This window comes from Amycolatopsis sp. FBCC-B4732 (assembly GCF_023008405.1).
Classification (GTDB): Bacteria; Actinomycetota; Actinomycetes; order Mycobacteriales; family Pseudonocardiaceae; genus Amycolatopsis; species Amycolatopsis pretoriensis_A.
Genome location: NZ_CP095376.1, coordinates 8,527,704 through 8,582,541 on the forward strand (window position 1 = coordinate 8,527,704; position 54,838 = coordinate 8,582,541).

The following is a 54,838-nucleotide window of genomic DNA, read 5'->3' on the forward strand; positions in this document are numbered from 1 at the left end:
GAGCTGCAGCAGCTGCTCGAGGTCGTTCGACGGCTCCGGGAAACCCAGCGCCTTCGGCGAAGGCCGGTAGCGGTCGTTGGGGTGGAAGTCCGCGACCACGTCGCCGACGCCGTTCACCGGGTAGGCCCCGACGACCGCCCACGACGGGACCGGCCCGTTGGGGTCGAAGGCTTCGTCGATGACGTAGAGCCAGCTGTCGGGGTTGGCGCGGGCGTTCGCCCGCATCTCCGCGGTGATCTCGGGCGTGCCGTGCTTCCCGGAACGCCGGGCCTGCTGGCCGCTGCGCCGCGCCGCGCGGCTGTGCTTGCCGGGGCGATCGGGCCCGCTTCCGGTGGGCTGCTGCGAAACCATCCGATCCGCCTCGTCCCGCTGCGCCATCTCATCCCCACGTTCTCGGGTGTCTCTGAAAACTCTTGGTGCGCCACTCTACTGTTTGCCCATGGCCTCTTCGCGTTCGGTCGACCCCGGACAGTTACGTGCGGCGGTGGTGGCGGTTTTCCCTTGGCTGCGGGGCGATGCGCCGGACCCGGCGCGGCCCGAGCTCGCGGCGGCGGTGCGGCTCAGCCTGCGCGCGCTGGCGGCCGACGCGCCGGGCCGCACGGTCGAAGTCCGCGTGCCGCCGTTCGCGGCGGTGCAGTGCGTGGAAGGGCCGCGGCACACCCGCGGCACACCGCCGAACGTGATCGAGACGGACCCGCGCACGTGGCTCGAACTGGCCACCGGCGTACTGGACTGGACCACTGCCGTGGCGGACGGCCGGGTGTCCGCATCGGGCACCCGGGCCGACCTTTCCCACTGGCTCCCCCTCGTCCGCCTCTGACGGACGGGCGTTCAGAGCTTGCGGCCGACGCCGCCGGCGATCGTCCGCTGCGCGACGTTGAGCTCCTTGAGCCGCGGGCCGTCCGGCCACCAGTCGGCGCACAGCGTCACGCCGGGCTTGACCATTTCGAGCCCCGGGAACAGCTCTTCGATCTCCTGCTGCGTCCGGAAGGTGCCGGAACCCATCGGGCTGTGCACGAAGAAGTCTTCCATGCGGCGCGCGGTCTCGGAGTCTTCGTTCTGCGGGTCGAAGAAGTGGCTGAGTCCCACGAAGGAGCCGGACGGCAGCGCGTCGACGTACTCCTTCATGATCGCCTTCGGCCGGTCCTTGTCGCCCTTGAAGTGGTGCAGGGTGCCCATCTGCAGCAGCACGAGCGGCTGGCTGAAGTCGATGTGCTCGCGGACGACCTCGTTCTCGAGGATCCGCTCCGGCTCGAAGATGTCTTCGGCGACGAAGTGGGTGTGCTCGTTCTCTTCGAGCAACGCGCGGCCGTGGGCGAGGACCACGGGGTCGTTGTCGACGTAGACGACCTTGGTCTCCGGGTTGATCCGCTGGACGACCTGGTGGGTGTTCTCGGCGGTCGGCAGGCCGGATCCGAGGTCCAGGAACTGGGTGATGCCGGTCTGGCTCGCGAGGAAGCGGCAGGCGCGGATGAGGAAGCCGCGGTTCTCGAACGCCAGGTCCTGAGCTTCCGGGGCGGCCTTCTGCACCTGGCCGAGGACCTCCCGGTCGATCTCGTAGTTGTCCTTCCCGAGCAGGAAGGCGTCGTACACGCGCGCGATGCTCGCTCGGGTCGGGTCGACCCCCACGGGAACTCGTTCGGTCCGGGTCGCGGCGTCGGGCATCTTGAACCTCGCAAGTTCTGTGTCGAAAGTCTCGTACTCTACGTAGAGTAGGCCGACGCGCGCATGGGGTAAACCGGGTCACCTCTTTGCGCAGGACGGGTTAACGTGTACTTTCGGTAGTCGGGCTAGAACCCCCTGGTGACGTGAGCGCGGAAGGTCCGGGAATGAACGCGGTGAACGCGTCCGCAGGAGAACAGAACATCGGCCCCACGGCGCGCCGCATGATCCTGGGCTCCCAGCTGCGGCGGCTCCGTGAAGAGGCCGGCATCACCCGGCAGCAGGCCGGGTACAACATCCGCGGGTCCGAATCGAAGATCAGCCGGCTGGAACTCGGCCGGGTCGGTTTCAAGGAACGCGACGTCACCGACCTGCTGACGATGTACGGCGTCGAGGACTCGACGGAACGCCAGACGTTCCTCGACATGGTCAAGCAGTCGAACGAGCCGGGCTGGTGGCGCCGCTTCGGCGACACGATGCCGAACTGGTTCACCGACCTCGTCGGCCTCGAAGAAGCCGCCGCGCGAATCCAGATCTGGGAGCCGATCTACGTGTCGGGCCTGCTCCAGATCGAGCCGTACGCGCGAGCGATCTTCAGCCACGGCCGGTCGGAGATGGCCGACGAGCGCGTCGACCAGCTGGTCGCGCTGCGGATGCGGCGCCAGAAGATGTTCAGCAGGCCGGACGCGCCCCGCGTGTGGATGGTCCTCGACGAGTCGGTCCTGCACCGGCCGATCGGCGGCGTGAAGGTCCTCAAGCAGCAGATCGAATTCCTGCTCGAGATGAGCGCACTGCCGCACGTATCGGTCCAGGTCCTGCCGTACACGCGCAGCGGCCTGTCCGCGGAACACGCGTTTTCCCTGCTGCGGTTCGGCGAGCCGGAACTGCCGAACATCGCGTACGTCGAGTACATGACCGGCGCGCACTACATCGAGAAGCGCGAAGAGATCGAAAAGTACAGCCGCGCGCTCGACATGCTCGCGGTCGATTCGGAGACCCCGGAGCGAAGCCGGGCCCTGCTGGCCAAGCGTCGCGCGGAGATCTGACGCCGCTGCGCACCCTCGGTCGCGCCTCACCTGCGCCCGCCCATGTCATGAACGACTCGTTCATGACGTCCAGCGCGGTGAACGACTCGTTCATGACATCGCCCGCACGCCCCATCCGCCGCCCGCCACCGTCACTCTTCGAAGCCGCCCGCCGATTCCCGTCCCTCTCACCGGTAACCACTCGTAGTGGTTAACCCGAAAGAGCACCTACCGATCACCCGATAGGTGAACCCATCCCCAGCGGTTCTTTACCGTCCGAAAACTTTGCAAGAACTTCTGCACGTGCATTTACCATTGCAGGCACACGTGCTAGCCTTCGACACGCGGGCAAATGCACATGCAGACGCGGCGCCCGGGGCATATTCCGCTTCGAGAGGTGGGAACGTGGCTGAGCGATTCGAAAACGGTATCCCGGCGACCTTGCTGACCGGTGCGCAGTGGCGCAAGGCCAGTTACAGCGGCGCTTACGGCAACTGTGTCGAGGTGGCGCCGCTGTCCAGCGGCGAGATCGCCATGCGCAACTCGCGCTTCCCGACCGGCCCGGCGCTCGTCTACACGCGCGCGGAGATGGCGGCCTTCCTGGCCGGCGCCAAGGACGGTGAGTTCGACGATGTCCTCGGCTGAGGCCGTCGCCTCCGTCTTCGACATCGAGACCGGACTGCAGGAGCTGGTGGCTCGCGGTTACCAGTTCGTCCACCCCGCCGACGAGCGTGGCGAGGTCCTCGCCGTCGTCGGCGTGCGGGTGCACGACGACGTGGTGGACGTGGTCCGGCTCAACGCCGAGGACGACGTGGTGGCAACCCGGATGCCCGGCACCGAAGACAACATCTTCGAGCCGGAGCGGTGGCTTTGGCGCCGCCGCGGCGAAGGCGCACAGGTGCTCTCCGAGATCCTCGCGTTGCCGGATGCGTGCTGAAGAACCCCAAGCTTGCGGGCCCCGTCCGAAGTGGTCAGAACCACTCCGGGCGGGGCCTGACTCATGTTCGCACCGTCTACACTGAAACCGGCCTGACCACGTCTTCCCTGGAGCTACTCGGTGGTTTCCGACCCGCAGCTCGTGCCCGACCAGCCCGAACCGGAACCCCGTGAGGAGTGTGGCGTCTTCGGCGTCTGGGCTCCTGGGGAAGAAGTCGCGAAGCTGACCTACTACGGCCTCTACGCCCTGCAGCACCGGGGCCAGGAGGCCGCCGGTATTTCCGTGTCCGACGGCTCGCAGATCGTGGTCTTCAAGGACCTCGGCCTGGTCAGCCAGGTGTTCGACGAGCAGATCCTGCAGTCGCTGCAGGGCCACATCGCCGTCGGGCACTGCCGGTACTCGACCACCGGCGCGACCATCTGGGAGAACGCGCAGCCGATCTTCCGCACCACCGACACCGGCAGCGGCCTCTCCTTCGCGCACAACGGCAACCTCGTCAACACCGCCGAACTGCGCGAACGCACCATCGCCGCCGGGCTCAAGCCGCACGCGGGGCTGACCGGCTCGTCGAGCGACTCCGACCTCGTCTGCGGCCTGCTCGCGGCGAACGCCGCCGACAAGGGCATCGAGGCCGCGGCGATGGAACTGCTGCCCACGCTCAAGGGCGCGTTCTGCCTGGTGTTCGCCGATGAGAACACCCTTTACGCGGCCCGCGACCCGCACGGCGTGCACCCGCTGGTGCTCGGCCGGCTCGAACGCGGCTGGGTCGTCTCCAGCGAGACGGCGGGCCTCGACATCGTCGGCGCGTCCTTCGTCCGCGAGGTCGAGCCCGGCGAGCTCATCGCGATCGACGCCGCCGGCCTGCGGTCCTCCCGGTTCGCGAACCCCGACCCCAAGGGCTGCGTCTTCGAGTACGTCTACCTCGCGCGCCCCGACACCACGATCGCCGGCCGCGGCGTGCACGCCACCCGCGTCGAGATCGGGCGGCGGCTCGCCGGCGAGCAGCCGGTCGAGGCCGACCTCGTGATGCCGGTGCCGGAGTCGGGCACGCCGGCCGCGATCGGCTACGCGCAGGGGTCCGGCATCCCCTACGGCACCGGCCTGGTGAAGAACGCCTACGTCGGGCGCACGTTCATCCAGCCGTCGCAGACCATCCGCCAGCTGGGCATCCGCCTCAAGCTGAACCCGCTGCGCGACGTCATCCGCGGCAAGCGCCTGGTCGTCGTGGACGACTCGATCGTCCGCGGCAACACCCAGCGCGCGCTCGTCCGGATGCTGCGCGAGGCCGGCGCGCTCGAGGTGCACGTCCGGATCGCGTCACCGCCCGTGCGCTGGCCGTGCTTCTACGGCATCGACTTCGCGTCGCGGGCCGAACTGGTCGCGAACGGCGTCGACACCGACGGCATCCGGCGCTCGATCGGCGCCGACTCGCTGGGCTACATTTCCCTGGACGGCCTGGTCGCGGCGACGGAACAGCCGAAGTCGCGGCTGTGCACGGCGTGCTTCTCCGGCGAGTACCCGATCGCGCTCCCGGAGGACGCGCTGATCGGGAAGCACCTGCTCGAAAGCCTCGACTCGGTCAATGGCGCGGCGACCCCGGTCAGCCCCGCCGGGTACGGTGCCGAAGACGCCGTCCGGCGTCCCTAGCAGTTCCTTCCAGTAGGGAGTCCTTCCACCGTGAGCGAGTCCACGAGCGCCACGTACGCCGCCGCCGGTGTCAGCATCGACGCCGGTGACCAAGCCGTCGAGCTGCTCAAGCCGCACGCCGAACGGGCCACGCGGCCCGAGGTCATGGGCGGTGTCGGCGGCTTCGCCGGGCTCTTCTCCCTGAAGCTCGACAAGTGGAAGGAGCCGGTGCTCGCGTCCTCGACCGACGGCGTCGGCACCAAGATCGCGGTCGCGCAGGCGCTCGACAAGCACGACACGGTCGGCATCGACCTGGTCGCCATGGTGGTCGACGACCTGGTCGTGACCGGTGCCGAGCCGCTGTTCCTGCAGGACTACATCGCCGTCGGCAAGGTGCACCCGGAGAAGATCGCCGCGCTGGTCGGCGGCATCGCCGAAGGCTGCGTGCAGGCCGGCTGCGCCCTGCTCGGCGGCGAAACCGCGGAGCACCCGGGCCTGATGGGCGAGCACGACTACGACATGTCGGCCACCGGCGTCGGCGTCGTCGAGGCTTCGCAACTGCTTTCGCCGGAAAAGGTCCGTCCGGGTGACGTCGTGCTGGCCCTCGGCTCGTCCGGATTGCACTCGAACGGGTACTCCTTGGCCCGCCACGTGCTGCTGGACATCGCCCGGATGCCGCTCGACGGGCACGTCGAGGAGTTCGGCCGCACCCTCGGCGAGGAGATGCTGGAGCCGACGCGGATCTACGCGAAGGACTGCCTGGCGCTCGCCGCCGAGACCGAGGTCCGGACGTTCGCGCACATCACCGGCGGTGGCCTGGAGGCGAACCTCGCCCGCGTCATGCCGCGCGGCCTGGTCGCCCGCCTCGAGCGCGGCACCTGGACGCCGGCGCCGGTGTTCGCCCTGATCGGGCAGCGCGGCAAGGTCGAGCGGGCCGAGCTGGAGAAGACCTTCAACATGGGCGTCGGCATGGTCGCGATCGTCGGTGCCGAGGACGTCGACCGGGCGCTGGCCATGCTGACCGCGCGGCACGTCCCGGCGTGGATCCTGGGCGACGTGCAGCCGGCCGGCGACGTCGACGGCCCGCGCGCGGTGCTCTCGGGCGACCACCCGCGGTTCTGACGGTGGCGACCGGGGACGTCGTGGTCGGCTCCCGGTTCGTCGTCCCGGAAGCCGAGCTCAGCGAACGCTTTTCGCGCTCGTCGGGCCCCGGCGGGCAAGGCGTCAACACGACGGACTCGCGCGTCGAGCTGTCGTTCGACGTCGCCGCGTCGCCGTCGATCCCGGAGCACCTGCGCGACCGCGTGCTGGCCGCGCTCGGTCCCCGGCTGGTCGACGGCGTCCTGACCATCGCGGCGAGTGAGCACCGCTCGCAGCTGCAGAACCGCGAAGCGGCGCGCGGGCGGCTGGCGAACCTGCTGCTCGACGCGTCGGCGCCGCCGCCGGCCAAGCGGCGCGCCACGAAACCGTCCCGCGGTTCCAAGGAGCGCCGCCTGGCGTCGAAGAAGCGCCGGAGCGACGTGAAACGAGGCCGCTCCGGCCGCTTCGACGACTAGCCGTGCTGATTGGTTGCCGATCCGACCACAGCCACGGCCATCGCTTTGTGACTACGGTCGCGTGCCGCCTGGCGTCGGCCTGCTTTTGGTCGGATCGGCAACGGCGGACAAGTGCACGCACTCCCCGGCCGGCCGGTAGCCGACCCGGGCGTAGACGTTCCCGATCCCCAGGTCACCGGGGGTGAGGAACGCGGTGTGGGCACCGGCCTCGTGGACTTCCCCGGTCAGCCGCGCGGTGAGCGCCGCGGCGATCCCGCGCCCGCGGTACGGCTCGAGCACGGCGATCCCGGCCACCTCGGTGGTGCCGTCGACGACCTCGAGCGCGAGGCCGCCGCCGACGACCGCTCCGGTGGCGACGTCCTCCGCCAGGAGGTGCCGCACGCCGGTGCCGGCCTTGAGCCGCTCGACCTCGTCGTCGCCGATCTCCGCGGGTTCGCCGAACGCCGTGTTCTGCGCCGATCGCATCCGCCGGAAGTCGTCGTCCGACTCCGGCGCGCGCAGCCGGATCCCCGCCGGGACGGGCCGGTCGACCCGCCCGTCTGGGCCGCAGGTCATCAGCGGCACCCGCCGTTCGAGCGCGTACCCCGCCCCGACCAGCAGTTTCTCCAGGTCGGGGGCGATGTCGGTGAAGTACTCCAGCCGCGGGAGCAGGTCCCGCCGCCGGTACGCGCTGGTGAGCGCGTCGATCTCGGCCGCGGCCGGCTTCGCGCCGTCGTCCGGGATCGCGTAGTTGAGCATCGGGTGCGCCGTACCGGGCGAGTAGGTCGCCAGGAACGGGCCGACCCGCTCGGTCTCACGGCCGTGCGGGGCCGTTTTGCGGACATAGGTCTGGATGGCAGACATTCGAGCCTTTCGAAAAGCACGCCGAGGAACCGCGGCCGCCGAACGGGGCACGCGGGCAGGTCGCTGGGCGTCGGGCCTAGCGGGGGCCGACGCCGAACGCGGCGCCAGGCATAGGCGGTCATTCCTCGGCTCGAAGGGGCTCTTCGCCCTCAGTTTCGCACCGGCCGCAACCGGTTTACCGGCGCTTAGGGTGGGCGACGGCGGCGTAGCGCGTGTCCCACACCGAACGCGGCACGCGCATCCGGAGCGTCGGCGACTCGCAGATCCGCCGCCGTTGCGCCGGGATGGCCACCGGCGCCGGTGGTGGCGGGTCGAGCGCACGCCACCCGCGGCGGCTCAAGGCCGCACCGAGCGTCGCGCCGACGGTGTTCAGCAGGACGTCGTCGGCCGAGGTGACCCGGCCGGAGTGGATCAGATATTGCGTACCTTCCACCAGTAGGGACGCGAGCAGCGCGGCCAGTGCGATGCGGAAGAGCGTGCGCAGCCGGCGCAGCCGAAGCGGTAGCAGGGCACCGAGCGGGCAGAGCAGCAGGACGTTGCCGATCACCTGCCAGAGTGACCCGTCGTCGGCGAAAGCCGCGGTGATGTCGGAGCCGGGCACGAGGTCGAGCGTGCTCTCGGAAGAGTCGCCGACCGGCATGATGACCAGGCAGAACACCAGAAAGGCAACGAGCAGCGCGGCACAGTCGACGCCGGCTGTCGCGGTCGCGAAGCGGGCTGGGAGTCTTCGGCGGCGCCGGGCCGCGAGCAGCGGCCAGCCGAGCAGCGCGTACGGCAGCGCGATCGCCGAAATCGGAATCATCCCCCAGAAGGCGCGAAGCAGGGCTTCCATGCGCCTCCTCTCTCGGAACCCCTCCACTCGAAATCACCTTCGCATCGCAAGATCGACTCGGCAGTCCGAGCGAGCCGCACTATTCGGTGATCTTTCCGGTGGCGGAGTTTGTCCCGCCGTGGTTCGGTCAGGAGGCGCACTGTCCACAGTGGAGATTGTGGACAACCCTGTGGAAGAAATCGGGGACGCCGACAGAAACCGTTGTCGGACAACGGAAACGTGCGAGAGGGGCCTGTGTACTACTCGGCGAGCTGCCGGGCCTGTTCGAGCAGCGTCTGCAGGTGCAGGCCGCGCCGGACGTCGCACGGGTGGGTCGTCGTGCCGCTGGCGATCATCGCCGCGAAGTCGTCCAGGAGTGCGGTGTAGGACTCCTGCGCCGAGCCCGGTTTGCGCCCGAGCGTCCGGTAGCCGTGCCGGCCCCAGACGGCGAGTTCGACGACGGTCGGCTGCACCGGGAGCCGCAACGAGAGCGTGGCGGTGCTGAAAACGCCGCCGTCGTGGGCCAGCATCAGGTGCCAGAGGTCGCCGGGGCTGCGCCGCGCGGCGACGACGCCGGTGATCGGGCCGAGCGCGGCGTCGAGGAGGTCGAGCGCGTGCGGGCCGATGTCGAACAGCGCGCCGCCGTCGTCCTGGCGCCACTCCGAAGCCGCGTACTGGCCGCCGAGCAGGGCACCGGAGAGCCAGCGCGCGCCGCCGCCCGTCCAGCCGCCCGCCTGGGCGAGGTCGGCGAGCCACTCCTGCGTCTGCGCCGAGTACCGCAGCGTCAGGACGACGAGCGCGGCCACGTCGGCGGCGGCGACCGCGTCGGCCAGCCGTCGCGCGCCTTCGAGGTCGGCGGCGATCGGCTTCTCGAGGATCAGGTGCTTCCCGGCTTCGGCCGCGCGCACGCCCAGTTCGGCCTGGATCGACGGCGGGACGGCCAGCGCGACCGCGTCCACCTGCTCGAACAGCTCCTCGACGCTGCCCGCGGTGTTCGCGCAGTGCGTCTCCGCAAGCGCTTGCGCCGCCTCCGGCCGCCGGGCCCAGACCGCGGTCAGCGCCGTGCCGGGGTGATCCGCGAGGCCCGGTGCGTGCACCGTTTTCGCCCACGGGCCGGCACCGATCAGGCCGACGCGCAGCTGTCCGTCCGCGATGAGCTGTCCCACGGCCCGCAGTCTAGGTGTGGTGCTCGTCGCGCCGGAACCGCACCTTCGGCGGGTGCCGTCCTGGCTAAAGTGCCTGCATGATCGCCTCCCGTTTCGCCGTCGTCTGCGCTCTCCTGTTCGGCGCCGCCTTCGTGGGCGCCGCGCCCGCGTCGGCGGCGGGCACGGCCGGGACCTGCCAGGAGGGCGGCGGTGTCACGGTGGTCGTCGATTTCGGCGACCTGGGTCCGCAGCCGCTGATCCGCTGCGCCCCCGGAACGCCGGCGAACGGCATCGCGGCCCTGCAGGACGCCGGCGTCGAGGTCGCCGGTTCGCAGAAGTACGGCCTGGCCGTGGCCTGCCGGATCGCGGGGCAGCCCGGGCCCGACGTCGAGTCGTGCGCGGGGATGCCGTCGGCGACGGCGTACTGGAGCTACTGGCACGCCTCCGCCGGGGGCAGCTGGACGTCGAGCCAGGAGGGCGCGCAGACCGCGAAGCCGGTCGCCGGCGGGTTCGAGGGCTGGGCGTTCGCGCGGCCGAAGACGGCGAACGACCTGCCGACGCCGCCGAAGGTGGCGCCGGTGCGGCAGGCCGCCACCAACGCCCCCGCGCCCGCCGAGCAGGGCAGCTCGTTCCCGTGGGGCCTGGTGATCGGCGCGGTCGTGATCGTGGTGGTCGGCGGCGCCGGGATCGTCGTCGCCCGCCGTCGGCGTGCGCAGTAGGGCGCTGCACCCCGGCGCCTGGTGGGCGTGGGCGCTCACGCTGGCCGTCGCGGCCAGCCGCACGACGAACCCGCTGCTGCTCGGCCTGATCATCGCCGTCGCCGGGTTCGTGGTCGCGAACCGGCGGAGTGACGCGCCCTGGGCGCTGGCGTTCCGGCTGTACGCGTACGTCGGCGCGTTGATCGTCGCCTCGCGGGTGCTCTTCCGGATCCTGGTCGGCGGCGAAGACGGCGGGCACGTGCTGTTCTCGCTGCCGCGGATCCCGCTCGCCGCCGGGTTGTCCCTGCTCGGGCCGACGTCGGCCGAGGAACTGCTCGGCGGCTTCTACGACGGCCTGCGGCTGGCGACGATGGTGGTCTGCGTCGGCGCCGCGAACGCCCTCGCGAACCCGAAACGCCTGCTCAAGGCGGTGCCGGGCGCACTCTACGAGGTCGGCACCGCGATGACGGTGGCGCTGACGGTCGCGCCCCAGCTCGTCGAGAGCGTGCAACGCGTCCGGCGCGCGCGGCGGCTGCGAGCGGGCCGGACTCGCGGGCTGCGGGCGGTCAAGGGCATCGTGGTGCCGGTGCTGGAGGACGCGATGGACCGCTCGCTGCGGCTGGCGGCCGCGATGGATTCCCGGGGCTACGGGCGCCGGGCGTACCTGAGCGGCGGGGTGCGGGTGCTGATCGCGGCCTGCGTCCTGGCCGGGCTGACCGGCGTGTGCGTCGGCGTCTACGGCGTGCTCGACGGGACGTCGTCGTGGCTCGGCGTGCCGCTGCTGGCCGCGGGGCTGGTGGTGGCGGTCGCGGGGTTCGTCCTCGGCGGCCGGCGCGTGCGGCGGACGGCGTACCGGCCGGACCCGTGGGGCTGGCCGGAGACGCTGGTCGTCGTGGCCGGGGCCGGGTCGTGCGCGCTGCTGTTCGCGACCGCGCGGATCGACCCGGGCCGGCTGTTCCCGTCGCTGAGCCCGTTGCGCTGGCCGGAGGTTTCCTGGGTGCACGCGCTGTCCGTGCTGGTCGCGGTGCTGCCGGCGTTCGTCGCGCCGCCACCGCCGTCGTTGTCGGAGGTCGTCCGGTGATCGAGTTCTCGAGGGTCACGGTGACCTACCCGGACGCCTCGCGGCCGGTGCTTTCGGACGTGTCGCTGGAGGTCGAGGAAGGCGAGTTGTGCCTGGTCGCCGGGCCGACCGGGGCGGGGAAGTCGACGTTGCTCGGCGCGCTGAACGGGCTCGTCCCGCACTTCACCGGCGGCCGCTTGGCGGGGCGCGTGGTCGTCGCCGGCCTGGACACGTCCGCGCACCCCCCGCGTGAACTGGCTTCGGTCGTCGGCGTCGTCGGGCAGGACCCGCTGGCGGGGTTCGTGACGGACACCGTCGAGGAGGAGCTCGCGTACGCGATGGAGCAGCTGGCGGTGCCGCCGGACGTCATGCGCAAGCGGGTCGAGGAAACGCTGGACCTGCTGGGCATCGCGGAACTGCGCAACCGTCCACTCCGGACGCTTTCGGGTGGCCAGCAGCAGCGGGTGGCGATCGGCTCGGTGCTGACGGCCCACCCGTCCGTGGTGGTGCTCGACGAGCCGACGTCGGCCCTCGACCCGACCGCGGCCGAGGACGTCCTCGCGGCGATCACCCGCCTGGTGCACGACCTGGGGACGACGGTGGTCGTGGCGGAGCACCGGATGGAGCGCGTCGCGCAGTACGCGGACCGGCTGCTGTACCTGCCGGGCGACGGATCGGTGCGGTCCGGGACGCCCGCGGAGATCCTGGCGACGTCGCCGATCGCACCCCCGATCGCCGAGCTGGGCCGGCTCGCGGGCTGGTCACCGCTGCCGTTGTCGGTCCGGGACGCGCGGCGGGTCGCGGGTCCGCTGCGGTCCCGCCTGTCGTCGATCCCGAAATTGTCGGTGGTGGGTTCTAGTCTCTCGGTGACCGGTCGAGCACTGGACGTGAGAGGGGTGGTGGTCCGCTACGGAGATGTCTCGGCGGTGCGCGGGGTGGACCTGCGGGCCGGGCCGGGGGAAGTGATCGCGCTGATGGGACGCAACGGCTCCGGCAAGTCGTCGCTTCTCTGGGCGGTGCAGGGCAGCGGCCCGAGGTCGGCGGGGAAGGTCGACGTCGGCGGCGCGGACCCGGCATCGCTCAAGCCACGAGCGGCCCGTCAGCGCGTGGGGCTGGTCCCGCAGACACCGGCGGACCTGCTGTACCTCGATTCGGTGGAAGCCGAGTGCGCACAGGCGGACACCGAATCGCAGGTACCGGCGGGGACGGCGCGTGCCCTGCTGGACCGCCTGGCCCCGGGAATCGCCGGCGAAGCGCACCCCGGCGACCTCTCGGAGGGCCAGCGCCTGGCCCTGGTCCTGGCGATCCAGCTGGCGGCGGCACCCCCGGTCGTCCTCCTCGACGAGCCCACCCGCGGCCTGGACTACCACGCAAAACGACGCTTCGCGGCGATCCTGCGAGAGCTGGCCTCGCAGGGGCGAGCGGTGCTGCTGGCCACGCACGACGTCGAGTTCGTGGCAACGGTGGCGAGCCGAGTGGTGGTCATGGCCGAGGGCGAGATAGTCGCGGACGGCCCGACGAAGGAGGTGATCGTCGCCTCCCCGGCGTTCGCGCCCCAGGTGGCGAAGATCCTGGCCCCGGAGCAGTGGCTGACGGTGGACGAGGTCGCGGAAGCGCTGGCATGAGGAGACGCGAGACTTCGAGGACGGCTGACGGAGCCGCGCGGGTCGCTTCGCGCCCGCCCGCACCACCTGACGCCGCCACCCGGCTCGGGTGGGTCTCGAGGGTCGCTTCGAAGCGGTCCCTGCCATCCGGCGCGACAACGTGGCTCGCTGCTGCCGCGCGGGCCGCAGCGCGGCCCGCGCCGCCCGGCGGACGGAGCGCGGCGGCCCATCCAGGTGTGCTCGGCGCGGCAACGCGGGCCGGTGCTGTGGTGCGGGTTGCCTCGCGCCCTGCCGCGCCGCCCGGCAGACGGAGCGCGGCGGGCCGTCCAGGTGCGCTCGGCGCCGCAACGCGGCCCGGTGCCGTCGCGCGGACTCCTGCGGAGTGGCCCGCGCCATCCGGTGCACCGAGCGGCGGCCTGCGGCCGCCCCCCGCGCGATTCAGCGCGGCTGGCCACCCCGGCGAGCCCGGTGCGGCAACGTGGGCCGGTGCTGTGGCGCGGGTTGCCGCGAAGTTGGCTGCGCCATCCGGCGGATCGAGTGCGGCGGGTCGTCCGGGTGGGCTCGGTGCGGCAACACGGCCAGGTGCTGTGGTGCGGGTTGCCGCGGAGTTGGCCGCGCCATCCGGTGCACCGAGCGCGGGTCGTCCGAGCGGGCCCGGTGCGGCAACGTGGGCCGGTGCTGTGGCGCGGGCTGTAGCAGAGCGGCCCGCACCACCCGGTGCACCGAGCGCGGGTCGTCCGAGCGGGCCCGGCGCGGCAACATGGCCCGGTGCCACCGCGCGGACTCCTGCGGAGCCGACCGCACCACCCGCTGCGCCGAGAGGTGGCCTGCGCCCGGCCCCCGCACAATTCAGCGCGGCGGGCCACCCCAGCGCGCCCGGCGCAGCACCAACCCGCGGCCGAGCCGGGGCGGCCACCGACACAGAGCCGCCCAGAGTGACCCGAGCCCCCGAAGCGGCAGCGAAGGCGGCGCCATGACCGGCTTCCTCCCGCCGAAGCCCCGAACCATCCGGCTCACCCCCAGGCCCGCGCTGGTCCTCACCACCGCGAGCCTCCTCGGGCTGGCCATGTTCTGCTGGCCCCTCTTCGCCAACCCCCGGCCCACCGCCGCCGCCCACACCGCGGATGCGCCGTTCGTCTTCATGGCGACCCTGCCGGTGCTGATCCTCGTCGTCCTCGCCGAGCTGTCCCGCGGCGGCATCGATGCCAAAGCGCTCGCGCTCCTCGGCGTGCTCTCCGCCGTCAACGCCGGCCTGCGGCCGCTCGGTGCCGGTACCGGGGGCATCGAGCTGGTGTTCTTCCTGCTCGTGCTCGCCGGCCGCGTGTTCGGGCCCGGGTTCGGGTTCGTTCTGGGCTCGACGTCGCTGTTCACCAGCGCGTTGCTCACCGCCGGGGTCGGGCCGTGGTTGCCGTTCCAGATGCTCGCGTCGTCGCTCATCGGGCTCGGGGCCGGGTTGCTGCCGCGGGCGCGTGGCAAAGCCGAAATCGCGATGCTCGTCGCGTACGGCGTGTTCGCGGCCTACTTCTTCGGGCTGCTCATGAGCCTGTGGTCGTGGCCGTTCCTCGCCGGGGACAGCACGCAGCTCGGCTTCGTGCCGGGGGCGCCGCTACTGGAGAACCTGCACCGGTTCGCCGTCTACACCGTGCTGACCTCGACGCTCGGCTGGGACACCGGGCGCGCGATCACCAACGCCGTCGCGATCGTGCTGCTCGGGCCGGCCATTCTCGCCGTCCTGCGGCGGGCGGCCCGGCGCGCGGCTTTCGACGCGCCCGTGACCTTCGATCAGCCGTAGGAGTAGAAGCCGCGGCCGGTCTTCTTGCCGAGCAGGCCCGCGTCCACCATGCGCAGCAGCAGCGGCGGCGACGAGTACAGCGGCTCCTTGAACTCCGCGTACATCGAGTCCGCGATGGCCTTGATCGTGTCCAGCCCGATCAGATCCGACAGCCGCAGCGGGCCCATCGGGTGGGCGGTGCCCAGCTCCATGCCGCGGTCGATGTCCTCGGCCGAGGCGAAGCCGGACTCGATCATGCGGATCGCCGAGAGCAGGTACGGCACCAGCAGCGAGTTCACGATGAAGCCGGCGCGGTCCTGCGAGCGGATCACGGTCTTGCCCAGCGCCGTCGTCGCGTGTTCCTCCGCGCGGCGGGCGGTCTCGTCGCTCGTCAGCAGCGAGGGGACCAGCTCCACCAGCGGCAGCACCGGCACCGGGTTGAAGAAGTGGATGCCGACCACCTGCTGCGGCCGGCTCGTCGCCATGCCCAGCTTCATGATCGGGATCGACGACGTGTTGGACGCGAACACCGCGTCCTCGGCCTCGACGATCTTGTCGAGCTGGCGGAAGACGTCGACCTTCGCCTGCTCCTGCTCGAGGATCGCCTCGACGACCAGCTCGCGGTCGGCGAACTCGGCGATGTCGGTCGTGAACCGGACCCGGCCCAGAGCCGCGTCGGCGTCTTCGGCGGACAGCTTGCCGCTCTTGACGCCGCGCTGGAGCGACTTCTCGATGCGGGCCTTGCCCGCGTCGAGCGCCGGCTGGTTCACCTCGGTGACCACCACGTCCAACCCGGCCCTGGCGTGCACCTCGGCGATGCCGGAACCCATGAGTCCCGCTCCGACGACACCAATCCGACTTACCACCGGCTCACTCCTTCATTGCTTCGCAGGCCCGTTCTTGGGCAGCACGCAGCGCGCGAGGGCGGTGCCGGATTGTGTCCGGCTTCGCCCTCGCGCGGTTACGCGTGCTCAACGACGGTACTCGTCGTACCCGTCGTCGTACGGGTCTTGATCATCGCTGTCGGACTCCTCGTAATGACCGCTGGAGGAGTTACTCGACAGCTCGCGCTGCAAAGCATCGAAGTCGGTCTCGTGCGAGCTGTACTTGAGCTCGCGCGCCACCTTCGTCTGCTTGGCCTTAGCCCGGCCGCGCCCCATGGCTCGACCCCCTCGCACAGGGGCGGGGCGGCCGGGGGAATCGGCGGCCCCGCATCGTCTCGACAATTCTTTCCTGCTCACACCGTACCGTGTCCGGGGGGTTCGATGCGACGTGGCACGGTGTGCCGGTGGTGACAGTGTCGGCCGGACACCGGTTACCGGCCGGTCGCTGACGATCGGTGCAGGTAGACGTGCCACGATCTACCCGTGCTCCGTCCCTTCGTGGCCTACCTCCGGGTGTACGAACCCCTGCCCGCGCTGGGCGACCCGCCGGACGATCGGCTGCGCGCGGCCGTCGCGGCGGCCAAGCTGCGGCGGACGGACGCGGGGGTCCGCGAGCAGGCCATGTGGCTCAAGTCACAGGTCGCCGCGCCGCGGCGGTTGCTGCCCGCCGAGCTCGCCGACGGCCGTCCCGCGCCGAGCCTGCTGACCGACGTCCTGGTCCTCGACCCGGCGGACGTCCCGGGCGGCAAGGCCGAAGCCGGCCCGCTCGTCTGCCCGCTGGAGCTGCGCGCCCGCTCGGCGGCGGCGCTGGTCACCTTCCTGGGCGACGCGCACCCGGCGCTGAAGAACGTCGTCCTCGACGAAGGCGGCTTCACCCAGGAGACGATCCGCGCCCGCACCAAGTCGGCGATGGTGGACCTGAGCACGTCGGCGGCCCACACGCTGTCGACGACGTGGACGGTCCCGCTGCCCTGGTTCGTCCTGATCGACCCGGACGACCGCCGCCTGATCCTGGGTACCGGCCGCGACGACCCGAAGCGCGAACTCTCCTGGCGCGCGACGCTCGCCGACGCCCAGCACCGCGCCCGCGAGGCCGGTGAGCTGCTGGAACAGACCTTCGGCGACTCCGGACCGGGCCGGGTCCTCTTCGAAACCCGCCGCTGGCTGGACAACTTCCACCCGGACTCGGTGATCGAACTCGACTACGGCGGCCTGGTCCAGCTCTTCGCGGACGCGGTCCTGGAAGCCGACAACACGGCGGACGAGGTCCACGACATCCTGGACGCGCTGCGCTCGGGGAACGTGGAGGAACTGGCCGAGCTGTTCTCGGACCTGCGCGAGTTCTGGGGCGACCTGGCCGCCCGCGAACACTCGAACTGACCCGGGCGCGCGCCGCGGGACCGGCCGCGGCGACGCCGCCCACCGCAGCGACGCTGCCCACCGCAGCCGCGCCGCCCTCGGTCGATGCCGCTGCCGCAGCCGGCGAGCGTCAGCCGCGCAGTTCCGGGACCCGGATCTCGCCCACCGGGCGGCCGCCGCCCAGGATCGTCCCGGTGGCCGGCTCCGGCAGCCCCGAAACGTCGACCCCCAGGTAGCGCAGGGCCGCCACGGCCAGCGGGGCGCACGCTCGCTTGGTGCCGTCGTCGATCTTGATCGCCACCGCGAACCCGTCCGGCAACGCGAACGCCTGGACGCCCTCCGCGCCGGCCTTGGACACCAGACCGTCCACCGCGGACATCAGGTCCGTGTCCTCGCGGCCGGTGCCGCCGACCAGCCACGGGTGCGCGCGCATCGCCGTCGCAACCTGACGTGCCGGACCGTCCGGGGCCGAGGCCACCCGGCCGAACGCGCGGGCCAGACCCGTCAGCGAGAACGCGAACAGCGGGGCTCCGCAGCCGTCGACACCCGTGTGGGCGATCGGCTCGGCCGTCAGCTCCGCCACCGCCGCCGCGATCTCCTGCTGAAGCGGGTGGTCCGGGGCTTCGTAACCCGACGTCGGCCAGCCCGCGCGGAGGCACGTCGTCAGCATCGCCGTGTGCTTGCCGGAGCAGTTCATCATCACTCGGCGGGGTTCGGCCGCGTCGCGCATGCTCGGGACGTGCAGCGGGAAGTCCGGGGGGCACGCCAGGTCGTCTTCGTGCAGGCCGGCCGCTTCCAGCAGCTCGAGGACCCGCTTGACGTGGCCCGGCTCGCCGGAGTGCGAGGCGCACGCCAGTGCCAGGTCTTCGCCGTCGAAGTCCAGGCCCGCGCGCAGCATGCCGACCGCCTGCAGCGGCTTGTTCGAGGAGCGCGGGAACACCGGCGAGGTCACGTCGCCCAGTGCCAGGCGGGCTTCGCCCTCGGGGCCGGTCACCACGAGCGCGCCGCGGTGGACGCTCTCGACGAATCCGGATCGGACGACTTCGGCGAGGACGGGGTTGGTCACGGGGCCTCGCCGCGTCCGCGCTCGCTCTCCAGCAGCTCGTCCACAGTGGCCGATCCCTGTTGGTAGCGCTTCGCGATTTCCGCGTTCAGCGTGTCCATCACGCCCTGGACCTCGCGCCGGAAGGACGACACCGACAGCTCTTCGCTCGCGTAGGTGTCCAAAGCGGAGGCGAGCTTGTCGTCCGAGAGGGACCCGACGTCGGTCAGGTCCGTGTCGCCGATCAGGGCTTCCGCGTGCCGGCGGTGCTCGCCCGCGCGGGACGGCTCCAGCTGCTGGTGGCGGCCCGAACCCGCGGCCGGGCCCAGCGCGTTGTCGGCCAGGATCGTCGCCAGCTGGTCGACGATGCTGGCCTCGCCGCCGGAACTGCGCCGCGTCTGCTCCGCGCGCACGATGTCGATCCGCGCGTGCAGGAGCCGGCGCAGGTAGGACAGGTCCGTCTCTTCCTGCGCGGCTTCGTCACGCCGCTCGCGCAGCACCTTCAACGGCAGTTCGCCCAAGCCGCTGAGGTACCCCGGGCCGAGCACGCGGTCGATCCGCCGCCTGCCGCCGGGCCGCACTTCGATCACAGCGCAGTTTATCCCGGTTGAGCGTGATCTCGCTGTCAGGGGCTTTCGTTCAGCCACGGAGTTGCGCCGCCGCCGCCCGTCCCGGGGCCGGGAGTTCCGACGGCACCGAGTCCGGGTCGATCGCCGCCTGGACGAGGTTGTCCTCCGCGCCCGCCAGCAGCTCCGCGCCGACCGGCGTCGAGCGCTTGACCAGCGCCAACGCGATCGGGCCGAGCTCGTGGTGCTGGATGACCGTGCCGATCCGGCCGACCGTCCGGCCGTCGAGCAGCAGCGGGTCGCCGGGCTCCGGCGTGACCTCGGGCGAGCCGTCCAGGTGGAGCAGCAGCAGGTTCCGCGGCGGGCGTCCCACGTTGTGGACCTTCGACACCGTCTCCTGGCCGCGGTAGCAGCCCTTCGCGACGTGCGCGGCCGAGCCGACCCAGCCCACCTCGTGCGGGATCGTGCGGTCGTCGGTGTCCACGCCCAGCCGGGGCCGCAGCGACTCGACGCGCAGGGCGTCGAACACCCAGCTGCCCGCCGCCCGCGCGCCCGCGTCCGTCAGCCGCTTCCACCAGCCGGGCAGCGCCGCGCGCGGCACCGCCAGGTCCACGCTGGAGCGGCCCGGCCACGGCATCCGCCGGACGAAACCGCCCCCCGGCAGCGCCGCGACCGCGTACGGCTCCGGCCCGACCTCGGCGCCGACCGCGCTCAGCACGCGCTCGGCGTCCGGGCCGAGCACGGTGAGCAGCGCGAACTCGCCGGTCGCGTCGCGGATGTCCACCTTGGACCAGAACTTCATCGCTTCGAGGTACTCGAGCAGCGTCTGGGGGCCGCCCTTGGGGAGCGCGCTGGTGACGCGCGGGCCCGGGTCGGTGTCGAGGTACACGGTGCCGTCGACGTGCGCGACCACCATGTGCGTCTCGACGCGGCCCTGGCTGTCCAGCACCAGCGCCTCGGTGCCGGAGCCCTCGGCGAGCCCGGTCACGTGCTGCGAGATGACCAGGTGCAGCCACGAGAGCCGCTCTTCACCGGTGACGGTGAGGAACTCGCGGTGCGAGCGGTCGATCACGACCACGCCGCGCGAGGCCGTGCGCTGCTCCGCGAAGGGGTCTCCCCAGTGCCAGGGGACGCCGGCTTCGGGGTGATCGTCAGGCGGAGGAATGGATCCGGGCACGTCCAGCAGCGGCGAGCGGTACGGCATACCGCCCAGCCTAGGTGAGTACCGTGGCCGCATGCGCGTGCTCGTCTTCCTCGACGGAACCCCGGCCGACCCCGAAGCCGCCCAGATCAAGGTCGACGACCTCGGTCTGCTGCGCGGCGACGGCGTCTTCGAGACCATCCTCGTCGTCGGCGGCCGGCCCCGCGAACTGCGCCCGCACCTCGAGCGGCTGGCCCGGTCGGCGGCCATGCTCGACCTGCCGGAGCCCGACCTCGACGCCTGGGAGCGGGTTGTTTCGGCCGTGCTCGAAAGGTGGACCGGCGGGCCCGAAATGACGCTGAAACTGGTGTACACCAGGGGATCCGACGGCGACCCCGCCGCGCGGCCGACCGGGTTCGCGCTCGGTGCCGAGGTGCCGCCGTCGATCTTGAAGGCCCGCGCGGACGGCGTCTCCGCGGTCACCCTCGACCGCGGTTTCCCGCCGGACCTCGCCGAGCGCGCGCCCTGGCTGCTGCTCGGCGCGAAGCCGTTGTCGTACGCGATGAACATGGCCGCGGTGCGCGAAGCGGGCCGCCGCGGTGCCGAAGATGTGATTTTCACCGCCGCCGACGGCTCGATCTTCGAAGGGCCGACGTCGACCGTCGTGCTGGCGAAGGGCCGGACGCTCTACACGCCGCCGTCGAGCATCGGCATCCTGCCGGGCACCACTCAGGCCGCGCTGTTCCGCGGCGCCGAAAAGGCGGGCTGGACGACCAAGGTGGAGCCGCTGGCGGTCCGCGACCTCGTCGAGGGCGACGGCGTCTTCATGGCCTCCAGCGTGCGGAAGCTGACCCGCGTGCACACGCTGGACGGCGAGCGCCTGCCCGACTCCTCAGCCGGGTACACCGAGCTCGTGGCGGCTTACGAGGGCGAGTACGCCTGAGTGATCCGCACGACCGCCGGCGCGACGGCTTCGGCCCGGTACGCGGCGATCTTGTGGTGGCCGTCGACGATCAGCTCGCGTTCGCCGACGGCCAGCACCACCGCGACCGGCCGGTGCCCGGTGCGGATGGCGGTCCGGTAGTACCCGACGCGGGCCTCGTCGGACGGCGGCCAGACGTCGGTCGGCGTCAGCTCCTGGTCCGCGGCGAGCCGTTCCGGGCCGCTCACGCGGTAGTCGCCGTCGACGAGCAGGTCGAGGACGGGCCCGAGCGTGGTGGCCAGCGGGCGGCGCAGCTGCCCGGTCGCGAGTGCGATCCGCAGCGATTGCGGGAGCTCCGCGCGCGCCTGCGTGTTCACGTCGAGGAAACCCGTGCCACCGCTGATCGTCACCTGTTCCACAGCTATCAGGACGGGTGACAGCGCGACATGGTTCCAGCCCCTACCCGGACGGGTGCACCGGGTGACTCCGGTCTCACCTGCCTGGCGGTACCGGACTTTCAGGACATCCGGAAGCGGACGCGGGTGCCCGGCCGGGCCTGCGCGAGCGCGCTCAGCGCCGTCGCGCGGACGACGGCCGCGACGGGGTAGCCGCCGGTGGTCGGGTGGTCGGCGAGGAACACCACCGGCCGTCCGTTCGGCGGCACCTGGATCGCGCCCGTGAGGACGCCTTCGCTGGGCAGCTCGCCGTCGATCGCGCGGCGCAGCGGGGTCCCGTCGAGGCGCAGGCCGACGCGGTTCGACTCGGCCGTGACCGTCCACCACGCCGAGAGCCCGCCGGCGGCGTCGTCGAGCCAGTCGTCGCGCGGGCCGAGCGTCACCGGCACGACCAGCTCGCCCGGCGCGGGCACGGGGACGACGACGTCCGCGCCCGCCGGGATTCCCGTGGGCGAGCCGAGCGGGAGCACGTCGCCGGCGTGCAGCGGTTCGGGCCCGATGCCGGACAGGACGTCCCGGGATCGGCTGCCCAGCACCGGTTCGACGGCGATGCCGCCGGACACCGCGAGGTAGCAGCGAAGGCCGGTCGTCGGGGTGCCGATCGACAACGTCTGCCCGGCGCGGACCGGAACGGGCGTGTGGGAGCCGAAAGCCCGGCCGTCGACGGAAACCGGGACCGCCGGGCCGGTGACGGCGACGGTCACCGCAGCCGTGAAGCGCACCGAAAGGCCGCCGAGCAGGGCTTCGATCCCCGCGGCGGCTTCGGCGTTGCCCACCAGGCGGTTCGCGAGCCGCAGCGACGCCGTGTCGAGGGCCCCCGAAGGGGCGACGCCGAGGTGGGCGTAGCCGGGCCGGCCGAGGTCCTCGACCAGCGCGTACCGGCCCGGGTCCAGGACTTCCAGGCTCCTCATCGGACGCTCCGGAAGCGGACGCGGTCGCCCGGCGCGAACAACGCCGGCGGGTCCGCGTGCGGGTCGAACAGCGTCGCCGGCGTGTGCCCGAGCAGCCGCCAGCCCCCCGGTGATTCACGCGGGTAGACGCCGGTGAACTCGCCGGCCAGTCCGACCGAGCCGGCCGGGACGCGGGTCCGTGGCGACGCCAGCCGCGGCTGGCGCAGGGGTGCCGGCAGGCCGGTCAGGTAGCCGAAGCCGGGCGCGAACCCGGTGAACGCGACCGTGTAGACGGCCCCGGTGTGCAGCTCGACGACGGCGTCCGCGGAGATCCCGGCGTCCGACGCGACCAGCTCGAGGTCCTCGCCGTCGTAGCGGACGTCAAGGGTGACTTCACGCGGCTCGCCGGCGGGCGGGTGGCTCAGGTCGGCGCCGTCCAGCAATGCCCGCACCGCGGCGACGTCCCCGACGACCAGCAGGCTGCGCGCGCCCGGGACGAGGTCGACGACCCCCGCGGGGCGGGCGGCCAGGACGGTCGCGTGCGCGGCCCGCAGCTGCTCGAGGGAGTCGCAGTCGAGCAGGGCGGCGTCCTCGCCGCACCGCCGCCAGCGCACCGGCGTCAGCCGACGACGCGGTGCAGCAGGGCGGAGCTGTGGGGCTGCATCTCCTGGCCGACCATCGCGCGCTCCTCGACGTAGCCGAGGGAGCCGTCGATCAGGCCGTACAGCCGCTGGGCGGCCGTGACGTCCTTCGCCGTGGCCGTGCGGACCACCGCGTCGGTGCCGAGCTCCCAGGACGTCTGGTTGCGCGGCTTGCCGTAGTACAGCTCGACGATGCCGGTGTTGTGCGTGAGCAGCAGCTCGATGGTGTCGTCTTCCTGCGGCCGCCAGAACCCGGACTCGCGGGCGGCGGGGCGGATGACGTTGCCGTCGTCGTCGAGTAGCCAGGCCCGGGCCTCGTGGATCAGGAACGGACGGCCGTCGTGCGAGATCGTGAGCTGCTGCGCGAACTTGCGCGGGCCCTCGATGGTCGGGTAGTCGACCTCGCCTTCACCGCGCCACACGCCGACGAGCGGCAGCAACGCGAGGCAGGCGTCGTTGAGGTTGGCCCCTTCGCGCAGGTTCGCGGTGTCGTTGGGGATGGGCAGGTCGTCCCACAGCGGGAGGTTGCGCGCCCGGGTGCTCTCCGCGCGCGCCTCCGCTGCCGCGATGGCTTCGTCGCCGCTGGCCGTCATGGGTCAGCGCTGGTCCGCGTAGAGCCGGTAGACGACGTACACGGCGAACCAGGTGATCGCGATGCCCGCCAGCACCAGCAGGGTCGTAAACAGGATTTCCACGCCTCGCAGGATAGTCCGACCGGCCCCACGCGGCCCGGCGCAGGGTCGCCGCGGTGAGCACGGTCACCGAGAGCAGGACCAGCCCCGGCCACCGCCACGGCCGAAAAGCCGGGAGGGGCACCCTCATGGACTCGAAGCCCATGAGGGTGCCCCTCACGACGAACGAACTCAGGCGACCGAGATCGCCAGCTGGTGCACGCCGGGGCCGTCGGCCGAGACCGACGCCTCGCCGTTGCCGGTGCGGTGCAGGGCGCGGACCGTCCAGTCGCCCGGCGCCGCGTAGAAGCGGAAGTCGCCGTCGGCCGAGGAGACCACCTCGCCGGTGAAGTCGCCGCCGCCGTCGAGGAGGCGGACGAACGCGCCGCCGACCGGCCCGTTCTCGCCCGTCACCTTGCCGGCCAGCACGACCTGGCCGCGCGTGTCGTAGTCCGCCGGCGTGGCCACCTGGGCCGGTGCGCCGCAGCTGTCGTCAACCGCCATCACTTAGCTCCCAACTCGACCGGCACGCCGACGAGCGAGCCGTATTCCGTCCATGAACCGTCGTAGTTCTTGACGTCCTCGTAGCCCAGCAGCTCGTGGAGCGCGAACCACGCGATCGAGGAGCGCTCGCCGATGCGGCAGTAGGCGATGGTGCCCTTGCCCTCGTCGATGCCCTCGTCCTTGTACAGCTCCTTGATCTCTTCCTCGGTCTTGAAGGTGCCGTCCTCGTTGGCGACCTTCGCCCACGGCACGTTCAGCGCGCCGGGGATGTGCCCGGGAACCTGGGACTGCTCCTGCGGCAGGTGCGCCGGGGCGAGCAGCTTGCCGGAGAACTCGTCCGGGGAACGCACGTCCACGAAGTTCTTCGCGCCGATCGACTGGACGACCTCGTCGCGGAAGGCGCGCAGGGTCAGGTCCTGGTCCTGCGCCTTGTACTCGGTCGCGGCGCGCTTGACCTCGTCGGAGTTCAGCTCGCGGCCGTCGAGCTCCCACTTCTTGCGGCCGCCGTCGAGCAGCGCGACCTTCTCGTGGCCGTACAGCTTGAAGTACCAGTACGCGTACGCGGCGAACCAGTTGTTGTTGCCGCCGTAGAGGACGACGAGGTCGTCGTTCCCGATCCCCTTCTCCGACAGGAGCTTCTCGAAGCCCTCCTTGGAGACGAAGTCGCGGCGCACCCCGTCCTGCAGGTCGTTCCGCCAGTCGAACTTCACCGCGCCCCGGATGTGGCCGGCGTCGTAGGCGGTGGTGTCCTCGTCGACCTCGGCGAACACGACGCCGGGGGTGTCCAGGTTCTCCTCGGCCCACTGAGTGGTGACCAGGACGTCTTCACGGCTCATGGAACGGACTCTCTTTCTGGGGTTGAACTTTCAGGACGCGCGGGCGGGGGTGAAGCGCTTGATCAGCAAGAACATTTCGCAGCCGAGGCAGAAGTCGAAGGCGGCGTTGAGGAAGGCCGCGAACAACGCGAACGCCGTCGCGACGATGCCGAGCGGGGTGAGCCCGGTGGCGAAGCCGATCGTGCCGACCAGCGCGAACACGAACCCGACGGCCTGCGCGAACCGCAGCGGCGCCGCGTCCTCGCGCTCGTCGGTCGGGCCGAGGCGCGGGGCCACGAGCGTGCGGTACACGATCGAGTAGGGCGCCGGCTTGAGCCCGACGAAGGCGCCGATGGCGAACACGACGGTCTGGACCGCCAGCAGCGGCCACCACTCGGTGACCAGGACGACCGCGAGCACGATCGTGGTCAGGATGGCGGCGAACCGCGGGCCTCGCGGGTCGACGGCCGGTCCGGCGGACATGGATCCTCCAGCTGGAGCAGGGAGATTACGTGCGAACGGCACGCGTCAGCGGCATCAGGGCTGGCGGGGACGGGCGTGGTTCAGCGCCGGTCGGACGACGCGCGACACAGGCTGCTGCGGACGCGGCAGAGGTCTACTGCGCGTCGCTGCGTGAGGAACGTGCTCAGCCTGGTCACGGGTGCGAGCGTACCCAGCTCTCCCTCAGGGTGGGAACCACGTTCACACTCTGGGAGAAATCCCAATTCATGGGAAGGTGCCTGGTCAGGGCGTCCGAGTCGTGAGATGCGGCTGCAACGCGGCCAGCAGCTCGGGTCCTTTCGGGACCCCGCCGACGCGCAGCAGCTCCCGGCCGTCCGGGGTCAGCGCGATCGTGGTCGGCGTCCGCAGCACGGCCAGCGACTGCGCGACCTCCGGCTGGTTCGTGACGTCGAGTTCGACGTGGTGCAGGCCGTCGGTCCGCTCGGCGAGCGGGGCGAGGACGGCCTTCGCGTGCCGGCAGGGCGCGCAGAAGGTGGTGGAGATCTGGACCAGCGTCACGGCGGACGCCGGGTCGAGGGCGGCGGCGACGGGACCGGGCAGCTCACGCACTGCGGGCTTCGCCTCGCGCACGCGCCCGTTGCGGGCCTTCAGCAGGACACCGACGGCCGCGGCGGCCACCAGCGTCGCCGCGAGCACCCACAGTCCCGTCACCGCACCGCTCCTCTACTTGCTCAGGTCCGCGAAGGACACATTGGTCGCTTCGCCCTTGATCGTGACCGATCCGCTCTGCACCCGCACGCCGGTCGGGGTGACCGACAGCGGCAGGTCCTTCGTGCTGATCGACGCCTTGAAGTTCGGCAGCAGCGCCTTCTGCACCGCCGCGGGGACGACCGTGGTCTCCTGGTCGTTCCCGAACTGCAGCCGCTTGGGGATGAAGTTGATCGTCCCGCCCTTCGCGTCGGCTTCGATCATCGCGAAGCAGAAGATTTCCAGATCCTTGCCCGCGAACTGAAGGTGTCCCGAAATGCGGACACCGGTGCTCGACTCGTCGACGGGCTGGCCGTCGGCCCCGGTCGTGGTGGTCGGCGCCGGCTCGCTCTGGCCGGCGTCGCCGTTCTCGACGTAGTCGGTGCTCGACGGCTCGATCCGCAGGTCCTTGATCTTGTCCAGCGGCGAGAGGCGGGCCAGGTCGGCGGCCTTGATGGTGACCGCGCCGGTCAGCTCGCCGATGGTGATCGCCTTCGTGTTGCCCGAGGTGAGGTCGGACAGCGGCGCCGAGACGTTCTCCAGCTCGGCGTTCACCGCGACGTCCTGGAGCTTGTCCGCGACCGGGATGCCGGCGGCGGACACGCTGATGTGACTGTAGTCACCACCGAGTGCCTGCGTGAGGAACGGGAAGCCGTGGATCGTCACCGACGGGTCGTCGGTCAGCTGCAGCTGCGTGCGGGCCTTCTGCGAGATCATGTGCTCGGCGTACGCGGCGGCCCCGAAATCGGCGCCGACCAGCAACAGCACCAGGACGACCAGTGCGATCACCCAGCGCCGGGCCCGGCGTCCGCGGCGCCGCGCGTCCGGCGTCGGTCCGGGTCGGTCGTCCCGGGTCACGGGCCTGCTCACCATCGCGTCCGTACTCCTGTTCGTCGGGTCCACCGGGGTTTCTCCAGGTGTGATCGATCCAGCAAGGGTTAGGTGCCGGGCGGTCGAGCCGCTATTCTCACTTAGCACCGAACAACGCCACCGAGCGACGACGATTTGTGGAGGCGGTGCGGCTCATGAGCCTGGACCTTCTGGTGCTGACTGCGGAAGCCGACGCCACTGCGGTGCTTCCCGCGCTGGACCTGCTGCCGCACACCGTACGCGTCCGCCCGCCCGAGGTGACGGCCCTGCTCGACGCGGGCCACCGGGACGTCATCGTCCTCGACGCCCGCAGCGACCTGGCCTCGGCGAAGAGCCTCTGCCGGCTGCTCAAGGGCGCGGGTGAAGACGAGGCGGCCACGCCGATCATCGCCGTCGTCGGCGAGGGCGGCCTGGTGGCGGTCAGCGCCGAGTGGCGCACCGACGACATCCTCCTGCCGACCGCGGGCCCGGCCGAGGTCGATGCCCGGCTGCGGCTGGTCACCACGCGCGACGGCGGTTCCGCGCAGGTCGACGCCGAGCTGCGGGTCGGCGAACTGGTCATCGACGAGGCGACCTACACCGCGCGCCTGCGTAAGCGCACCCTCGAGCTCACCTACAAGGAGTTCGAGCTGCTCAAGTACCTCGCCCAGCACGCCGGCCGGGTGTTCACCCGCGCCCAGCTGCTGCAGGAGGTCTGGGGCTACGACTTCTTCGGCGGCACGCGCACGGTCGACGTCCACGTCCGGCGGCTGCGTGCCAAGCTCGGTCCGGAGCACGAGCAGATGATCGGCACCGTGCGCAACGTCGGCTACAAGTTCGAGCGGCCGGCCAAGGCCGGCGTGCCCCGCCAGCCGGTCCCGGCCGAGGCGCCGGCGGAGACCCCCGAACTCGCGCACTGACACCACCACACTTCTCAGGACGCGGCGAGAACCGTCGCGTTGCCTCTCCCGCGGGTACGGTCGCAGGGTGAGTGGTGAAGGCGAGTGGCGGCAGGAACTGGACGAAAAGCAGCTCGAGGACGTCCGCGGGCTGCTGCTGGCCGTCCGCGAGGCCGACGGGCGGCCCGAGGTGGCGTCCGAAGGCCCGCTGCCCGGCGAGTTCGACGGCGGTGAACACCTCGTCGCCTGCATCGACGGCGATGTCGTCGGCTACGCCCACGTCGACACCACCGGTGACTCCTTCGGGCACCAGGTCGCGGAGCTCTTCGTGCACCCGGCCCACCGCAACCGCGGCTACGGCGCGAAGCTGCTTCAGGCGCTCGACGAGCGTGCCGCGGTCGGCTTCCGGATCTGGGCGCACGGCGACCACCCCGCCGCGCGGAAGCTGGCGCTGAAGACCGGCCTGGAGCGCAAGCGCGAGCTGCTGATCCTGCACACCGACGTCGAGGGCGCGGACTGGCCCGAGCCGGTGCTGCGCGACGGCGTCTCGCTGCGGACGTTCGTGCCGGGGCAGGACGAGGACGCCGTCGTCCGGGTGAACGCGCGGGCCTTCGACTGGCACCCCGAGCAGGGCGCGCTGACCGCCGACGACATCCGCGCCGACGAGCGCCGGCCGTGGTTCGACCCCGAGGGCTTCTTCCTCGCGGAAGAGCGCGGCGAAGTCATCGGCTTCCACTGGACGAAGGTGCACGAGGCCACCCCGGGCCGGTTCGGCGGCGAGCGCGTCGGCGAGGTCTACGTCGTCGGCGTCGACCCGGCGGCGCAGGGCGGCGGGCTCGGCCGGGCGCTGACCCTCGCCGGGCTGCGGTACCTCGCGAGCCGGGGACTGGGCCAGATCATCCTGTACGTCGAGGGCGACAACGCCCCGGCGCTCGCCGTCTACACGAAGCTCGGGTTTTCCCGTCACGAAACCGACGTCCAGTACGGTCGGTGACCACGGTGGACGGGGTGCGAGCACCTCGTCACGGTGTGCGAACGCGCAGGTCACGGCGCGGACACGGCACCCTATCGGGGTAGTAGCACTGCTCACATCCGGAGCCTTGTTCACTTTTCGTTCACCTGGACAGGGGCGACCGTCCACCGGCGCTGCCTAATGTCCGGATCCGGCGCGGCAGCACGCCGCGACGACCCGGTCAAGCTCCTGATGGAGGAAACAGCAGTGAAGATCATGCGGCCCCTGAGCGCGGTGGGCATCGTCGCGAGCGCCGCCCTCGTGCTCGCCGCCTGTGGTTCCGACCCCGCGGCGACCAACAGCGGCAGCTCGAACTCGGCTTCGGCGCCCGCTGCGACCGGCACCGCCGCCGTGGAGTGCGGTGGCAAGAGCCCGCTCTCCGCGGAAGGTTCGTCGGCGCAGAAGAACGCCATCGACATCTTCACGCAGCAGTACAGCAAGAAGTGCGCGGGCCAGCAGGTCAACTACAACCCGAGTGGCTCGGGCGCCGGCGTCAAGCAGTTCAACGCCAACCAGATCGACTTCGGCGGCTCGGACTCGCCGATCAAGGACGCCGACGCCGCGGCCGCCAAGGCCCGCTGCGCCAGCGACGCCTGGAACATCCCGCTGGTCGTCGGCCCGATCGCGGTCGCCTACAAGCTGTCCGGTGTGGACAAGCTGACGCTGACCCCGTCGGTGACCGCCAAGATCTTCAGCGGTGGCATCACCAAGTGGAACGACCCGGCCATCAAGGCGGTCAAGGGCAACGAGAGCCTGAACCTGCCGGACAAGGCCATCCAGGTCGTCTCCCGCGCCGACGAGTCGGGCACCACCGACAACTTCCAGAAGTACCTTGGCGCGGCCGCGAAGGCGGACTGGACCAAGGGTGCCGGCAAGAAGTTCAACGGTGGCGTCGGCAACGGTGCGCAGGGCTCCAACGGTGTCGCGACCGCGGTGAAGGCCTCCGACGGCGGCATCACCTACGTCGAGGGCGCGTTCGCCAAGGACGGCCTGACCCCGGCCCTCATCGACAGCGGCTCCGGCGGTGTCGAGCTCAACGCGGCGAACGTGGCGAAGTCCCTGGACGCGGCGAAGTTCCTCAAGGACGGCTCGAACGACCTCGCGCTCGACCTCAACGGCATCTACGCCAGCAACACCGCGGGTGCCTACCCGCTGCTGCTGACGACCTACGAGATCGTCTGCTCGAAGTACGCGAACCCGGATGTCGCGAAGGCCGTCAAGGCGTTCCTGACGGTGGCCGCCACCGACGGTCAGCAGCCGCTGTCCGCCAAGGGCTACGTGCCGATCCCGCAGTCGCTGCAGACCAAGGTCCTGGCCGCCGTCAAGGCGATCTCCTGAACCGGCATTGCGACTGACATCCGAGTGATAGAGGCTGGTCAGAAGTAGCTGATGAGCGAGTCATCCTCGACGCGAACGCCCACCGGCGACCCCGGTGGGCGTTCGTCGTCCGCCACGACGCCCCCGGAGGTCCCGATTTCGGAGCAACCAGCCCCGCCGGCGGCGCCGCAGCCGCCCGCGGGCGAGAAAGCGAAGAAGGTGCGGCCCGGTGACCGCATCTTCCAGAACCTGACCACCGGGGCCGGGATCTTCGTCGTCGCCCTGATCGGCCTGATCGGGCTCTTCCTGCTCATCCAGGCGATCCCGGCGCTGCAGGCCGACAAGGCCAACTTCCTCACCAACCACGGCTGGTCGACCAACGACCCGGCGAACATGTCGTTCGGCATCCTCGACCTGCTCGAGGTCACCGTGGCGACCTCGGTCGTGGCCCTGATCATCGCGATGCCGGTCTCCCTGGGCATCGCCCTGTTCCTGACCCAGTACGCGCCGAAGCGGCTCGCGCGGCCGTTCGCGTACGTCATCGACCTGCTCGCCGCGGTGCCGTCGATCATCTTCGGTCTCTGGGGCATCCTCGTCTTCGCCCCGGCGATCGAGCCGTTCTCGCAGTGGATCAACGACACGTTCTCGTGGTTCCCGCTGCTGGCCCCCGGCAACGTCGCGCCGAGCGTGCGCGGCACGATCTTCACCGCCGGCATCGTGCTGGCCGTGATGATCCTGCCGATCATCACCTCGCTCTCGCGTGAGGTCTTCGAGCGCACGCCGACCCCGCACATGGAGGGCGCGCTCGCGCTCGGCGCCACCCGCTGGGAGGTCATCCGCACCACGGTGCTCCCGTTCGGCAAGGCCGGGTACGTGGGCGCGTCCATGCTCGGCCTCGGCCGGGCACTGGGTGAGACGATCGCGCTGGCCGTGATCCTGCTGATCCCGCAGGGCAAGAACTTCGACTGGAGCCTCTTCGACGGCGGCGCCACCTTCGCCTCGAAGATCGCCGCCAACTACAGCGAGTTCAACAACGAGATCTCGGCCGGCGCGTACATCGCGGCCGGCCTGGTGCTGTTCGTGCTCACGTTCCTCGTCAACTTCGCGGCGCGGTCCGTCATCGGCAAGAAGGGAGACCGAGCATGACCACCACGCTCGAAGCCCCGGCCACGACCCCCGCGTTCCAGCAGGTCAGCCTGGCCCGCAAGGTCAAAAACGGCGTCGCGACCACGCTGGTCTGGCTGTCGTTCCTGATCGCCGTCGTCCCGCTGGTCTGGGTGCTGTACACGGTCATCGCGAACGGCATCAAGCGCATCCCGTACTCCAACTGGTGGTCGCAGGACCTGGGCAACTTCCTGTCCGACGAGGTCGGCGGCGGCGTGCTGCACGCCATCATCGGCAGCCTGCTGCAGGGTCTGGTCTGTGCGGTCATCGCGGTGCCGATCGGCATGCTCGTCGCGATCTACCTCGTCGAGTACGGCCGCGGCAAGCTCGCCAAGGCCACCACGTTCATGGTGGACATCCTCTCCGGTGTCCCCTCGATCGTCGCGGCGCTGTTCATCTACGCGCTCTGGATCACCACGTTCGGCCTGCCGCGCAGCGGTTTCGCCGTGTCGCTGGCCCTGGTGCTGCTGATGATCCCGGTGGTCGTCCGCTCGTCGGAAGAGATGCTGCGGATCGTCCCGGACGACCTGCGTGAGGCCTCCTACGCGCTGGGCGTGCCGAAGTGGAAGACGATCATGAAGATCGTGCTCCCGACGGCGATGTCCGGCATCGTCGGCGGCGTCATGATGGCGCTGGCCCGCGTGATGGGCGAGACCGCGCCGCTGCTGGTCCTGGTCGGCTACTCCGCCTACACGAACTGGGACATCTTCAGCGGCGAGCAGGCGGCGCTCCCGCTGCTGATGAACAACGAGCGCGTCACCAACTCGATGGATCCCGGCTCGGTCGGCTTCGACCGGATCTGGGGCGCCGCACTGACCCTGGTGATCATCATCGCGCTGATCAACCTCCTCGCCACCGTGTTCGCGCGCCTCGTCGCCCCGAAGAAGAAGTGAGCTGTTCCTGATGGCCAAACGACTCGATGTCAAGGACGTCGACATCTACTACGGCAAGTTCCACGCCGTGGACGGTGTCACCCTCTCCGTGCCACCGCGCAACGTCACCGCGTTCATCGGCCCGTCGGGCTGCGGCAAGTCGACGGTGCTGCGCACGCTCAACCGCATGCACGAGGTCATCCCCGGCGCCCGCGTCGACGGCCAGGTGCTGCTCGACGGCGAGGACATCTACGCGTCGGCGGTCGACCCGGTCCAGGTCCGCCGCACGATCGGCATGGTTTTCCAGCGCCCCAACCCGTTCCCGACGATGTCCATCAAGGACAACGTCGTCGCGGGCCTGAAGCTCGGTGGCACCAAGGGCAAGAAGACCCTCGACGACATCGCCGAGCGCGCCCTGCGCGGCGCGAACCTGTGGAACGAGGTCAAGGACCGCCTCAACAAACCGGGCGGCGGCCTGTCGGGCGGTCAGCAGCAGCGGCTCTGCATCGCCCGCGCGATCGCGGTCCAGCCGGACGTCCTGCTGATGGACGAACCGTGCTCGGCGCTGGACCCGATTTCGACGCTCGCGATCGAGGACCTGATCGGGGAGCTGAAGAAGGACTACACGATCGTCATCGTCACGCACAACATGCAGCAGGCAGCGCGGGTTTCCGACCAGACGGCGTTCTTCAACCTCGCCGGCGTCGGGCAGCCGGGCCGGCTGGTGGAGCTCAACGACACGGAGAAGATCTTCTCCAACCCGGACGAAAAGGCCACGGAGGATTACATTTCCGGCCGCTTCGGCTGAGTAGTCGTTGTCGGGGAAGGCCTTTCTCGCCGGTGCTCGGGGTCGGCGAGAAAGGCCTTTCTTTTGTCCAAAGTGGAGCGGTGCGGTGTCTTCCCGCAAAAAAAGGCCCCCGGCGCCGGCCGGGGGCCTTTCTCGTTGGTGCGGCTCAGATGTCGTCGTCCGAGCCGTAGCCCGGCATCTTGCCCGTGACCACGAAGATCATCCGCTTCGCGACCGACACCGCGTGGTCGGCGTAGCGCTCGTAGAAGCGGCCCAGCAGCGTCACGTCGACCGCCGCGGCGACGCCGTGCGGCCACTCGCGGTCCATCAGGACCGTGAAGAGGTGGCGGTGGATGTCGTCCACCTGGTCGTCGTCGGACTCGAGCGTCTTCGCCGCTTCGACGTCCTTCGTCTTGATGACCTGCTCGGTCGAGCGGGCCAGCTTCACCGCGACCTCGCCCATCTCGGCGAAGTACGGGCGCACGGCGTCGGGCAGCACCGGGTCGGGGTGGCGGCGCCGCGCGGCCTTCGCCACGTGCAGCGCCAGATCGCCCATCCGCTCCAGGCTTTCCGCGGCGTGGATCGCCGCGAGGACGGTGCGCAGATCGGTCGCCACAGGCGCCTGCAGGGCCAGCAGGGCGTACGCCTGCTCTTCGCACTGGGCGCGTGCGTCGTCGACCTTGGCGTCGTCGCTGATCACCTGCTCGGCGAGACTGAGATCGACCTCCAGCAGTGCCCTCGTGGCCCGCTCCATGGCGTCGGCGACCTGGACCGACATGGCGGCCAGGTTGACGGCGAGCTGTTCGAGTTCGACATGGTAAGCCTCACGCATGGCCCAACCCTACGGCCAACCGTGACCAAACACCGCATCGCCGGGTGAACCGCACGTGAACCCGGTCTAACGATCCTCGCGGATCAGCCCGTGGTGCTGCTCTTCTTGCTCGTCGTGGTGCTCTTGGAGCTGCCCGTCTTCGACTTCGACGTGCTGGTCGGCGAAGCCTGCTCGCTCGGCGGGACCGGCGCGTTCGCGTCCGGCAGCGGGGTGTTGTTGCGCAGCGCGTCGAAGAGCGACTTCGTCTTGCTGCGGACGAGGACTTCGTTGCCGCGGCTGTTGGGCAGGCCGACCGTCGGCACGGTCAGGAAGGTGATCTTCGAGGAGTCGAGGCCCTTCATCGACTGCGCCAGCGTCATCATCTGCTTGACGCCGAGGTTGTCGCCGAAGGTGGCCTTCGCGAAGGCGGTGATGAAGTCGCTGAGCTTGCCGGGGTCGAGCACGACGTCCGACGACATGACCTTCCGCAGCAGCGCGCCGATGAACTCCTGCTGCCGCTTGATCCGGCCGTAGTCCGACGTCGGGTCGCCCTTGACGTGCCGGGCGCGCACGAAGTTCAGCGCCTGGTCGCCCGAGATCGTCACGTCGCCGGTCTCCATCAGCACCTTGCCGAGGGTCGTGTCGTCGATCGGGGTCTCGTTGTGCACGGTGACGCCGTGCACGGCGTCGACCATCTCCTTGAAGCCGTTGAAGTCGATGCCGACGAAGTGGTTGATCCGCAGACCGGTGAGCTGCTGGATCACCTTGGTGGTGCAGGGCGGGCCGCCGACCGCGTAGGCGGTGTTCAGCTTCGCGATCTTCTGCTCGGGGACCTTTTCGTCGGTCGTCTTGCTCTGCGCGGGATCCCAGCGCTGGCACTCGGGCCGGTCGATCTCGAGGTCACGCGGGAAGGACGTGACGACGACCCGCTTCCGGTCCGCGGGGATGTGCGCCACCATCACGGTGTCGGAGCGCGCGCCCGGATTGCTGTCGGCGGTGCCGACGCCCTCCTCGGCGGAGGCGCCGTCCCGGGTGTCGGAGCCGACCATCAGGAAGTTCTCGTCGTTGGCCTGCGCGTCGGCGTCCTGGATGTCGGCGGAGTTCTCGTCGAGCGCGGAGACCTGGGTGAACTTCGCGTCGAAGTACGTCTGGGCGCCCCACGCACCCCCGATCCCGAGGAAGACGAGCCCGGCGACGACCGCGGCGGCGATCCGCCCGAACCGCACCGAGCGCTCGATCTTCCGGGCCTTCTTCTCCTGGAGCCGGGTCTGCGCGGCCTGTTCCTCGGAGACCGCTTCGTCTTCACCCTGCGGCGTGGTGGTGACCACGCGCTGAAGGGCGGTGCGGGTGCTCTCGAGGATCGAAGCGGGCGAGAGCCGCTCACGGCGCACCCGCCGCTTCTCTTCTTCGGCGTTCATTTCGTCGTGCGCGGCGGAGAACCGGGCGAGGGTGTGGTCGATCTTGCGGCGGTACTGGGTCGCCTCGTCGATCGCTTCCATCTCGTCGGTCATGGTCAGCGGGTCGAGAGCGGACCGCGGAGGCACGGCGGCGATCCCGTTGGCCCCGTTGGCCGCCGGACGGCCGCCGGCTTCGGGCGCAGCGGTTTCCCGCGCAGCGGCGGGGCTGTCCGGGGTGGCGGCAGGCCGTGCGGCGGCGGGACGGCGAACCGCGGGCCCGTCGGGTGTGGCCGCGCGGCCGGTGTTCTCGTCGAGGGCCGGTGCCCGGCGAGGTGCCGGGCTGTCCGGGGTTCCGGGCGGGCCGACCGGCCGCGCGGTCGCCGGACGCCGCATCGCAGCGCTGTCGGGAGCACGGTGCGGCGCGGGCCCATCGGGCGCGGCACCACGACGAGGCGCGGGTCCCTCGGCCGCACGCCGACCAGCGGGGCCATCGGCCGCCATCGGGCGACGGGGGCCCGAGTCTTCGGGCGCCGCCGCGCGCCGGGCCGCGGGCCCGTCGTGGCGCAGAGCGGCGTCGTCGGGGCCGACCGCGCGTCGGCCGGTGGGGCCGTCGGCTGCGGGAGCGTGGCGGGGACCTGCGTCGTCGGGCGCGGCCGCGCGCCGACAGGCTGGTCCGTCAGCTGCGGGAGCGTGCCGCGGAGCTGAGTCGTCGGGGGCAACCGAGCGTCGGCCGTCGGCTGCGGGCGTGTGGCGCGTAGGTGCGTCTTCGGGGGCGACCGAGCGTCGCGGCGCGGGGCTGTCCGCAGGGCTGCGTCGAAGGCCGGCGTCGTCGGGGCCGGCTGCGCGTCGGCCGGTGGGGCCGTCGGCTGCGGGCGTGTGGCGGGGACCGGCGTCGTCGGGTGCGGCCGCGCGCCGACCGGGTCCGTCAGCTGCGGGCGTGTGGCGGGGACCGGCGTCGTCGGGTGCGGCCGCGCGCCGACCGGCTGGTCCGTCAGCTGCGGGCGTGTGGCGCGTCGGTGCGTCCTCAGGTCCACGCCGATCCGCGGCCGGGCTGCGCCGAGCCGTGTCGTCGGGGGTCACCGCGCGGCGGCCGTCGAGGGCTCGTCGGGGGGCTCCGCCTTCGGCCGGCGGGGTCGCGTCCGCGCCCGGGCGTCGCGGGCGGCGAGGGGGCTGCGGAGCCGCCGACGTCTGCTGGGGGCCCGGGTTGGCCGCCGGGGGGCGGCGCTGGAGCGGCGCCTCGGGGGCCGGGGCCGCCGCTGCCGTGCGGCGGGGCTGGCGGGGGCGCGGGGGGCGGGGTTGACGGTTCGCGTCCGTGGGTACTGGGTCTTCGGCGGGCGGCTGCGGTGCCCGCGCCCGGGACGGCGGCTCGGCCGCGCGGCGGCCCGGCTGGTCCGGCTCGCGGGGCGGCGTCGGCCGCACCCCGGTGGTCTTGGCCACGACGTCCGAGACGCTGATGCCGCCCTGGTCTTCCATCGACCTGCGTCTACCCGTCCGTGGCCGCGCCGGACCATCGGTGCGGCGACCGGTTCCCGGGCTGTCGTGCTCGTCCGGCACTCGGTCTCCTTCCGCACGATCTCGACTAGGACGTCCTCCCCCGCAGGAGGTGATCGTTCCTCCGGAGGTTTTCGTTATCGTACGGATACCCCCCGTTCGTGACGACACCCTCCCGGAAATTTCTTCACCTTGAGTCGACGAACGGGCGGTGGGCGTCGACAAACGGGTGAAGCCACTCATCGGCAATCCGGAGTAATGCGGTGTTTACGTTACTCAGAGTGGGTTATTAACTGCGTGCTTTGCGCGTCGTGATAGGCCACTTTGTTGCGGCCCGCGCGTTTCGCCGCATAAAGCAGGCGGTCGGCGCTGCGCAGCTGGCGTTCGGGTGACGACGGCGCGCCGGCCTCGTGCGCCAGTCCGGCGCTGATCGTCACGTGCAACCCGGGCTGGAGTTCTGACCAGGGGTGACGGGCGACGCGCACGCGGGCCGCGTCGACGATGCCGATCGCGTGCCCCGCGTCGACGCCGGGCAGCCAGAGCACGAACTCCTCGCCGCCGTAGCGGGCGCAGAAGCCGTCCGGCGGCAGTTCCTCCTGCAGCAGATCGGCCACCCGACGGAGGACGCGGTCGCCGACGAGGTGACCGTACGTGTCGTTCACGCGCTTGAAGCGGTCAAGATCGACGAGCGCAATACCGAGTGGGGGACGGTCGGTGAACGGTCCGTAGAGCCGCTCGTCGAGGTAACGGCGGTTGTAGCTCGACGTCAGGGCGTCGCGCAGGCTGCCGTCGCGGGCGATGTCCAGCGCGGACCGCAGGTGCTGGTAAGCGCGGCGCCAATCGCCTTGGGTCGCGAAGAGGCTCGCGACGGCTTCGTGCAGGCGGAGCAGGTCCGGCGGCCGTGGGCGGCCGGTCCGGCTCAGCGCGCCTTCGCCCTCGGCGACCATGCCCACCTCCACCACCCCTTGGTTGTCGTCGCGGCGGAGGCCACCCTTGAGGCGTCGGTGCGGACGAAGGTGAATTTCGCTCAAACGGGACAGTGCCGGTGACTCTGCGGAGTCGGCGGGTCAGAGGCCCGAGAACGGCTCGATGCCCTTGAGCTGGGCGAACTGATCTTTGGCCCAGTAACTCACATCCGCCGTGACGTCGTTCAGTAGCTCCGTGTAGTCGATCCAGGCGATCCAGCGCCAGTCGCCGACCTCGGCCGGGTTCGGCGCCGGCTCGTCGTCGGTCCACGCGGCGAACACCGGGCAGAACTCGTTCTCGACGATCCCCTGGAACGGCGGCGTCCGGTAGCGGTAGTTCGGCAGCACGCAGCGCAGCCCGGACAGCGAGGGCAGCCCGATCTCGTAGCCCGCGCGCCGGCGGACGGCGTCTTCGAGGGACTCACCGGGTGCGGGGTGGCCGCAGACGCTGTTGGTCCAGACCCCCGGCCAGACCTTCTTGTCGAGCGCGCGCTGGGTGATCAGCAGGGCGTTGTCGCTTCGCCGCAGGACGTAGCACGAGAAGGCCAGGTGCAACCGGGTGTGCTCGTGGTGACTGGCCAGCTTCGGGCCGGTTTCGCCGGTGGGCACGCCGTCTTCGGTGACGAAGACGACCTGCTCGGTCTCGGGTTCGGTCGCGGTATCCACGCGCCCCAGTGAACACGAACGCGCCGAACCGGCCGTACCGCGAGGTGGGTGGGTTACCCGTGATCCGCCCGGCGGGGTGACGGGCGGTTACCGCGCGTGGAGGTGCTCGACGAGCAGCGTGGTGACGGCCTCCGGCGCCTCCTCCGGAACCCAGTGCGTGACGTCTTCGAGCATCTCGAACCGGTACGGCCCGGTGACCCAGTTCGCGGTGTCGAGCGCGGCGGTCGACCCGAAGGAGACGTCCTCGGTGCTCCAGACGTACAGCGTGGGCACGGCGATCTTCCCGATCTTCCCGCCCGGCCGCCCCGCCCGGTACCAGTTGAGCGCCGCGGTGAGCGCGCCCGGCTCGGACAGCCGCTGGACGTAGTCGTCGACCTTGGACGGCGCCACCCGCCGCTCGAACATGTCCCGCAGCGCCCGGCCGTCGTTCTCGAGCATCCGCCGCTCGGTGACGCGCGTCTGCCGCCACTCGGTCATGTACCGCGTCCGCAGGTGCTGGTCCTCATCGGTCTTCATGGCCTCGGCGAGCGCGGCGGGGTGCGGCGTGGAGATGACGGCGAGGCTCCGCAACCGATCGGGATGCGCGTCGGCGGTCCACCACGCGACGGCGCCACCCCAGTCGTGCCCGACGAGGTCGAACCGCTCCCAGCCGAGCGCCTTCGTGATCGTGACGACGTCCTCGACGAGGTGGTCGATCGAGTACTCGGTCGCCTGCTCCGGCCGCACCCCGGGCGAGTAGCCCCGCTGGTCCGGCGCGACGGCCCGGAACCCGAGCACCCCGAGGGTGGCGACCTGGTGCTCCCACTCGACCGCGGCTTCGGGAAAGCCGTGCAGCAGCAACACGGGCCGCCCGTCTTCGGGCCCGGCGGCGATGGCGTCGAAGGTTCCGGCCTCGGTGGGGATGCTGATGTGGTCGATCACGGGGCCGAATCTACTTGCTTCGGTCCAGGGCGTGCCCCCGAGCGGCACGGTCACTTGGAGCTCGACGTGGTTCCCGGGCTACTCGGCCGGCGGGGTTGGTGCTCCGGTTCTGCGGTACAGGGTGCGGATGTCCTCGCCATCCTTGGCCCGGCGCAGCATCAGCTTGTACTTGAGGACGTCGGAGAGGGGGGCGAAAGGGATGCCGTCGATGAGTTCCGCGCGCGAGATCAGGTCGTCGGTGTCCCACTCGGGTGAGACCCACCGCTCCGAGACTTCGATGCGGCCATCGCACAGCTTCCAGAGCCGGTCTCCGGTGACAGACCCTGTTCCGGGCACACCGTGCGTTTCGGCGTAGCGCAAGGCTTCGCCGCGCGCGACGACATCCAGGTCGTGGAGCCTCTCGGTGAGGTTGTGCGCGAACATGGGGGCACTGCCGAATACGACGTAGTCGCGGGTGTCGAGCCCGAGCGCGGCCAGCTGCCGGAAGAGCGGGTGGTGGCACAGGCTGATGACCACGATCATTCCTTCGGTGGTGCGAGCGGTCGATGGCGGCGCAGCCAGTCGAGCAGAGTGTGTTCTTGCGGTTCGGGTTCGTCGGAGTCTTCGGCCGGCGCCGGTACGGCAGCCAGCGCGCGGATGATTTCCGGTCGTTCCGTTGGGCTGCTGCCCTCCAATGCCTTGTGCAGCCGATCGGTCTCGAACCGCTGCCGGACTTCGGTCCGCCGCAACCTGAGCCAAGCCCTCGTCACCGTCGACAGGGTGACGACGACGGCGACTGTGACCCATTCGAGGTGACCGAGCAGGTTGGCCAGCATTGCGGGCTCACAACGTCGCCGTGCGGTTGCCCTCGGCGATCTCCGCGAGAGCTTCGTTCCTTCGGATGTAGAGGACCTGGCGACCGGTGCCGATCATCTTCTGCTCCTTCAACGCGCGGATGATCTTTTTCACTGAGTCGACAGACGCGCCGGTCAACGCTGCGACGTCCTGTTGGCTCAACGGCATGGCGAGCCCGCTGTCGGTGGAGCGGCCGATGCCTTTCCCTGCCAGTTCGAGGATGGCTTTCGCGACCTTCTGCTCGACCGCGAGGTCGGACTCGACGACCTTGTTCGTCGCCTGCGATACGCGCTCGTCCGCGGCGACGAGCTGGGCGTGCATCGCGCGGGGGTTGTCGTAGAGGAATTTCAGCCATGCCGTAGCGGGCAGCAGCAGCACTTCCACGGTGTCCATGGCGATCGCGCTGGCTGTGCGCGGCTGAGGGCGGACGGCCGCCATCTCACCGACGGTTTCCCGCGGCCCGCGGATCGCCACGATGCGTGGCCGCGTGCCGAGGACGACCTTGATGTGGCCCTTCTTGATGAGCAGCGCGAAGTCGGTCTCCTCGCCTTCGCGGAAGAAGGTGTGCCCCTCATCGCGCTTCAAGACCTGACCCACCTCAGCAAGGTGCTGCATCTCCTCCTCCGTGAGGAGAGGATGCCCCTGATCTTGAAGCTGCTCGACCATGTTGTTAAGAGTAATATTACACTTAAGAGAGGGTCAAGTGCTCCATTCGAGCGCTACTTCTGGTCGATGACGTCGCTGACCTGAGCAACTGTGATCAGCGGACTGTAGAGCCGCAGGATGTCGAGGGTTTTCGCGTGGCTTTCGTCGTCCACGCCCGCGCACGCGTCGGACACCACGGTGACCGCGACGCCTGCGTCCGCTGCGGCCAGGGCTGTCGACAGGACGCAGCAGTCCGTCGAGACGCCTGCCAGAACCAACCGGGCGCCGCCGACGCGGGTTGCCAGGCGAGGGGTCCACTTGCCGAAGGTGGTCGCGTCCACTGTGGACGGTGGCTGGAACGCGTCGACGATCTGGTACAGCTGGGCGTCCGGGGGCTGCAGGGCGAAGGGCCACTGCGCGTAGTACTGCTTCCAGGCTCCTTCCGGGCTCGGAGGTGCGACGAACCGGGTGAACACGACGTCGTTGCCGAACGCTGTCACCAGCCGGCGGATCGGGGGGACGACCTCGGCGAAGCGTGGGGTGAACCACGGGCTCGCCGGGTCGGCGAAGACGTTCTGCAGGTCGATGACCGCCAGGACCGCTCTCATGCCGCCTCCTGGGTGCGGACCCGCTGCCGCGTCAGCAATGTGGCCAGGAAGCCCAGCGCCAGCGCCACCAGGACGCCGAGGTTCGCGAACGCCCATGCGCCGTCGCGGCCGCCGAGGCCGAGGGGCTCCAGGAGGTAGCCCTGCCACTTCAGCCAGTCCGCGGACGAGTTCGTCACCAGGCCCCAGCCGAGCGCCGTCGCCACCAGAATCACTGCGATCGGCCCGACGCGGACGTCGCCGTAGCGGCCCGCCGGGTCGAACAGCTCCCGCTCGGCGTAGTCGCGGCGGCGCAGCAGGACGTCCGCCAGCATCACGCCGCACCAGGCCGCCACCGGGACGCCCAGCGTGACCAGGAAACCCTGGAACTGGCCGAGGAACTCGCCGCCGAAGAACACGATGTAGACCGTGCCCAGCACCATCAGCACGCCGTCGACGAGCGCCGCCACCGGGCGGGGCACGCGCAGCCCGGCCGAAAGCAGCGCCAGGCCCGACGAGTAGATGTCCAGCACCGCGCCGCCGACCAGCCCGAGCACCGCGACTATCGCGAACGGCACCAGGAACCACAGCGGCAGCAACGTCGTCAGCGCGCCGATCGGGTCCGCCGCGATCGCCTTGTTCAGGTCCGGTGACGAGCCGGCCAGCAGCAGCCCGAACACCAGCAGCACCAGCGGCGCCACCGACGCGCCGAACGTCGTCCAGCCGACCACCCCGCGGCCCGACGCCGAGCGCGGGAGGTAGCGCGAGTAGTCCGCGGCCGCGTTGACCCAGCCGAGGCCGAAGCCGGTCATCAGGAACACCAGCGCGCCCACCCACTGCTGCGCCGAGCCGGACGGCAGCGCGCTGACCGCCGGCCAGTGCACGTCGCCGGCCACGAGCACCACGTAGACGACCGTGAGCACGCCGGTGATCCACGTGATCCACGTCTGCAGCTTCATGATCGCGTCGAAGCCCAGCACGCCGGCGGCGACGGTCAGCGCCGCGACGACCACCAGCGCGACCACCTTCGTCACCGTGCCGCCGCCCCAGCCGAGGCGGTCGAACACCGTCGCCGTGGCCAGTGTCGCCAGCGCCGTCAGCACGGTTTCCCAGCCGACCGTCAGCAGCCACGAGATCGCCGACGGCAGCCGGTTGCCGCGGACGCCGAAGGCCGCGCGCGAGAGCAGCATCGTCGGCGCCGACCCGCGTTTGCCGGCGATCGCGATGAACCCGCACAGCAGGAACGAGAACAGGATGCCGACGACGCCGGCGACCAGCGCCTGCCAGAACGAGATGCCGAAGCCGAGGGTGAACGAGCCGTAGCTCAACCCCAGCACCGACACGTTCGCGCCGAACCACGGCCAGAACAGCTGCCGTGGCCTGCCGCGCCGCTCGGCGTCGTCGATCACGTCGAGGCCGTTGGTCTCCACCTCGAGCCTGCGGGAACCGCTCATGTCGTGGCCTCCACCCAGTGGTCGATCTCCGTCCGGCTCGGCGCCGTCGCCGGGCCGGGCCGGGTCACCGAAAGCGCGGCCGCCGCGTTGGCGCGCACGGCGGCGTCGAGGAGGGTACTGCCGCGCAGCAGCTCCGCGGCCAGTACGCCGCAATGCGTGTCGCCGGCGCCGTTGGTGTCCACCGCGTCGACCGCGAAGCCGGGGACCTCGGTGATCCGGCCGTGTTCGTGCACGCGGCAGCCCTTCGCGCCCTCGCGGACGACGGCGACCGGTGGCAGCTCGCCCAGCACGCCGGCTTCGCGGGCGTTGCAGCTCAGGATGTCTACAATGGACAGTACGTCATGGAGTTCTCCAGGGTTGATTTCGGCCACCAGCGGGCCGGGGTCGAACAGGATCCTCGAGCCGGGCAGCCGGGGCAGCCACTCGACGAGAGCCCTGCGATTGATCTCGTGCAACAGACTGTAGCCAGTCACATACACCACGTCGTCATCATTTAGGAGGACCCGGTCGAGCAGGTCGGGTCGCAGCCGTCCTTCGGCGCCGCTGCCGGTCGCGAAGGTGCGCTCGCCGCTCGCGTCGACCAGCGCGACGACGACGCCGGTGTCCAGCTCCGGCGTCGGTTCGTGGGCCAGTTCGACACCCTCGGCGGCCAGCGCGGCGCGTGCGAGGTCGCCCAGCGCACCGGTGCCGTGGGTGCCCGCGTAGAGCACCCGCGCGCCGGACCGGGCGGCCGCGGCCATCACGTTGAACCCGCCGCCGGGCAAGAGGTTCGTCGACGTCGCCAGGACGTCGCCGCCCGGCGGGGGCAGGGCCGGCACCGCCATGACCAGGTCGAGGACGACCTGCCCGGTGTGCACCAGCCGCCCGGTCATCGACGGCGCAGCTTGAGGAGCTCGTCGACCAGCGGGCCGAATTCCAGCCGGTTCACGCTGAGCACGGTCTCGACGACGTCGGGCCGGAAGGCGTCGACCCCGTGCGCGGCCCCGAGCATCGCCCCGCAGATCGCGGCCACGGTGTCGGTGTCGCCACCCAGCCCGGCGGCCAGCCGCAGCGCCGCCGGCGGGTCGTCGCCCATGGCGTCGGCCAGCGCGAACGCGGCCACGACGGACTCCTGCGACGCGACCGACGTGCCGATCACCCTCGCGACCGCGTCGGCGACGGCGGCCGGCGCCATGCCCCGCACCCAGCCGCGGGCCCAGCCGATCCGGGCGGCGATCTCCCCGCCGGGCGCCCAGTGCCCGCGCTCCCCGCCGACGACGGCGGCGCGCTCACCCGCGTCGAGCGCTTCGGGCAGGCTCGCGCCGTCGATCCCGGCGGAGACGGCGGCGGCGACCGCGGCGGCGGCCGCGATGCCGAGGCTGGTGTTGTGCGTGACCCGCGCGGTCGCGACGACGGCGTCGACCAGGCGGTGCAGGTCCTCCGAAGGCGTGGCGATGCCGACCGGCGTGACCCGCATGGCGGCGCCGTTGGTGGTGCCGGTGCGGCCGGCTTCCTCGGCCGGAACGCCGTTCTGCAGCCGGGAAAGCGCGCGTTTCGTCGACGGGCCGAGCAGGTCGGCGGAGCCGCGGCGGACCATGTCCGCTTCCCAGATGAGCAGGGCGTCGGCGAAGACGTGCGGCTCGACGGTGCCGCGGCCGTCGATGAGCAGCCGGGCCAGCAGGACGGCCTGCTCGGTGTCGTCGGTGATCGACCCGGCGGGCATCGACGGCGCGATCGGCTGCTCGGCGACGGCGGTCAGCAGGCCGGTGACCGGCCCGTAGGTGGCGGCGATCGCGGCGCGGGACATCGACTGCGTCGGCATCCCGAGCGCGTCGCCGACCGCCAGGCCGGTGAACGCGCCGAGCGCCCGGTCCCGCGCGCTCACCGGTGTCCGAAGGTGAGGTGGAACTGGAAGCGGTCCGGGTCCAGCAGGCTGACCACCCGCTCGACCAGCCCGCCCTCGACGTCGACCGAGGTGCGCTCGGCGCGGAGGAAGAGCTCGCCGATGCTGCGGCCGAGGAGTTCGGCGGCGCAGGCGTCCAGGCGTTCGGTGCTGATCCACTGGTCGCCGCCGACGGAGACCAGGCCGGCGGCTTCGAGGGTCTTGGTGAGGGAGTCGTCGCGCAGGCCGGTTTCGGGGAGTTCGGCGAGCGGCCCGACGGCGGGCACGGTGGCGGTTTCCAGGGAGACCCCGCGGTCGTGCTCCCGCCGCAGCCGCCGGACGGCGACGTAGGTCTCCGGCCCGAACTCCTCGTGGAGCGCCTGGTCCCGGACGGTTTCGATGCCGAGGAGTTCGGTGGTGACGGGCGCGCCGGCGTCGGCGAGGGCGCGGGCCCAGCCGATCCGCTGGTCGAGCTGGACGCCGTCGAAGGTGACGAACGACCCGACGCCGGCCTGGGTGGAGATGAGGTCGAGCTGCTGCAGCTCGGACAGCGCGCTGCGGACCGTGCCGCGGCTGACCTGGTACTGCAGGGCGAGCTGGTGCTCACCGGGGAGGCGTTCGCCGTTGGCGAGGCGCCCGGAGCGGATCAGGTCGGTGAGGTCGCCGACCAGCTGCTGCCGCTTGCTGTACATGTACACACCTGTACACCCTGGCATCGTCGCAGGTCAAGCGGCGACGAGCGGCCGGACGTCCGCCTTCGCCTCGGCGGCGATCAGCTTGCCCGCCTGCTCGGCGACCTTGCCGCCGGCGACCATCATCACCGCGAACGCGCCCACGAAGATGACGGTGCTCAGCCACACCATGGTTTCGATCGGCAGTGTGAAGGCGCCGATGACGCGAGCGGCGGACTCGAGGACGAACCCGATACCCCAGATGACGCTGGTGAGACGCATGATCCGCGAGAACTTCGGCGTGCCGCTGAGGCGTTCCCACGCGGCTTCGTTCTCCGCCTTGCCGCGGGTGAGGAACGGCTGGATCGTCTTGGTCATGATCGGCGCCGCGGTGCACGCGGAGACGAGGATGACGAGCCCGGTGATGCCGCTGCCGAGCGAGTCCTTCGCGATCATCATGCGGGCGTCGCCGGAGACGAAGGTCAGCAGCATGCCGACGACGTTCGTGACCAGGACGACGAGCGCGAGGCCGTTGAGGGTGCGGTCCTTGGCGAACTGGTGGAGCGTCCGGGCGAGCGGGACGACACCGCTGAGGGCGAGGCTCAGGAAGATGCTGGCGCCGAGCGCATGGAGCCCGTAGTAGACGCCGATCGGGACGGCGATCTCGATGGCCAGGGTCTGGAGCGGGGAACCGTTCTTCGTCATGCGAAAAGCTTGTCGCGGCCGGGGGTTGGGGACGGATGTCGTCCGCCACGACTTCGGCCTGACAGATGTCACGGCCTCACGTTCCGCGGGGCTGCGTCGTCGGGTTCGCATGGGAACGTTCTTGCGTGCTTCGGAGACTTTCGCGGTCTTCCTCTCGGCGGTCACCGCCGGCCTGTTGCTGACCACCCGGAGCGGGCACCCGCTGCACAGCGCCGCCGCGTACACCGTGTTCGGCGTCGCGGTGGTGCAGGTGGTGGCGGCGGTTCCGATGTGGAAGCCGGGAGGTGGCTCGCCGCGGCCGATCCTGTTCGCCGTGGTCTTTCTCGGGCTCGTGCTCGCTCAAGTGGCGTTGGGGATCGCGCACGTCAAGGTCGTGCACGTGCCGCTGGGGCGGCTGCTGTTCGGGGTGAGCCTCAGCCGCCTGAATGCATGTCTTCCGCTTCCGGGACGCAGTCGTCGTCCGGGTCGTCGAGCCAGCCGTGCGGGAGCGTGACCTTGCCCGGGCTGCCCTGGCGGCCGCGGGGGCCGTCGGCGTTGGCGGGGAACGGGGCGTCGTGGTCGAGGCGGCCGATGAGGTCGTCCAGCTCGGGCAGGCCGGACACCATCGCGAAGCCGCGGCGGAGTTCGGCGCCGACCGGGAAGTTCATGAAGTACCAGGCCATGTGCTTGCGCAGGTCGCGCAGGGCCTTGGTCTCGCCGTCGTGCTGGATGAGGAGCTCGGCGTGCCGGCGCAGGACGCGCGCCACCTCGCCCAGGTTCGGCGGGGTCGGCAGCGGGCGGCCGGCGAAGGCGGCTTCAAGCTCGCCGAACAGCCACGGTCGGCCGAGGCAGCCCCGGCCGACGACGACGCCGTCGCACCCGGTTTCGTCGACCATGCGCAGGGCGTCGGCGGCGCTGAAGATGTCGCCGTTGCCCAGCACCGGGATGCTGGTGACGGCTTCCTTCAGCTCGGCGATCTTCGTCCAGTCGGCCTGGCCGGAGTAGCGCTGGGCGGCGGTGCGCGCGTGCAGGCTGACGGCGGCGGCGCCTTCGGCTTCGGCGATGCGGCCGGCGTCGAGGAAGGTGCGGTGGTCGTCGTCGATGCCGATGCGGAACTTGACCGTGAACGGCACGTCCCCCGCCGCGCGCACGGACTCGCGCACGATGGCTTCGAACAGCTTCCGCTTGAACGGCAGCGCGGCCCCGCCGCCCTTGCGCGTCACCTTCGCGACCGGGCAGCCGAAGTTGGAGTCGACGTGGTCGGCGAGCCCTTCGCCGACGATGATCCGGACGGCTTCGGCCATGGTCTTCGGGTCGACGCCGTAGAGCTGCATGGACCTGGGCTTTTCGTCGGCCCCGAAGGTCATCATGTGCATGGTGCCGGGGTGGCGTTCGACGACGGCGCGGGCGGTGATCATTTCGCACACGTAGATGCCGGCGCCGTACTCGGCGCAGAGCTGCCGGAAGGCGACGTTGGTGATGCCGGCCATCGGGGCGAGCACCACTGGGGGATCGACCTGGTAGGGGCCGATCTTCAGGGCGGGCTTGCTCAGGGTGGCGGTCACGTCCTCCATTGTCGCTTGTGGTGTCGGTCACGTCGACCAGGGGCACCGGTCGCCAGCAGTTTTCCCGTCCCGCGAACAAGGGCGGTGCGGCACCATGCTCCCCATGGCCGAACCCGCCGCGACCGAGCCGGTGCGACCCTTGCCGGGGCGGACCGTTCTCCTCGTCGCTCTGCTCCTCGGCCTGCTCACCGGGGGTGCGCTCGTCGCGTTGATCTGGTGGGTGAACGTCAGTGGCGCACTGGCCGGGCCGCGGCTCGACGCCGTACGGGTCGGGGTGAGCATCGCCGTCGGTGGGGGTGGGGTGTTCGCGCTGTTCCTGGCCTGGCGGCGGCAGCGGTCCACCGAAGCCGATCACCTGCAGCGTGAACGGACCTTGGAACGGACGCTGGAGCAGCAGCGGGAAGTCGCCGCCGACAACCACCGGGACGCCGTCGAGCGGCGGATCACCGAGCTGTACACCAAATCGGCCGAACTGCTCGGCGCGGACACGGCCCCGGTGCGGCTGGCCGGGATCTACGCGCTGGAACGGCTCGGGCAGAGCAACCCCGGGCAGCGCCAGACCGTGGTGCACGTCTTCTGCGCCTACCTGCGCAACCCGGGTGAGCCGGACGAGCAGGAGCGGCACGTCCGGTCGACCGTCCAGCGCGTCCTGAGCAGCCATCTCCGGGGCGCCGCGGCCTGGCCTGGTCTCGACGTCGATCTCACCGGTGCGGTTCTCCACGACTTCGACTTCTCGGGGTGCGTCGTGCGGCAGGCGAGCTTCGACCGGGCGACGTTCCGGGGCCGGGCGAACTTCGGCAGTGCCCGGTTCGAGTCCATGGCCTTGTTCCAGGGAACCCAGTTCGAGGACCACGCCGAGTTCGGTGGCGCGGTCGTGGCCTGCGCGAGCTTCGACGGTGCCCGGTTCGCCAAGCTCGCCGTCTTCAACGGTGCCGAGCTCGGCCCGGTCGAGTTCACCGGCACGGCGTTCGAGGCCGGCGCCCTGTTCCGGGGCGCCGGCTTCAAGGGGCGCGCGGTCTTCGGCGGGGCCCGGTTCGGTGAGGCCACCGTCTTCGACGACGCGAAGTTCCACGACCTCGCGAGCTTGGCCGGAATCGTTTTCCTCGACAGCGCCGTGTTCACCGACGTCGAATTCCTGGGACCGTCGACGTTCCGCCGCACCGATTTCCGCGGCGACGCGTTGTTCGGTGGGTGCGTTTTCCGCCAGGGGACCGATTTCGCCGGGGCGTTGTTCGGCCGCTGGGTCAATTTCCGCGACGTCCGGTTCGACGGCCGGGCCGACGTCTTCCCCGCTCACGCCCGCCTCGACGTCGACGAAACGACGGCGAAGCGTGCTTGGCCGCCGACCTGGCAGCTCGTGACGTCGACGGACACCGAGCTCCCCGGCCACGAAGGACGCTGGGGCGAAGTCTTCGACACGACGACCTTCGCCGAGGACGCCTAGGCTCGCGGTCATGAACGACAAGCCCCTGCGCTGGGGAATCATGGGTACCGGTGGCATTGCCAAGGCCTTCGCCGACGATCTGCGGCTGACCACCTCCGGCGTCGTCGCCGCGGTCGGGTCCCGGACGGCCGAGAGCGCCGAGCGGTTCGCCGAACCGAGGAACATCCCCACCCGGCACAGCAGCTACGAAGCTCTCGCCGGCGATCCTGACATCGATGTCGTCTACGTCGCCACGCCGCACCCCCTGCACCACGGCAACGCGCGGCTCGCGCTCGAAGCCGGCAAGCCCGTGCTCGTCGAGAAGCCCTTCACCATGGACGCCGCCGAAGCGCGGGACCTCGTCGAGCTGGCGCGGGACAAGAACCTCTTCCTCATGGAGGCCATGTGGACGCGGTTCCTCCCGCACGTCCGGCACATCCGTGAGCTGCTGCCGCGGCTCGGGGACGTCGTCACGGTCTTCGCCGACCACGGGCAGTGGTTCGCCGAGGACCCCGGGTTCCGGCTGTTCGCCCCCGAACTCGGCGGTGGCGCCCTGCTCGACCTCGGGATCTACCCCGTCTCCTTCGCCTCGATGGTGCTCGGTGCGCCCGAGCGCGTCGCGGCCATGGCGACACCCGCCTTCACCGGCGTCGACGCCCAGATGTCTATGCTGTTCGGCTACGCGGGCGGTGCGCAGGCCGTGCTCAGCTGCACGCTCGGCGCGGTGTCGCCGACCACCGCGTCGATCGTCGGGACCGAGGCGCGCATCGAGATCGAGGGCGCCTTCTACGCGCCCGCCTCCTTCACGCTCATCCCGCGCGAAGGCGACCGGAGCCGCTTCGAGTACGTCGACGAGGGGCGTGGCCTGCGGTACCAGGCCGACGAGGTCGCGCGCCGACTGGCGAACGGTGAGGTCGAGAGCCCGCACATGCCGCTGGCCGAGACCGTTTCGATCATGACCACCATGGACGAGGTGCGGGCCGCGACCAGGACGTGACCCGGGTTTGAGTAGTGCTACGGATCCGCAGGTGGGCGCCGGTGCGTGACCCTGTCCGGTATGACCACCGAAGCGGATGTGCTCCTCCGGCTCGCCGGCGAGATCGACGACCTGGGGCGTCGCCTCGCCCTGGTGGGCGCCGAACTGCGGACCGCGCGCACCGAGCAGCCGAAGCCCGAACCGGCTCCGCAGCCCCAACCGCAAGCCGCGCCGCAGCCCCCGCCGCAGCCGCAACCGCAGCCCCAGCCGATGCCGCCGTGGCCGCAGTACCAGTGGCAGCCGCCGCCGCAGCAGTACTTCCCGCCCCCTCCGCAGCCGCCCTACCAGCCCGTTCCCCGGCAGACGCTCGGCGAGAAGCTCGGCAAGGAAGGCGCCGGGAGCCGGGTGCTCGCCTGGGTCGGCGGGGCCGTCACGCTGCTCGGCGTCGTCCTGCTGCTGGTGCTGGCCGTCCAGCGGGGCTGGCTCGGGCCGCTGCCGCGGGTGCTCGTCGGTGCCGCCTTCGGGCTGGCGCTGACCAGCACCGGCGTGTGGCTGCACCGCAAGCACGCGGGCCGGACCGGGGCCTTCGCCCTCGCCGCCACCGGGATCGCGACGCTCTACCTGGACGCCGTCGCCGCGACGTCGCTCTACGAGTTCCTGCCGGTGCTCGCCGGGCTCGCGGCCGGGCTGGCGATCACCGTCGGCGGGCTGCTCGTGGCCGTGCGCTGGGAATCGCCGCTGCTGGCTTCCGCCGTCGTCGTCGGCTGCGTCGTCTGCGCGCCGATGATCACCCGCGGCTTCACCGCCGAACTGGTCACCTTCCTGCTCATGGTCCAGCTCGCGACGACGCCGGTGCAGCTGCGCCGCGACTGGTCGTCGCTGACGCTCGCCGCCGGCGTCCCGCCGCTGTTCGCCTCCGTGATCAGCACGGCGGTGCTCGGCCAGGGCGGCGGCTGGGCCAACACCGCCGCGGCCGGGGGCGCCGGTGTCGCCGGGATCGTGCTCACGCTGATCGTGCTGCGCCGCCGCGAGAACGACCCCGCCGCGCTTTCGGTGCTGGCGACGGCCGTGCTCCCCACGCTCATCGCCGCCGTGCTGCTGCCGAAGGCGCAGGCCGTGCCGATCACGGCGGGCGCCGGCGTCCTCCTGGTCGCCGTCTGGGCCGCGCGCCGCTTCTGGCCGGGCGTCGCCGGGCACCTGGCCGGGCTGGCCGGCCTGCTCGCGATCCTGCAGGCGACCGTCACGCAGTTCGACGGCGCGGCCCGCGCCGGGGTCCTGCTCGGCGAGGCGCTGCTGCTGGTCGTGGCCGCGGTCGCCGGGCGCAACCGGTTCGCGCTCGGCGCCGCGCTCGGGTTCGCCGCGATCGGCGGGCTGATCGGCGTGTTCTTCGACGTCACGCCCGCGCTGCTGATCGTCCCGCGCGGCCGCTCGGCCGCCGAACTGGCCGGTGCGCTCGCGGTCGCCGCGCTCATCCTCGCCGTGTCGGTCGCGCTGCCGTGGGCGGCGGCCCGCCTGGCGGTGTTCCGCGGCCCGGCCGACGACCTGCCGGTGTGGCTCCTCGCCGGTGTCGCGGCGCTGTACGGCGCCGCCGGGGTGGTGCTGTGCGGGTCGCTGCTCGCGGTCCCCGGCCGCTCGGGCTTCCTGCTCGGCCACGCGCTGATCACGGTGTCCTGGACGGTCGCCGCGCTCCTCCTGCTGCTGCGCGGGATCGACGTCGTCGGGCTGCGCGTGACGGGGTTGGTCCTGGTCGGCGCCGCGGTGCTCAAGCTGGTGCTGTTCGACCTTTCGGCGCTCGACGGCCTCGCCCGGGTCGGTGCCTTCCTCGGCGCCGGGCTGGTGCTGCTGGCGGCCGGGACGCGGTACGCGCGCCGGGTCGCCTCGCGCTAGCGGGAAGAATTGTCGGTGCCTCGTGGTTACCTGGGTCACAGACCGAGGAGCCAGGGGGCACCGACAATGGCAGAACCGAAGCTCGCCGACCGGGCGGGCGAGAACATCGCGTGGCTGACCACCGTCACGCCGAAGGGGCGGCCCGCACCACGACCGGTGTGGTTCGTGCTCGACGGCGACGACGTCGTCGTGTTCAGCAAGCCGGACACCGCGAAGATCCGGCACATCGCGGCGAACCCCGAGGTGAGCTTCCACCTCAACGGCGACGAGCACGGCGGCGCGATCCTCGTGGTCAACGGGAAAGCGACCGTCGACGAGGCGAAGGCCTCCGAGGCGCCGGGGTACCTCGACAAGTACCGCTCCCACTACGCGGCGATCGGTTTCGAGACACCGGAAGCCTTCGACGCCGAGTACTCCGTGCGCATCCGCGTGGTGCCCGAGCGCTCCTGGGGGTGGTGACTAGAAGTCGACGTCCAGGCAGGCGAGCCGGGCACCCGCCGTGCCCGCGTGGCCGGGGTCGGTGTGCGTGTGCGTTTCGTGCACGACCACCGAGCGGGGCCGCCGCGCGTCGAACGTCCAGTCCACAGTGGACCGGGCGAAGCCGGTGCCGAGCCGGTCGGTGGTGAAGTCGAGCCAGATCTCGTTGCGCGGGTTGGCGTACGCGGGGTCGGTCGACGGCTTCACCGGGTCCGGCACGTGCTGGAAGTGCGGGCCGGCGGCGTCACCGGTGGCGCCGCACGGCTGAGCGTGCGCGTGGGCGCCGTAAGCGCGGCCCGGGCGCAGGCCGGTGACGGCGAGCGTGGTCGACGTGCCGGCGTGCGCCGCCGAGAGGCTGAACACGTGCGCCCGGGCGCCGACGGGCACGAGATCGGGCCGGTACGTCACCGCGTGTGCGCTGGGGGCATACGCGGTGAACGTGCCGTGCGCGGTCGCGACGTGCACGGGCGACGTGGCGGCGGACGCGACGGCGGGGAAGAACGCGGTGAGGGCGGCCGCGGCGGCGAGGGCCGGGAGAAGACGCATGATCCCTCTCTAACGAGCGCGGCCGGTGGCCACCATGATCTTCACACGAACGAGTGACCGGATTGTGGGGGAAAGTCACGTTCTTCCCATCCGGTGGGAGATCGCGGGCGCGGTTAAGGTTTTCGAGTGCCCGAACACACCGGCGAGACCCGCAACGAGCAGCTGACGCGCAACGTCGGCGAGCTGCTGCAGGAGCTGCGGGTCGCGCAGGCGGGCGTGCAGATCCTGTTCGGGTTCCTGCTTTCGGTCGTGTTCACCGACCGCTTCCACGACGCCAGCGGGTTCGAGAAGTCACTGCACCTGTCCGCGGTGGCGCTCGCCGTGGCGGCGACGGCGCTGCTGACCGCGCCCGCGGCCTGGCACCGGCTGCTGTTCCGCACGGGGAGCCGGGAGCGGATCCTGACCGTCGGCAACCGGCTCGTCCTGGCCGGGCTGGTCTGCCTGGCCCTGGCGATCACGTCGACGGTCGCGCTGATCTCGAAGGTCGTCTACGGCGGGATCGCGATGGGCGTGATGGCCGTGCTGTGCCTGCTGATCTTCGGGATCCTCTGGTTCGTCATGCCGTTCCGGCTGCACCAGCGCGGCGACGATCAGCCGACGGGGCCGCCCGAGTAGCGCGTGTCTTCCTGGACGAAGCAGAGCGGGTTGCCGAACGGGTCGTCGGCGTAGAACGACCGCTCGCCCCAGAACTGCGTCTCGACGGCGTCGTCGATCCAGCGCGGCCGGGCGGCTTGCACGCGCTCGTACGTCTCGTCGACGTCGTCGACCGCGAGGTAGACGATGCGCGGGTCCTTGCCCGGGCGCGGCTCGCGGTGCTCGGGCGGCGCCTCGACGCAGGCGAGCACGACGTCGCCGCAGCGGAAGTAGTGGCGGTTGAGCGCGATCCGCTCGCCCGGCTGGCCGAGGACGGCGGCGTAGAACGCGACGGCGACCTCGACGTCGTCGACGGGCTGGATCATCCGGAACACCCGCGGGCCGCTCATGCGCGAACAGTACCGCTGTTCATCCCGCGTTCGGCAGCAGTTGCCGGGGCGGTCGGCCGGCGCCCGTAGCTTCCGGCCCGTGACTGACACTTCTCGCCGGACCTTCCTCCTCGGCGCACCGGCCGTCGCCGCCGCGGCGACCCTGCCGGGCGTCCTCGGCGCACCGGCCGCCCAAGCCCAGGGCCGGCACCGCCCCGACGCCGAAGATCCGCGCTTCACGCTCGTGGTCATGCCGGACACGCAGTACCTGTTCGACGAGGACCGCGGGGACGCGGCCCCGCTGGACGCCTCGCTGCGGTACGTCCTCGACGAGTCGGCTGACAACGTTGTCTTCCTCGCTCACCTCGGCGATCTCACCCAGAACGGCCACGCCGACGAGTTCGCCAGGATCAGCAGGTCGTTCCAGGCGCTCGACCGCCGCCGGTTCCCGTACAGCACCCTCGCGGGCAACCACGACATCGACGGCTCGAAGGACGACCAGCGCGGCCCCTCGCCGTACCTCGACGCCTTCGGTCCGCAGCGCCAGCGCAACTCGCCGACGTTCCGCGGTGCCACCGAGGACGGCTACAACAGCTACCACGTCTTCCGCGGCGGCGGCCGCGAGTGGCTGCTGCTCGCCCTCGACTGGCGGCCCTCCGCGGGCGGCCTGAACTGGGCGAAGCACGTCCTCGCGCAGCATCCGACGCTGCCCGCGATCCTCACGATCCACGAACTCGTCTGGGCCGACGACGACCACCAGGCCCAGTTCTCGACGTTCGGCGAGCTCGTCTGGAAGGAGCTCGTCGACGGCAGCGACCAGATCTTCCTGACGCTCAACGGCCACTACTGGCCGACCGGGCGCACGGTCCGCAAGAACGCCGCCGGCCACGACGTCCACGTGCACATCGCCAACTACCAGGACCGCTACTACGGCGGCGGCGCGATGGTCCGGCTCTACCAGTTCGACCTCGCCCGCGGCGTGGTCGACGTCCGGACGTTCTCGCCGTGGCTCGCCGCGCAGGACCACCTGAGCGAGATGCAGCGGATCGAGGTCGAGCGCAGCGGGCCGGCCGACTACTTCAGCCTCGAGATCGACTTCGCCGAGCGCTTCAAGGACTTCGCTCCCGTGCCGGTCCCGCCCGGGCGCCCGGCGAAGCAGCTTCTGGTGCCGGGAACCGTCGCGTACTGGCGCTTCGAGGGCGGGCCGGACGGCAAGCCGGTGCCGGCCGACGTCGTCGTGCGCGACCAGACCGGGCACGGCAACGACCTCACGCGCGTCAC

61 protein-coding genes (2 of these 61 only partly in view) are annotated in these 54,838 nt (G+C 71.3%); 25 read left to right on the plus strand and 36 right to left on the minus strand.

The window, feature by feature from the left end; translation table 11 throughout:
• Nucleotides 1–378 carry the 5' portion of a type VII secretion system-associated protein gene (locus tag MUY14_RS38430; protein ID WP_247016887.1) on the minus strand. The gene continues 312 nt to the left of window position 1, outside the view, so only the first 378 of its 690 coding nucleotides appear in the window; the start codon lies at nt 376–378; its stop codon lies beyond the left edge, outside the window.
• A gap of 61 nt (nt 379–439) precedes the next feature.
• Between MUY14_RS38430 and MUY14_RS38435 the strand changes: the two genes are divergently transcribed.
• Nucleotides 440–820 carry a sterol carrier family protein gene (locus MUY14_RS38435; RefSeq protein WP_247016889.1) on the plus strand — a complete coding sequence of 127 codons (381 nt, stop codon included), beginning with the start codon at nt 440–442 and terminating at the stop codon, nt 818–820.
• Between the two features lie 11 nt (nt 821–831).
• Here MUY14_RS38435 and MUY14_RS38440 read toward each other — a convergent pair whose 3' ends face one another.
• Nucleotides 832–1,629: an SAM-dependent methyltransferase gene (locus MUY14_RS38440; RefSeq protein ID WP_247016891.1), complete on the minus strand. Its 798-nt coding sequence runs from the start codon at nt 1,627–1,629 to the stop codon at nt 832–834.
• A 200-nt stretch (nt 1,630–1,829) separates the two neighbouring features.
• Between MUY14_RS38440 and MUY14_RS38445 the strand changes: the two genes are divergently transcribed.
• The 6 genes from MUY14_RS38445 (at nt 1,830) to arfB (ending at nt 6,806) form a co-directional block, all read left to right on the plus strand.
• Nucleotides 1,830–2,708: a helix-turn-helix transcriptional regulator gene (locus MUY14_RS38445; protein ID WP_247016892.1), complete on the plus strand. Its 879-nt coding sequence runs from the start codon at nt 1,830–1,832 to the stop codon at nt 2,706–2,708.
• Between the two features lie 384 nt (nt 2,709–3,092).
• Nucleotides 3,093–3,332 carry a DUF397 domain-containing protein gene (locus MUY14_RS38450; protein ID WP_247016894.1) on the plus strand — a complete coding sequence of 80 codons (240 nt, stop codon included), beginning with the start codon at nt 3,093–3,095 and terminating at the stop codon, nt 3,330–3,332.
• Entirely contained in the window at nt 3,319–3,624 is a 306-nt protein-coding gene (locus MUY14_RS38455) for a hypothetical protein (RefSeq protein ID WP_247016896.1), read from the plus strand. The genes MUY14_RS38450 and MUY14_RS38455 overlap by 14 nt, the downstream gene beginning before the upstream one ends.
• A 120-nt stretch (nt 3,625–3,744) precedes the next feature.
• Nucleotides 3,745–5,271, plus strand: a complete 1,527-nt coding sequence (gene purF / locus MUY14_RS38460) for an amidophosphoribosyltransferase (RefSeq protein ID WP_247016899.1) — start codon at nt 3,745–3,747, stop codon at nt 5,269–5,271.
• 30 nt (nt 5,272–5,301) lie between these two features.
• A complete protein-coding gene (purM, locus tag MUY14_RS38465; RefSeq protein WP_247016901.1) occupies nt 5,302–6,372 on the plus strand; it encodes a phosphoribosylformylglycinamidine cyclo-ligase in 1,071 nt (356 codons plus the stop codon).
• Nucleotides 6,373–6,374: 2 nt separating this feature from the next.
• On the plus strand, nt 6,375–6,806 hold the full coding sequence (gene arfB, locus MUY14_RS38470) for an alternative ribosome rescue aminoacyl-tRNA hydrolase ArfB (protein WP_247016902.1): 432 nt from the start codon (nt 6,375–6,377) through the stop codon (nt 6,804–6,806).
• 51 nt (nt 6,807–6,857) lie between these two features.
• Here arfB and MUY14_RS38475 read toward each other — a convergent pair whose 3' ends face one another.
• The 3 genes from MUY14_RS38475 to MUY14_RS38485 all read right to left on the minus strand — a co-directional run bounded on the left by MUY14_RS38475 (nt 6,858) and on the right by MUY14_RS38485 (nt 9,626).
• On the minus strand, nt 6,858–7,649 hold the full coding sequence (locus MUY14_RS38475) for a GNAT family N-acetyltransferase (RefSeq protein ID WP_247016904.1): 792 nt from the start codon (nt 7,647–7,649) through the stop codon (nt 6,858–6,860).
• 175 nt (nt 7,650–7,824) lie between these two features.
• Nucleotides 7,825–8,481 (minus strand): VanZ family protein, encoded by a 657-nt coding sequence (locus tag MUY14_RS38480; protein ID WP_247016906.1) that lies wholly within the window; start codon nt 8,479–8,481, stop codon nt 7,825–7,827.
• 239 nt (nt 8,482–8,720) lie between these two features.
• A complete protein-coding gene (locus MUY14_RS38485) occupies nt 8,721–9,626 on the minus strand; it encodes a Gfo/Idh/MocA family protein (RefSeq protein ID WP_247016908.1) in 906 nt (301 codons plus the stop codon).
• Between the two features lie 77 nt (nt 9,627–9,703).
• On the opposite strand from MUY14_RS38485, the gene MUY14_RS38490 reads away from it, so the two are divergent.
• The 4 genes from MUY14_RS38490 (at nt 9,704) to MUY14_RS38505 (ending at nt 14,759) form a co-directional block, all read left to right on the plus strand.
• On the plus strand, nt 9,704–10,324 hold the full coding sequence (locus tag MUY14_RS38490) for a hypothetical protein (protein WP_247016910.1): 621 nt from the start codon (nt 9,704–9,706) through the stop codon (nt 10,322–10,324).
• Nucleotides 10,314–11,384 carry an energy-coupling factor transporter transmembrane protein EcfT gene (locus MUY14_RS38495; protein ID WP_247016912.1) on the plus strand — a complete coding sequence of 357 codons (1,071 nt, stop codon included), beginning with the start codon at nt 10,314–10,316 and terminating at the stop codon, nt 11,382–11,384. Before MUY14_RS38490 ends, MUY14_RS38495 begins: the two co-directional genes overlap by 11 nt.
• The gene (locus MUY14_RS38500) at nt 11,381–12,988 is read left to right on the plus strand and encodes an ABC transporter ATP-binding protein (protein ID WP_247016914.1); all 1,608 of its coding nucleotides are present in this window, start codon (nt 11,381–11,383) and stop codon (nt 12,986–12,988) included. The genes MUY14_RS38495 and MUY14_RS38500 overlap by 4 nt, the downstream gene beginning before the upstream one ends.
• A gap of 952 nt (nt 12,989–13,940) precedes the next feature.
• The gene (locus MUY14_RS38505) at nt 13,941–14,759 is read left to right on the plus strand and encodes an ECF transporter S component (protein ID WP_247016916.1); all 819 of its coding nucleotides are present in this window, start codon (nt 13,941–13,943) and stop codon (nt 14,757–14,759) included.
• On the opposite strand, the gene MUY14_RS38510 is transcribed toward MUY14_RS38505, so the two are convergent.
• Both MUY14_RS38510 and MUY14_RS38515 read right to left on the minus strand, forming a co-directional pair.
• The gene (locus MUY14_RS38510) at nt 14,750–15,604 is read right to left on the minus strand and encodes a 3-hydroxybutyryl-CoA dehydrogenase (RefSeq protein ID WP_281506208.1); all 855 of its coding nucleotides are present in this window, start codon (nt 15,602–15,604) and stop codon (nt 14,750–14,752) included. The two genes, MUY14_RS38505 and MUY14_RS38510, sit on opposite strands and share 10 nt — an antisense overlap.
• Nucleotides 15,605–15,709: 105 nt before the next feature.
• Nucleotides 15,710–15,898, minus strand: a complete 189-nt coding sequence (locus MUY14_RS38515) for a DUF3073 domain-containing protein (protein WP_247016920.1) — start codon at nt 15,896–15,898, stop codon at nt 15,710–15,712.
• 207 nt (nt 15,899–16,105) lie between these two features.
• On the opposite strand from MUY14_RS38515, the gene MUY14_RS38520 reads away from it, so the two are divergent.
• On the plus strand, nt 16,106–17,002 hold the full coding sequence (locus MUY14_RS38520) for a hypothetical protein (protein WP_247016922.1): 897 nt from the start codon (nt 16,106–16,108) through the stop codon (nt 17,000–17,002).
• A gap of 109 nt (nt 17,003–17,111) precedes the next feature.
• Here the strand turns inward: MUY14_RS38520 and MUY14_RS38525 are convergent, their stop codons facing one another.
• Genes MUY14_RS38525 through MUY14_RS38535 form a run of 3 tightly spaced genes read right to left on the minus strand, consistent with a single transcriptional unit; the run spans nt 17,112 to nt 19,793 of the window.
• Nucleotides 17,112–18,047, minus strand: coding sequence for an asparaginase (locus MUY14_RS38525; RefSeq protein ID WP_247016924.1), 936 nt, complete (start codon nt 18,045–18,047; stop codon nt 17,112–17,114).
• The gene (locus tag MUY14_RS38530; RefSeq protein ID WP_247016926.1) at nt 18,044–18,613 is read right to left on the minus strand and encodes an aerial mycelium formation protein; all 570 of its coding nucleotides are present in this window, start codon (nt 18,611–18,613) and stop codon (nt 18,044–18,046) included. The genes MUY14_RS38525 and MUY14_RS38530 overlap by 4 nt, the downstream gene beginning before the upstream one ends.
• Nucleotides 18,614–18,662: 49 nt before the next feature.
• Complete coding sequence (locus tag MUY14_RS38535) at nt 18,663–19,793, minus strand: folate-binding protein YgfZ (RefSeq protein WP_247016928.1); 1,131 nt, start codon at nt 19,791–19,793, stop codon at nt 18,663–18,665.
• A 31-nt stretch (nt 19,794–19,824) separates the two neighbouring features.
• Here MUY14_RS38535 and MUY14_RS38540 point away from each other — a divergent pair, with 31 nt between their 5' ends.
• A complete protein-coding gene (locus MUY14_RS38540; protein WP_247016930.1) occupies nt 19,825–20,673 on the plus strand; it encodes an aminodeoxychorismate lyase in 849 nt (282 codons plus the stop codon).
• Here the strand turns inward: MUY14_RS38540 and MUY14_RS38545 are convergent.
• The 9 genes from MUY14_RS38545 to MUY14_RS38585 form a co-directional block, all read right to left on the minus strand.
• On the minus strand, nt 20,652–21,071 hold the full coding sequence (locus MUY14_RS38545; RefSeq protein WP_247016932.1) for a hypothetical protein: 420 nt from the start codon (nt 21,069–21,071) through the stop codon (nt 20,652–20,654). The two genes, MUY14_RS38540 and MUY14_RS38545, sit on opposite strands and share 22 nt — an antisense overlap.
• Nucleotides 21,072–21,169: 98 nt before the next feature.
• Nucleotides 21,170–22,018, minus strand: coding sequence for a biotin-dependent carboxyltransferase family protein (locus MUY14_RS38550; protein WP_247016934.1), 849 nt, complete (start codon nt 22,016–22,018; stop codon nt 21,170–21,172).
• Entirely contained in the window at nt 22,015–22,611 is a 597-nt protein-coding gene (locus MUY14_RS38555) for an allophanate hydrolase subunit 1 (RefSeq protein ID WP_247016936.1), read from the minus strand. The genes MUY14_RS38550 and MUY14_RS38555 overlap by 4 nt, the downstream gene beginning before the upstream one ends.
• A 5-nt stretch (nt 22,612–22,616) precedes the next feature.
• Nucleotides 22,617–23,231 (minus strand): FABP family protein, encoded by a 615-nt coding sequence (locus MUY14_RS38560; RefSeq protein ID WP_247016938.1) that lies wholly within the window; start codon nt 23,229–23,231, stop codon nt 22,617–22,619.
• A gap of 270 nt (nt 23,232–23,501) precedes the next feature.
• The gene (locus tag MUY14_RS38565; protein WP_247016940.1) at nt 23,502–23,813 is read right to left on the minus strand and encodes a DUF1416 domain-containing protein; all 312 of its coding nucleotides are present in this window, start codon (nt 23,811–23,813) and stop codon (nt 23,502–23,504) included.
• Nucleotides 23,813–24,649 (minus strand): sulfurtransferase, encoded by an 837-nt coding sequence (locus tag MUY14_RS38570; protein ID WP_247016942.1) that lies wholly within the window; start codon nt 24,647–24,649, stop codon nt 23,813–23,815. The genes MUY14_RS38565 and MUY14_RS38570 overlap by 1 nt, the downstream gene beginning before the upstream one ends.
• 30 nt (nt 24,650–24,679) lie before the next feature.
• Nucleotides 24,680–25,111 carry a DUF4395 domain-containing protein gene (locus MUY14_RS38575; RefSeq protein ID WP_247016944.1) on the minus strand — a complete coding sequence of 144 codons (432 nt, stop codon included), beginning with the start codon at nt 25,109–25,111 and terminating at the stop codon, nt 24,680–24,682.
• A gap of 261 nt (nt 25,112–25,372) precedes the next feature.
• Entirely contained in the window at nt 25,373–25,801 is a 429-nt protein-coding gene (locus MUY14_RS38580; protein WP_247016946.1) for a thioredoxin family protein, read from the minus strand.
• A 12-nt stretch (nt 25,802–25,813) separates the two neighbouring features.
• A complete protein-coding gene (locus tag MUY14_RS38585; protein ID WP_247016948.1) occupies nt 25,814–26,710 on the minus strand; it encodes a DUF2993 domain-containing protein in 897 nt (298 codons plus the stop codon).
• A 152-nt stretch (nt 26,711–26,862) separates the two neighbouring features.
• Between MUY14_RS38585 and MUY14_RS38590 the strand changes: the two genes are divergently transcribed.
• From MUY14_RS38590 to pstB, 6 genes are all read left to right on the plus strand, one after another.
• On the plus strand, nt 26,863–27,606 hold the full coding sequence (locus MUY14_RS38590; RefSeq protein ID WP_247016950.1) for a response regulator transcription factor: 744 nt from the start codon (nt 26,863–26,865) through the stop codon (nt 27,604–27,606).
• Between the two features lie 67 nt (nt 27,607–27,673).
• Nucleotides 27,674–28,579: a mycothiol synthase gene (gene mshD, locus MUY14_RS38595; protein WP_247016952.1), complete on the plus strand. Its 906-nt coding sequence runs from the start codon at nt 27,674–27,676 to the stop codon at nt 28,577–28,579.
• Between the two features lie 225 nt (nt 28,580–28,804).
• A complete protein-coding gene (gene pstS / locus MUY14_RS38600) occupies nt 28,805–29,935 on the plus strand; it encodes a phosphate ABC transporter substrate-binding protein PstS (RefSeq protein WP_247016955.1) in 1,131 nt (376 codons plus the stop codon).
• A gap of 198 nt (nt 29,936–30,133) precedes the next feature.
• Nucleotides 30,134–31,060, plus strand: coding sequence for a phosphate ABC transporter permease subunit PstC (gene pstC, locus MUY14_RS38605; protein ID WP_247025457.1), 927 nt, complete (start codon nt 30,134–30,136; stop codon nt 31,058–31,060).
• On the plus strand, nt 31,057–31,971 hold the full coding sequence (pstA, locus tag MUY14_RS38610) for a phosphate ABC transporter permease PstA (protein WP_247016957.1): 915 nt from the start codon (nt 31,057–31,059) through the stop codon (nt 31,969–31,971). The genes pstC and pstA overlap by 4 nt, the downstream gene beginning before the upstream one ends.
• 10 nt (nt 31,972–31,981) lie before the next feature.
• Entirely contained in the window at nt 31,982–32,758 is a 777-nt protein-coding gene (gene pstB, locus MUY14_RS38615; protein ID WP_247016960.1) for a phosphate ABC transporter ATP-binding protein PstB, read from the plus strand.
• A 145-nt stretch (nt 32,759–32,903) separates the two neighbouring features.
• On the opposite strand, the gene phoU is transcribed toward pstB, so the two are convergent.
• The 15 genes from phoU to dusB all read right to left on the minus strand — a co-directional run bounded on the left by phoU (nt 32,904) and on the right by dusB (nt 47,295).
• Nucleotides 32,904–33,569 carry a phosphate signaling complex protein PhoU gene (phoU, locus tag MUY14_RS38620; RefSeq protein WP_247016962.1) on the minus strand — a complete coding sequence of 222 codons (666 nt, stop codon included), beginning with the start codon at nt 33,567–33,569 and terminating at the stop codon, nt 32,904–32,906.
• An 83-nt stretch (nt 33,570–33,652) separates the two neighbouring features.
• A complete protein-coding gene (locus MUY14_RS38625) occupies nt 33,653–35,092 on the minus strand; it encodes an LCP family protein (RefSeq protein WP_247025458.1) in 1,440 nt (479 codons plus the stop codon).
• Nucleotides 35,093–36,708: 1,616 nt separating this feature from the next.
• Nucleotides 36,709–37,383, minus strand: a complete 675-nt coding sequence (locus tag MUY14_RS38630; RefSeq protein WP_247016964.1) for a GGDEF domain-containing protein — start codon at nt 37,381–37,383, stop codon at nt 36,709–36,711.
• A 120-nt stretch (nt 37,384–37,503) separates the two neighbouring features.
• Nucleotides 37,504–38,067, minus strand: coding sequence for an isopentenyl-diphosphate Delta-isomerase (gene idi / locus MUY14_RS38635; RefSeq protein WP_247016966.1), 564 nt, complete (start codon nt 38,065–38,067; stop codon nt 37,504–37,506).
• Nucleotides 38,068–38,154: 87 nt separating this feature from the next.
• On the minus strand, nt 38,155–38,988 hold the full coding sequence (locus tag MUY14_RS38640; protein WP_247016967.1) for an alpha/beta fold hydrolase: 834 nt from the start codon (nt 38,986–38,988) through the stop codon (nt 38,155–38,157).
• 78 nt (nt 38,989–39,066) lie between these two features.
• Nucleotides 39,067–39,504 carry a hypothetical protein gene (locus MUY14_RS38645; protein ID WP_247016968.1) on the minus strand — a complete coding sequence of 146 codons (438 nt, stop codon included), beginning with the start codon at nt 39,502–39,504 and terminating at the stop codon, nt 39,067–39,069.
• A 2-nt stretch (nt 39,505–39,506) separates the two neighbouring features.
• On the minus strand, nt 39,507–39,803 hold the full coding sequence (locus MUY14_RS38650; RefSeq protein WP_247016969.1) for a hypothetical protein: 297 nt from the start codon (nt 39,801–39,803) through the stop codon (nt 39,507–39,509).
• Between the two features lie 7 nt (nt 39,804–39,810).
• Nucleotides 39,811–40,488, minus strand: a complete 678-nt coding sequence (locus MUY14_RS38655) for a Crp/Fnr family transcriptional regulator (protein WP_247016971.1) — start codon at nt 40,486–40,488, stop codon at nt 39,811–39,813.
• A 53-nt stretch (nt 40,489–40,541) separates the two neighbouring features.
• A complete protein-coding gene (locus MUY14_RS38660) occupies nt 40,542–41,075 on the minus strand; it encodes a cysteine hydrolase family protein (protein WP_247016972.1) in 534 nt (177 codons plus the stop codon).
• Nucleotides 41,072–42,505: a cytosine permease gene (locus tag MUY14_RS38665; RefSeq protein WP_247016974.1), complete on the minus strand. Its 1,434-nt coding sequence runs from the start codon at nt 42,503–42,505 to the stop codon at nt 41,072–41,074. The genes MUY14_RS38660 and MUY14_RS38665 overlap by 4 nt, the downstream gene beginning before the upstream one ends.
• Entirely contained in the window at nt 42,502–43,377 is an 876-nt protein-coding gene (locus MUY14_RS38670) for a PfkB family carbohydrate kinase (RefSeq protein WP_247016976.1), read from the minus strand. The genes MUY14_RS38665 and MUY14_RS38670 overlap by 4 nt, the downstream gene beginning before the upstream one ends.
• Nucleotides 43,374–44,369 (minus strand): ADP-ribosylglycohydrolase family protein, encoded by a 996-nt coding sequence (locus MUY14_RS38675; RefSeq protein WP_247016978.1) that lies wholly within the window; start codon nt 44,367–44,369, stop codon nt 43,374–43,376. Before MUY14_RS38675 ends, MUY14_RS38670 begins: the two co-directional genes overlap by 4 nt.
• Nucleotides 44,366–45,058, minus strand: a complete 693-nt coding sequence (locus MUY14_RS38680) for a GntR family transcriptional regulator (RefSeq protein ID WP_247016980.1) — start codon at nt 45,056–45,058, stop codon at nt 44,366–44,368. Before MUY14_RS38680 ends, MUY14_RS38675 begins: the two co-directional genes overlap by 4 nt.
• Before the next feature lie 33 nt (nt 45,059–45,091).
• Nucleotides 45,092–45,742, minus strand: coding sequence for a VC0807 family protein (locus MUY14_RS38685; RefSeq protein ID WP_247016982.1), 651 nt, complete (start codon nt 45,740–45,742; stop codon nt 45,092–45,094).
• Between the two features lie 413 nt (nt 45,743–46,155).
• A complete protein-coding gene (dusB, locus tag MUY14_RS38690; RefSeq protein ID WP_247016984.1) occupies nt 46,156–47,295 on the minus strand; it encodes a tRNA dihydrouridine synthase DusB in 1,140 nt (379 codons plus the stop codon).
• Between the two features lie 94 nt (nt 47,296–47,389).
• On the opposite strand from dusB, the gene MUY14_RS38695 reads away from it, so the two are divergent.
• The 4 genes from MUY14_RS38695 to MUY14_RS38710 all read left to right on the plus strand — a co-directional run bounded on the left by MUY14_RS38695 (nt 47,390) and on the right by MUY14_RS38710 (nt 52,031).
• Complete coding sequence (locus MUY14_RS38695) at nt 47,390–48,730, plus strand: pentapeptide repeat-containing protein (protein ID WP_247016986.1); 1,341 nt, start codon at nt 47,390–47,392, stop codon at nt 48,728–48,730.
• A gap of 10 nt (nt 48,731–48,740) precedes the next feature.
• On the plus strand, nt 48,741–49,706 hold the full coding sequence (locus tag MUY14_RS38700; protein ID WP_247016988.1) for a Gfo/Idh/MocA family protein: 966 nt from the start codon (nt 48,741–48,743) through the stop codon (nt 49,704–49,706).
• Between the two features lie 60 nt (nt 49,707–49,766).
• Nucleotides 49,767–51,572 carry a DUF2339 domain-containing protein gene (locus MUY14_RS38705; RefSeq protein WP_247016990.1) on the plus strand — a complete coding sequence of 602 codons (1,806 nt, stop codon included), beginning with the start codon at nt 49,767–49,769 and terminating at the stop codon, nt 51,570–51,572.
• A gap of 66 nt (nt 51,573–51,638) precedes the next feature.
• Nucleotides 51,639–52,031, plus strand: coding sequence for a TIGR03667 family PPOX class F420-dependent oxidoreductase (locus MUY14_RS38710; RefSeq protein ID WP_247016992.1), 393 nt, complete (start codon nt 51,639–51,641; stop codon nt 52,029–52,031).
• Here MUY14_RS38710 and MUY14_RS38715 read toward each other — a convergent pair whose 3' ends face one another.
• Nucleotides 52,032–52,595 (minus strand): superoxide dismutase family protein, encoded by a 564-nt coding sequence (locus tag MUY14_RS38715; protein ID WP_247016994.1) that lies wholly within the window; start codon nt 52,593–52,595, stop codon nt 52,032–52,034. It lies immediately after the preceding gene.
• A gap of 126 nt (nt 52,596–52,721) precedes the next feature.
• On the opposite strand from MUY14_RS38715, the gene MUY14_RS38720 reads away from it, so the two are divergent.
• Nucleotides 52,722–53,210, plus strand: a complete 489-nt coding sequence (locus tag MUY14_RS38720; protein WP_247016996.1) for a DUF6328 family protein — start codon at nt 52,722–52,724, stop codon at nt 53,208–53,210.
• On the opposite strand, the gene MUY14_RS38725 is transcribed toward MUY14_RS38720, so the two are convergent.
• Nucleotides 53,186–53,578: a glyoxalase/bleomycin resistance/extradiol dioxygenase family protein gene (locus MUY14_RS38725; RefSeq protein ID WP_247016998.1), complete on the minus strand. Its 393-nt coding sequence runs from the start codon at nt 53,576–53,578 to the stop codon at nt 53,186–53,188. The two genes, MUY14_RS38720 and MUY14_RS38725, sit on opposite strands and share 25 nt — an antisense overlap.
• A gap of 79 nt (nt 53,579–53,657) precedes the next feature.
• On the opposite strand from MUY14_RS38725, the gene MUY14_RS38730 reads away from it, so the two are divergent.
• Nucleotides 53,658–54,838 carry the 5' portion of a LamG-like jellyroll fold domain-containing protein gene (locus MUY14_RS38730; RefSeq protein WP_247017000.1) on the plus strand. Its footprint extends 637 nt past the window's final position, so only the first 1,181 of its 1,818 coding nucleotides appear in the window; it begins with the start codon at nt 53,658–53,660; its stop codon lies beyond the right edge, outside the window.

Bases quoted from the DNA above. Each gene is read 5' to 3' on its own strand.
- MUY14_RS38535 (WP_247016928.1), bottom strand. From the start codon at position 19,793: ATGCCGTACCGCTCGCCGCTGCTGGACGTGCCCGGATCCATTCCTCCG.
- MUY14_RS38515 (WP_247016920.1), bottom strand. From the start codon at position 15,898: ATGGGGCGCGGCCGGGCTAAGGCCAAGCAGACGAAGGTGGCGCGCGAG.
- dusB (WP_247016984.1), bottom strand. From the start codon at position 47,295: ATGGAGGACGTGACCGCCACCCTGAGCAAGCCCGCCCTGAAGATCGGC.
- MUY14_RS38590 (WP_247016950.1), top strand. From the start codon at position 26,863: ATGAGCCTGGACCTTCTGGTGCTGACTGCGGAAGCCGACGCCACTGCG.
- MUY14_RS38445 (WP_247016892.1), top strand. From the start codon at position 1,830: ATGAACGCGGTGAACGCGTCCGCAGGAGAACAGAACATCGGCCCCACG.
- MUY14_RS38560 (WP_247016938.1), bottom strand. From the start codon at position 23,231: ATGACGGCCAGCGGCGACGAAGCCATCGCGGCAGCGGAGGCGCGCGCG.
- MUY14_RS38665 (WP_247016974.1), bottom strand. From the start codon at position 42,505: ATGAGCGGTTCCCGCAGGCTCGAGGTGGAGACCAACGGCCTCGACGTG.
- phoU (WP_247016962.1), bottom strand. From the start codon at position 33,569: ATGCGTGAGGCTTACCATGTCGAACTCGAACAGCTCGCCGTCAACCTG.
- MUY14_RS38660 (WP_247016972.1), bottom strand. From the start codon at position 41,075: ATGAGAGCGGTCCTGGCGGTCATCGACCTGCAGAACGTCTTCGCCGAC.
- MUY14_RS38490 (WP_247016910.1), top strand. From the start codon at position 9,704: ATGATCGCCTCCCGTTTCGCCGTCGTCTGCGCTCTCCTGTTCGGCGCC.
- MUY14_RS38710 (WP_247016992.1), top strand. From the start codon at position 51,639: ATGGCAGAACCGAAGCTCGCCGACCGGGCGGGCGAGAACATCGCGTGG.
- pstA (WP_247016957.1), top strand. From the start codon at position 31,057: ATGACCACCACGCTCGAAGCCCCGGCCACGACCCCCGCGTTCCAGCAG.
- MUY14_RS38685 (WP_247016982.1), bottom strand. From the start codon at position 45,742: ATGACGAAGAACGGTTCCCCGCTCCAGACCCTGGCCATCGAGATCGCC.
- MUY14_RS38680 (WP_247016980.1), bottom strand. From the start codon at position 45,058: ATGTACAGCAAGCGGCAGCAGCTGGTCGGCGACCTCACCGACCTGATC.
- MUY14_RS38655 (WP_247016971.1), bottom strand. From the start codon at position 40,488: ATGGTCGAGCAGCTTCAAGATCAGGGGCATCCTCTCCTCACGGAGGAG.
- MUY14_RS38725 (WP_247016998.1), bottom strand. From the start codon at position 53,578: ATGAGCGGCCCGCGGGTGTTCCGGATGATCCAGCCCGTCGACGACGTC.
- MUY14_RS38505 (WP_247016916.1), top strand. From the start codon at position 13,941: ATGACCGGCTTCCTCCCGCCGAAGCCCCGAACCATCCGGCTCACCCCC.
- MUY14_RS38670 (WP_247016976.1), bottom strand. From the start codon at position 43,377: ATGACCGGGCGGCTGGTGCACACCGGGCAGGTCGTCCTCGACCTGGTC.
- pstB (WP_247016960.1), top strand. From the start codon at position 31,982: ATGGCCAAACGACTCGATGTCAAGGACGTCGACATCTACTACGGCAAG.
- MUY14_RS38455 (WP_247016896.1), top strand. From the start codon at position 3,319: ATGTCCTCGGCTGAGGCCGTCGCCTCCGTCTTCGACATCGAGACCGGA.
- MUY14_RS38435 (WP_247016889.1), top strand. From the start codon at position 440: ATGGCCTCTTCGCGTTCGGTCGACCCCGGACAGTTACGTGCGGCGGTG.
- MUY14_RS38550 (WP_247016934.1), bottom strand. From the start codon at position 22,018: ATGAGGAGCCTGGAAGTCCTGGACCCGGGCCGGTACGCGCTGGTCGAG.
- MUY14_RS38650 (WP_247016969.1), bottom strand. From the start codon at position 39,803: ATGCTGGCCAACCTGCTCGGTCACCTCGAATGGGTCACAGTCGCCGTC.
- MUY14_RS38475 (WP_247016904.1), bottom strand. From the start codon at position 7,649: ATGTCTGCCATCCAGACCTATGTCCGCAAAACGGCCCCGCACGGCCGT.
- MUY14_RS38575 (WP_247016944.1), bottom strand. From the start codon at position 25,111: ATGTCCGCCGGACCGGCCGTCGACCCGCGAGGCCCGCGGTTCGCCGCC.
- MUY14_RS38480 (WP_247016906.1), bottom strand. From the start codon at position 8,481: ATGGAAGCCCTGCTTCGCGCCTTCTGGGGGATGATTCCGATTTCGGCG.
- MUY14_RS38540 (WP_247016930.1), top strand. From the start codon at position 19,825: ATGCGCGTGCTCGTCTTCCTCGACGGAACCCCGGCCGACCCCGAAGCC.
- MUY14_RS38705 (WP_247016990.1), top strand. From the start codon at position 49,767: ATGACCACCGAAGCGGATGTGCTCCTCCGGCTCGCCGGCGAGATCGAC.
- MUY14_RS38715 (WP_247016994.1), bottom strand. From the start codon at position 52,595: ATGCGTCTTCTCCCGGCCCTCGCCGCCGCGGCCGCCCTCACCGCGTTC.
- MUY14_RS38700 (WP_247016988.1), top strand. From the start codon at position 48,741: ATGAACGACAAGCCCCTGCGCTGGGGAATCATGGGTACCGGTGGCATT.
- MUY14_RS38565 (WP_247016940.1), bottom strand. From the start codon at position 23,813: ATGGCGGTTGACGACAGCTGCGGCGCACCGGCCCAGGTGGCCACGCCG.
- MUY14_RS38585 (WP_247016948.1), bottom strand. From the start codon at position 26,710: ATGGTGAGCAGGCCCGTGACCCGGGACGACCGACCCGGACCGACGCCG.
- MUY14_RS38630 (WP_247016964.1), bottom strand. From the start codon at position 37,383: ATGGTCGCCGAGGGCGAAGGCGCGCTGAGCCGGACCGGCCGCCCACGG.
- MUY14_RS38570 (WP_247016942.1), bottom strand. From the start codon at position 24,649: ATGAGCCGTGAAGACGTCCTGGTCACCACTCAGTGGGCCGAGGAGAAC.
- MUY14_RS38695 (WP_247016986.1), top strand. From the start codon at position 47,390: ATGGCCGAACCCGCCGCGACCGAGCCGGTGCGACCCTTGCCGGGGCGG.